This is a genomic window from Kiloniella sp., assembly GCF_965205715.1.
GTDB lineage: Bacteria > Pseudomonadota > Alphaproteobacteria > Kiloniellales > Kiloniellaceae > Kiloniella.
The window spans coordinates 179,136-235,888 of sequence record NZ_CBDBHW010000008.1; the positions used below are offsets into that span (position 1 = coordinate 179,136).

Consider the following 56,753-nt stretch of genomic DNA (forward strand, 5'->3'; position numbering starts at 1 on the left):
TTGCCTGCGTTTAGGGATGAAAACCACGTGGTATTTACAATCCCATCTCGTATGTGCAAGGCTTTTGTAATCTCTCATCGGCTAATTCCTTTGTTATTTTGGTCAATAAACAAAGAAATGTAAGACCGTGGGAACGGTCAAACCATTGAGAGTCCCCCGGCATAGCCGGGGGTTTACCGGATTAAATTACGGGCCAAGCCCCAATTATAGTCGCGCCCACCCCGCAAACCAAGAGAACCATGATAATGGCGATCATCAGTATTTTAAAACCAAGAGGACTTAGACTTCTATTCGGCCTCAAATAGGCATTAAATAAAATCGATACTTCATTTTTTAGCGGTTTGCTCGCAGAAGACATATCAAATTCCAGTTCGACCAGGAAAATGTCATGTCTGAAATCATAGTCTAAATGTTGAAAATATCAAAAATAGGGCGCAAAGCACCTAAAGCCTACTTTACCAATTTTTCCGGGAAAGCAGAAGTTTACGTAAGCAAATTCGACTATCCATAGGTCTGACTTGATCGTCCCTTGATTCAACGTACGCTGTCATAGAATCATAGAATACCAGATCCAATACGCAAGAATTTGTAGAGTACTGCCATATCTCAGCTGGATTTTCTCGACGAATAAGAGAAGGCTCACCAAGCTTTGCCATCAACTGCTTTGAATTAATGCCCAATAGCTTTTCAGGGTCATCGTCAATTTCGGGCTGAAGAGGTGCGATCTCATAATCAAGCGAAGCGAGCTCTTCCTGCGTCTGGTCAACATCCTTCAGTTTTTCTTGCTGCTTTGTCGTTGCTGTCTCTTTGGAAGACGAAACACTGCCAGAAAACTCTTCAGTACTGGTTACCGACTGAGACACAGATTGAGTTTCAGATAGGACCTCTGGCTGGGTTTTACGCGCAGCACTACCGCAAGCGCTCAAACCAACGGCAAGTCCTACGACAAAAAGGAATTTTAGATACAGAGACATTGCAAAACGGAATCAGATGGCTTGGCGACGCGTTCTCTCGAACCGGTGCAACATGAAGGCTGTTGCCCAAATCGGCATCACAATGTTCAAGATTGGAACCATTAATAGAAAGGCTAGAAATATTCCAGAAATCATCACACGACCACGGTTTTTCTTGCGGAGTTTTTTTGCTTCCGCGAGAGGGAAACGACGCTGCGCAACCATTTCAAAGTATTCGCGACCGAGAAGATAACCATTGACGATATAAATTAAAAAATACCCAACTACAGGGATAAATAAATAAAACGGCAGTGCAATGAGGTTCACAAGCAGAGTGACACCAATGAAAGAGATCGATCCCAGAATTGTTTCGACCAATGGCGGCTCACGACCCGGTTCTAACTCAGGGTAATATTTTGCCTCAACTGCTTTAGCAATATCTTCCAAGAAAAGTGGAATAATCATCAGCATCACAGAGGGGAAAAGAATCAAGCTTAAGCCGATTACCAAAACCCACGACAAAGCTTGTGCTGCTGTACCTAAGGCCGATGCAAACCAGCCATCAGATTCTGCCCAGTCAATAATCATTGCATCAAAGAAGCTAAAACCATATCCAGCTAAGCTCCATAATAATGCAAATATCACCAGAGACGCCCCCGCTGAAATAAAGAAGACTTTGCGGAAAGCCGGATCACCAGTTTGACCAAAGGCTTTTGAAAGATCACTGAACATTGAATAAATTTCCGTTGCTTAGGCTCTTTAGAACACAAGAATTAGGACAGAGGATCACAAAATTGTTACCCCCACCTTGAATGGTCTTAATTCATTAAGGGGGAAACACGTCTTTTTCAAGGCTAGATCCCAAGAGAAACAATTTATATTCGGCTCAAAGTCCACTCTAGAATAACTACGATGATGTCCAGTGGGCGTTTATGCCGCAACCAATCTCCCATTTGTGGGCTGGTTGGGTTATTGTTTTCCTTTCCAGTTATCGTTAACAATACAAATTAGTTTATCTATACGTAAATCTCTTACTGGACCTTCTCATGCCGAAAAGCTTTATTGCACGTTCTGCCTTTATCCTTTGCCTTGCTTTGATTGTTGCAGCCGCTGCATTCATCGGAATGAAATATTTTGATCAACCGACAAAAAACAAAGGTGCTAAAGCGCTAATCGGTGGCCCATTCAATTTAGTTGATCACACTGGCAAAGACGTCAGTGAGAAGGATTTTATGGGTAAATATATGCTGATTTATTTTGGCTATACCTATTGCCCCGACGTTTGCCCGACATCTCTCACACTTTTATCCGAAGCCTTGGATATTGTAGAAGCAAAAGATCCTGAACTCGCAAAGCTGGTTACCCCGGTATTCATCACCGTGGATCCAGAGCGTGATACCGTTTCAGCAATGAACGATTATGTAGAAAATTTTTATCCAACTATGGTTGGCCTAACGGGTACAACTGAACAGGTTTCAGCCGCAGCTAAAGCATACCGGGTATTCTTTCAAAAAGCAGAAACCGAAGAAGCTAATGAATACCTCATGGATCATTCATCCATTACTTATTTGATGGGACCAGATGGACAATACTCCAAGCATTATGGCCACGGGACAGGTCCAGAGTTGATGGCGGAATCCATGCTCAAAATACTTACAGAGTAAAATACTTAAGTCTAAATAATGCTCACTTGTCGGGGCGGTAACGTCCCGATAAGCTCCAGCTATGGCATTACCACAGTTCACACACACACTGGATATATTGGGACGTACAGTCGGCGTTGTCATTCAAACGCACCCAACATCCAAAAAACTTTCTCTGAGATTAATAGCAGGGGAAGATGCTGTAAAAGTGGTGTCGCCCCCCCACTGCCCTGAACGGGAAATTTTAGATTTTGTTGTTCGGCAAAAAGACTGGATCGCAGATCGGCTCAATCAACAACCTGATAAAAAATCATATCAGGCGGGTGATATCATCCCCATACTGGGGCGAGAACACAAAATCATCAGAATTGACCCCATAAACAATAACACCCGTACCAAGGGTTCTGCCTGGTTAAAATCTGAGCAACTCTTTATAAAATCACACCCTGAGCATCTCCCCAGAAGAGTGAAAGACTTTTTAAAAAAAGAAGTTCGTTATGAAATCAATCTCCGTGCCCAGGAAAAAGCGACTTCGATAGATAAGAAGATTACGGCCATACGCTTAAAAGATACCACAAGTCGTTGGGGAAGCTGTTCCACACAGGGTAATCTCAATTTTTCCTGGCGCCTGATTTTTGCCCCAGAAGAAGTACTCGATTATGTCGTCGCCCACGAGGTAGCACATCTTGAACACATGAATCACAGCGCGGCTTTTTGGACACTGGTTGACCAGTTAACCCATGCACGAATTTGGTCGCAAAAGTGGTTAAAATCAAATGGATCCATATTGCTTTCTTACAGCTAGACTCTCTACCTGCCCCCATCACAAAAATCGACATATCCGTTAAAGAGTGGTTAGAAACATTGCGATTATTCATTCGATACAATGTTTCTCCCATTGCTCATACTGTCGATAGCTGGGCTGATTGGATTAGCGCTCGGAATACACCTCGATTTCCATGATTCTGAAGTTTCCCCCGTGATTGCCCATGACAAATCCACCGAACTTACCCTGTAATTTTTTATCGTTAGCGGTAATAAGGGTTTCATCATCGAGAACAACTTCCATTACACCATTACTATTCCGGCGTAACTCTACATTATGAGCATCCCCTGTCAGATCGTGATTTAGTGCAAATGATCCAATTGACGATTGTCCTTCAAAAGAGGTCCTGAGAAGTTCAATAGAACTATTGGCACCAGTCGTATAGGCGACTTTATAGCCATTAATACGAGATGATCCTTGATAAACACCAAAAACAAACCGGCCTTCATCAAGTAAGCCATTAATGTTTATACGTGCGGAGAAACTGTTAGATATGGAGGACGCATTATAAATCTCTGCATACCCAGTATATTGATCTTGTTCCTCTTTCTGCTTTGATGCTTTGGCAAAAATATCTGAGAATATACCAACGATCTCCTCAGCATCACTTTTCTCTTTAGTAGAGTTATTTCTTCTAGGTACAGGGACCGACGTATATAGATAATCTCGGTTACCAACACTGAAATCACCAGATTCAACAATCCACCTGGGATTTAAGGTATAATCACCATCTCTGAATGTATCGAACAGAACACGAGTCAACCAAGGTCGATCATAATCTGCAAGAATTGCAGCTATTCGCTGTTTGTATTGAGCGCCGGAAAGAGTGGTGTATTGACCATCTTTATCAAGTTCACGTAGCTGTTTAAGGAGAACATCCTCACGCTCGTTTTCCACTTCTTCATCGGCTTCTTGATTAGAGAAATTTCGCGATCGCAGATCTTCCAGTATTTCCCGACTGACGAGCCCGTCCACTTCCATGCCAAAGTCGCTTTGATAGGATCGAATAGCCCGCAGGGTTCTCTCTCCCGGCAAGCCATCTATGGGCCCTGGATCATAGCCAACATCTCTTAACCGTCTTTGTAACTCACGTTTTTCATTACGGGTTAAATCGGTAGTTGCACTTGCAAGTACAGGTGGCGGTGTTGATGCAGGGGCAGGATCGGACCAAAGGATCACAGGTTCAGACGTTTCAACTTCCGCCTGCTCTATTTCCTCTGCTTTTTGTTCATGAGCAGGTTGCCATTCACTTGCAAGCTGCTGTGCGCGTGAAATTTGTTGGGCTGACATAAATTTAGTTAAATTATCTCGAGCTCTGCGTGCTTCCCGATCACCTTGGGACGCAGCAAGATTGAACCACTTATGAGCCTCTACATAGTCCTGGGGCGTCCCGTAACCCTTTGAATATACATAGCCAAGCATAAACTGTGCATCTCTATTGCCCGTATTTGCGATATTCGTAAAATCTCGGTAGGCACTCGCGTAATTACGGTTTTCAAATGCCTCCATCGCCTCATCAAAACTTGCTGAATACGCTAAAGAGCTGAAAACCATACTACAACTGATAATACCAGCACACATAAGCTGCTGTATTAATTTCATATTTATACCTTCCCGAGGCACTTCTCCGCTTTGTTGAGTAGATTTAGGATTTCAAATAGAGCATAGATTGATTATCTGGAATGGATGATTGTCTAATTTTGAGTTTGAAGTATTCGGTATCCTTGATGCCTCTGGCTCGCTTACGGATCATTCCTATACTGACATTACCAGCCTCTATCCTGGCGCTTGTGAGCTTGTGTTTGGCGTAGTTGCAGATGCCCACACAATGTTTCCGTAGGGATTTCGCGAACTTTTTTAGATAGAGCATCTGTGACTGATCTGCTATCAGGCACCAACGTTCCAGTTGCTCCGCCATCGCCTCAAATGAAGCGGCACTCCACAGCAGCTGAAGCTGTTCTTTCAAGACGTAAAGTGCATTCAGGTTGCTATTGCTCTCCAGCAACCTTTGCAGCTTGTCACTTTGTTTTTCACTCAACTTATCCGCATTTTTGAGCAACAGATAATGTGTCCCTTTCATCAACTCTTTACCACTTGGATCGGCCTTTCTGAACTCAAGTCGACGCTGATTATGGATAGCTTTGCTGTAGTTTTTCATGACGTGGAAACGGTCAAATACTATGTCGGCCAACGGCAAGGACTCTCTGACAGCCTTTTGGTAGGCAGGCCCCATATCCATCGCTACGGCCTTTATTTTGCAGGCTGTATCTGGTTGCAGTTGTTTCAAAAACCTTGAAAAAACCTCGGCAGTTCGGCCTGCTTCAACCCAGATCAGATGACCGCCAACCATATCGTAGACCACCGTCATGTAGTCATGACCTTTCGCCCGGGCAACTTCATCTACACCAATATATTCCAAGCCAGTTAGCTCTGCAGGATCAAGCGTAGGGAGAGTTTCAATAAGGTATGCCCTGTCGATATTCTTGACCGTTTCCCATCGTATATCCAAATGTCTGGAAACCGCTTGAATAGACATATGCCGACATAATCCACTGATCAGTCGGCAAAATCGGTGAGTGAAACGGCACCCTTTATCAACAAAATCACACCCCTCAATGCGGCGTTCGCCCTTGTTAATATAAACCTGCGCCAGCTCAATCTCGACCACACAAGGATACCCAAAAAGGGGGATGTCGTTTACTTGTCGGCGGACATGCTGGTTGATGCTTCCCTTCTGGCCTGTAGCAGGGTCTATAGCCCTCCTACGCGCGTCTCGGCTGCAGTGAATGACAATCTTAACACCGCCGTCATCCAGTTTAATTTCATTTACACGTTGCCCTTTGAGGCCTAAAATATGCTGCGAGATGTTGATTGTCATATACCTGCTCTATGTAAAGTTATCAGAAACCATACATATCAACAGGTTACTTGGCGGTCGGCATCTTTTTCTACTCAACAAAGCGGAGAAGAGCCCTTCCCGACTGAGCAACCTTACTTTGATTGCACTCTACCCCCACTACAGTATAAACATCGGAATTTGTCCAAAATATGCAGCACCATATAAGTGATTGGATTCAGTTCAAATCAACCAAGAACGAAACTTTCGGTCGATGGAACCCACATATAACCTGAGGGGCTAGAAATATAACATTCCCTCAAGCCGTGGGGCTTATCTTCTGCTCGTGCAAATACTTCATAATTTAAGTCTTGTGCCCGCTTAATCGTACTATCAGGGTCCAGACCATAAAGCCTAAGCTCGATACCAGCGCCACGAATGACTCCGTCGCTAAGTACCCCGGAGAGAGGGTGGCTACTATAGGTATGATCAGCGTGAACCATAAAAATTTGTTGTTGATAACGCACCACGGCAAAATCCTTATCCGCTCGCAACACTTCAAACAACAAGACACGCGTTAAAAAATCTAGCTCTCTCTCGACAGAACCGGCAAGAAGATTTATGCCTAAGCCAGACAAAGACCTGCCGAAGTCAGGCGCAGACATTTTTTCAATGTTATCAGTCATATGCTCAAAACCCTCTTACTTCAGACCGACCCAGACTAAATAATGCCCTACTTAAGGTCTCCCACAGTGGAAGCTCTCATCACAGATTACTTGTATTTCCCTGTACCCTGATTTGAGGGCAGGTAATCAAGGTCATTTTTATCACGCTTTTCTTTATTATCATTTGAGTTTTTGTCACCGCTTGAACCAAGCCGGCCAAAAAGGCTTTCTAAAAAGCCCGAAGCTTCTTCAACAACATCTTCGACCAGCGTTGGTGATTCTTGAGGCAATTCCACAACAGGCTTTCCTTGCTCCAGCTCACGAACAAGTTTGCCCCAGACCTGCGCAGGAAGAGAGCCTCCTGTGACCCCCTTCATTGGAGAATTATTATCATTGCCAAACCAGACTCCTGCTACGGTATAGGGGGTATAACCGATAAAAAGAGCATCGCGCGAATCCTGTGTCGTGCCCGTTTTTCCTGCTGCAGAACGACCTGTTTGCGCAGCTTTACCTGTTCCCCAGGCAACTGTGGCACTCATCATGTCATTGATCATGGCCACGTCACGTTTTTTCACGACCCGACCTAAGCCGCTACCTTTACGCTGATAAAGCTTATTTCCCTTACGATCTTGTATTTCCTTGATACCAAACGGCGCAACTGCATTTCCACCGTTAGCGAATACCGCATAGGAGCCTGTGAGTTCTAATAAAGTCACTTCGGAAGCCCCAAGAGCAATAGAGGGTGACGGATCGAGTTCTGACTGTATACCGAGCCTTTGCGCCACTTTGACAACCTGTCTTCGACCAACTTTTTCAGTCACTTGCACCGCGACGGAGTTTAAAGAACGGGCAAAGGCCTCACGAAGGGTGACATCTCCATAATATTTCCCGTTATAGTTTCCCGGTTTCCACTTTCCAACTTTGATGGGCTTATCATTAAAGCGGCTATCAGGACGCATCCCGCTTTCAACCCCGGCAAGAAACACAAAGGGTTTAAAAGCCGAACCTGGTTGACGCAGGGCCTGGGTAACTCGGTTAAATTGACTTGTCCGATAGTCTCTACCGCCAACCATGGCAGTAACCGCACCATAACTCGACATAACCACCGCAGCACCTTGGCTCACTTTACGTTTCGGAGAGTTATCTTTTAGCGCTTTTAACAAGGTTTTCTCTGCTTGGCGTTGATGGCGTGTATTCAGTGTGGTGTGAACGACGATATCACCTCTGTAGCCACCGATATAGTCATCGACCCTACGCAACACCCAATCGGCAAAGAAACGCCCCTGCCCATTTGTATTCCGTTTAAGTGATGGCTTGTTCTTTTTGGCTTTAGCGGCTTCTTCTTCAGATATAAATCGCGCAGCCACCATTGCATTCAGTACTATGTTGGTTCGTGTTTCAGCCTTTGCGGCGCTACTCGTAGGATTATAACGTGATGGCGCTTTTAATAAGCCTGCGATCAGTGCCGATTCATACAAACCCAACTTACGGGCTGATAAACCAAAATAAATCCGAGCGGCGGCATCGACACCATAAGTACCGGCACCAAAATACACTCTATTCATATAGATCGTAAGGATTTGATCTTTGGTAAATTTTTGCTCCAGCCAGATCGCCAGAAGAGCCTCTTGAATTTTACGCTTTAGGCTTCGCTCTGAACTCAAAAATAAGTTCTTTGCCAATTGTTGGGTAATGGTTGAGCCCCCGTGCGCCATCCTCCCTGCCTTGAGGTTAACCACCATCGCCCGTGCAATACCGAGAACATCAATTCCAAAGTGATCATAAAACCGTCTATCTTCGATGGCAATAATCGCTTGAGGCAAATATCGGGACATCTCATCAACTTCGAGAACATCGCCATAAACATCCCCATAACTTGCCAGCCTAATCCCATCTTCAGACATTAGTGTAACCGACGGCCTACGGGAAATCTGATCTAAGTTTCCCACATCAGGTAAATCCCATGCGTACCAACCGATAACACCTCCAAGTAAAACTGCTCCCCAAATCGCTAGTACAGACGACCAGAGAACCAGTGTTTTAACGATGCCTCTTTTTTTCGGGGACTTGGCTCGCGCAGATTTCCGTGGAGAAGCCGTTTTCCTTTTCTTAGGAGCTGCTTTTTTAGTCCCCTTCTTTGTCGTGGCTCCAGCCCTGCCAGCACTGGTAATCCTTCGGCTGGAATCAGCTTTCAGGGTTTTAGCTCCACGCTTGGTGGTCTTTTTCTTCGATGTCTTTTTAGGTGTTTTTTTATCAGTCGCCATAATTCAATTGTTAAACTATTCACTTTAGACAGGCTATAGGCAGAAGCATGTCAAGAAAATGACAGGCTCTATTTTCTTTCATAAAAAAGGTCGAACTCCAAAGAAGCTCGACCTTCGTTATTGTGTTAGCTCAGATACGTCTTAGACATCCAAGTTTGCAACTTCCAACGCGTTACTTTGAATAAAGTCACGGCGGGGTTCGACAACATCTCCCATAAGGGTAGAGAAAATATCATTTGCCTCATCACTGTGACCAACTTTCACCTGAAGGAGAGTACGTGCGTTTGCATCCAAGGTCGTTTCCCAAAGTTGATCAGGGTTCATTTCGCCCAAGCCTTTATAACGGGAAACATTAATCCCCTTACGCCCGAGGTCGAAGACAAAGTTGGCCAAGGCATTCGGCCCTGTAATCTGCGTTTCCTTTTCTTTCACCCGGTATGTTGAACTCGATGCATAAAACTCCTGCATTTCATCCGCCATGCTATTCAATCGACGGGCTTCTCCTGTTCTGGCCAAGGTAACGTCAATCACTCGACGCTCTGTAAGACCGCGCAGTGTGCGTGACAATGTCAGAACACCGTCAACAGTATTGGCTTCTGCCGTCCAGCCGCGTTGTAGTTCAGGAAGGTTATCGTCCATGCGTTGAGCAATGGTATCTCCAACCGATTGCGCACGGCTTTCATCCAGAAGCAGTTGCTCACTTAGTGCACCAACAATTGTTGCCTGCTCAACGAGCTCAACGCTTCCAACTTTGCGGATCAAAGGCTCCATGAGATTACGCGCAGCAACCGCATGAGTAACAACTTTAATAAGATCCTCACCAGCAACCTGTACACCTTGTTGTGTCGTGAGTGTTGCGTCCTTTACCCCATTGCCAATCAAATACTCTTCCATCATGCGATCGTCTTTAAGATATCTGATGGAATCGCCGCGCTTCGCACGATAAAGCGGCGGTTGGGCAATGTAGAGATAACCACGCTCGATGAGCTCAGGCATCTGGCGATAAAAGAACGTCAGTAAAAGTGTACGAATGTGACTACCATCCACATCCGCATCGGTCATGATAATGATTTTGTGATAACGCAGCTTTTCGATATTAAACTCATCCCGACCAATACTGGTACCCAAGGCCGTAATCAGGGTACCAATTTCTTGTGATGACAGCATTTTGTCAAAGCGGGCACGTTCAACGTTCAAAATTTTACCACGTAAGGGTAAAATTGCCTGAGTAGCTCGGTCACGTCCTTGTTTCGCAGATCCACCCGCAGAATCACCCTCCACCAGGAAGAGTTCGGAACGAGCCGGATCTCTTTCCTGACAATCCGCGAGCTTTCCTGGAAGCGATGAAATATCCAGCGCGCCTTTACGTCGGGTCAAATCGCGCGCTTTCCGTGCAGCTTCACGCGCTGCTGCGGCCTCGACGACTTTACCAACAATACGTTTGGCTTCGGCTGGGTGCTCTTCAAAAAACTGGCTGAGGCGGTCATTGACAATATTTTCAACAACAGGGCGTACTTCAGAAGAAACCAGCTTGTCTTTTGTCTGACTGGAGAACTTAGGATCAGGTACCTTAACGGAAAGAACACATGTGAGACCTTCACGTGCATCATCACCCGTAAGGCTCACCTTCTCCTTCTTCATAAGTCCTGAGGACGTCGCATAGCTATTAATCTGACGGGTCAAAGCTGCACGGAAACCAGCAAGGTGAGTACCACCATCCCTTTGCGGAATATTATTGGTAAAGCAAAGGGTGTTTTCGTGATAGCTGTCCGTCCATTGCATCGCAACTTCGACAGTTACGCCGTCTTTTTCAGAAATCATATAGACGACATCATCAAAGAGCGATGCCTTCGTCCGATCAAGATACTCAACGTAAGCTCGCAAACCACCTTCGTACATGAATACCGTTTCTTTAGGCTCGGCATGGCGGTCATCGCGCAAGGTAATCCGAACACCAGAATTCAAGAAAGCGAGTTCCCGTAAACGGTGCTCCAGGGTGCTAAAATCAAACTCCGTCATGGTGAAGGTTTCTTTGGATGGCAGGAAGGTTACGTGAGTACCCTTCTTGCCATTCGCAGGACCTAATTCCACAAGACGGTCAACTGCATCGCCGTGAGAGAAAGCGATATAGTGTTCGACATCATTACGATAGATGTGAAGCTCAAGTTTTACGGACAATGCATTAACAACAGAAACGCCAACTCCGTGAAGACCACCAGAGACCTTATAAGAGTTCTGGTCAAATTTACCGCCGGCGTGCAGTTGGGTCATAATAACTTCGGCAGCTGAAACACCTTCTTCCGGGTGGATATCAACTGGAATTCCGCGCCCGTTATCATGAACGGTGACAGAACCATCGCCATTAAGGATGACCCCCACGGTATCACAGTGACCAGCCAAAGCCTCATCAATCGCGTTATCTACGACCTCATACACCATGTGGTGAAGACCGGAACCATCATCCGTATCACCGATATACATTCCGGGACGCTTCCGGACGGCTTCCAAGCCACGCAGCACCTTGATGGAATCAGCACCGTATTCGCCGCCGTTTTCACCACTATCCTGGTCTTGCATATCGCCAGTATCGGTCATATCAAACTCTTTCTTCCCAGTTTGACGGTCACAGACTTAAATGCCTGTGGTTGCTGTAAAAACAGCTCCGTCTTTAATCGTTAAATGTTGCGCCTTATTACCCAGGCTTGAAAACACTTCGGCATCAGTGCCTGTCATCCATGCTTGGCAGCGCAAATGTATTATTTCTTCAAAAAGGCTATTTCGACGGGTTTCGTCTAAATGAGCAACGACTTCATCAAGTAACAAAAGCGGTGGAGCACCGCGTTCCAACATCACCAATCGAGCATGTGCCAACACAATCGATAACAGTAGTGATTTCTGCTCACCCGTAGAACATAAGGCAGCAGGCATATCCTTTTCCATGTGATGAACCGCGAGGTCGCTTTTATGCGGCCCCCACGAAGCACCACCAGAAACAGCATCTTTTGAACGACTATCTAAAAGACATCGCCTCAGGTCTTCTTCGGCAATCAGGGCTGGTTTTTCTTCCAACCAATCTTCCACTGCCCCGTCAAGCGCAAGCCCAGCTACTGGAAAATCACCAACGGTCTCGGCACAGGCGCCGGCCAAACGTTCTGTGATTTCTCTACGGGCAACAGCAATAGCAACACCGTGGCGTGCCATGCGATCTTCCAGAATAGATAACCACGCCTGATCGGCATTACCTGCCTTCAAAAGGCGTGAGCGCTCTCTCAAAGCATGGTCGTAAGCGCTTGTATTGCCGGCATGTGCCGGATCAAAAACAAGAACCAGTCGATCCAAAAACTTGCGCCGACCGGATGCACTATCTCGGAGAATGCCATCCATTTGAGGGGTCAACCAAATAGCAGAGAACACCTCAGCCAAAGCTTGTTGGCTTTTACAGTTCTCCCCGTCAACCCGTACCAAGCGGCGCTCTCTCGTTGTTCCATTCATGTTTGCAGGATCTCGGCCAGTACCAATATCCCGCATTCCTGCGCTAGTTGAGACTTCAGCGGCAACAGCCCAGGCCTCAGGAGTGCCGGCTGGAGTACGACGCGCAATCTCAGGCAATGGCGCGCTCCGCAGTCCTCTTCCTGGTGTCATTAGTGATATCGCTTCCAAGAGATTGGTTTTGCCAACACCATTTGCACCAGTCAGTACAACGGGTCGAGCATCAACCTCTATCTCAGCGCGGTCATAGCTGCGAAACTGGGTCAATACGACTCTTCGCAGCCACAAGCTTTCTGACAATTCATCGTCAGTCACAAATGACATTCCATTCTGGGCGGCAGCCAGCATAAGATTGCGTTATCCAGATTCGGACTAAACCCGCATAGGCATCAACACATAAAGCGCTGACGCATCTGCTGAATCGCGAACGATGGTTGGTGAAGCAGCATCCGCCATCAAGAATTCAGCGGAGTCACCTTCAATTTGCTGTGCAATATCAAGCAGATATCGTGAATTAAAGCCAATATCGAGAGATTCGCCTTCATAATTAACTTCGATAACTTCTACCGCGCTTCCATTTTCAGCAGATGTTGCTGAAAGGGTCAGAGACGAACCTTCGAGTGTGATTTTCACAGCACGACTTTTCTCGGTAGAGATTGTCGACACGCGATCAACCGCAGCAGAGAACGATTTACAGTCCAAAACAAGGCTCTTGTCGTTTCCACTTGGAATAACTCGCTGATAATCAGGGAAGGTCCCATCGATAAGCTTTGAACTAAGCACCGTAGAATCGAACCGGAACATAATTTTAGTTTCCGAGAGAGAGACCTCAATCGGGTCGTTTGTCTCATCGATTAACTTACGTAGCTCATTAACAGTTTTGCGCGGGACAATTACACCTGGAAGCTCTTCAGCCCCTTGAGGTAACGGCATCTCAAAACGAGCAAGACGGTGCCCATCAGTCGCAACTGCGCGAAGAACGGGAACACCATCTGCTTCTGTCGCATGAAGGTAGATACCATTCAGGTAGTAGCGTGTTTCTTCTGTCGATATCGCAAAACGAGTACGGTCAATCAGGTTTTTGAGTTCTGTAACCTGCACGCCAAATACTTGAGGTAAATCGGCCACGCCAGCTGCGGGAAAATCTTCGCGCGGCAATGTTTGAAGGGTGAAAGTAGATCGCCCTGCCTTCAAGGTCATCTGTGCCGTTTCAGAGTTCGCTGTTAGCTCGACTTCGGAACCGTCTGGGAGCTTACGAACAATGTCGTAAAATGTATGGGCAGGCGCAGTTGTTACACCTGCATCCAAAACAGTCGCGTCGACCTGATCCACAATGGTCAGATCCATGTCTGTCGCAGTCAGAGATAACTTCCCGTCCTTTGCTTCCATAAGAACATTGGAAAGGATTGGAATAGTATTTCGACGTTCAACTACACTTTGAACATGCGCCAGGGATTTCAACAATGCAGAGCGTTCGATTGTGAGCTTCATGATGCTATGACTCAGTCCGTATCTTTCATCAATACCAAGTAAACCTCTTCCTTTGGCAGAGCCTTAGAACGAGGTCACGATTATTCCGTGCCTCACGCAGTATGAGCTTAGGACTCTCTGGTGGGACTCGGGCGGAAAGTATAGCGGGTTCATTCACAGAAGGAAAACAATTATAATATCTTATAGCCATCGAGACAGATAAAACAAAATCTCAGAATCTCATCAACAAGATACATAAAGCTTTTGGATAAATAGAGTGTTACAGAATAATGATCATTGAGAGCAACAAGTCCTCAAAAATCTAATTCTCCAGCATCCGGCTCAACAGCTCAATATCTTCAGAGAACTCAATATCATTGGATTTAAGTTCTTCGACTTTTTTTACAGCATGCATAACCGTTGTATGATCACGCCCACCGAATTTACGACCGATCTCAGGCAACGAGCGCGAGGTTAGGTGCTTTGACAAATACATCGCAATTTGACGTGGCCTTGCCACCGCGCGAGCCCGCCGTGATGAATGCATATCAGAAACACGGATATTAAAGTGCTCAGCAACCTTCTTTTGAATTTCCTCAATCGTAACACGGCGATCATTTGATCTCAGGAGATCAAGAAGAACCTCTTGAGTCGTCTCCAGCGTAATCGACCGACCGACCAAGGTTGCGTGAGCCACGATACGGTTTAACGCACCTTCGAGCTCTCTGATATTCGACGTTATCTTGTGAGCTAGAAATTCGATGACTTTTTGTGGGATCGCAACATCAAGCTGCTCTGCTTTTGATTCCAAAATGCCCAAACGCAATTCATAAGTCGTCGGATGGATATCAGCAACAAGTCCCCACCCTAATCGAGACTTCATTCGATCTTCAACACCCTCAAGATCGGAAGGACTCTTATCAGCCGAAATAACGACCTGCCTGTTTTGATCGACCAAAGCATTAAAGGTATGGAAAAACTCTTCTTGCGTCGCTTCCCGCCCCCCAATGAACTGAACATCATCAATCATTAGAACATCAACCGAACGAAACTGCTCCTTGAAGGACATCGTATCTTTTGTACGAAGCGCTCGTACAAATTGGTACATGAACTTCTCGGCAGAGAGGTAAATTACTTTCTTCTCTGGATGAGCAGTACGTATTTGATGAGCAATTGCGTGCATCAAATGCGTTTTACCAAGCCCGACCCCGCCATAAAGGAAAAGTGGGTTAAAAGGCACAGCCTCAGCATCAGCAACTCTTCTCGCCGCCGCATACGCTAATTCATTCGGCTTACCGACAACGAAGTTATCAAAGGTGAACCTTGGATCTAGAGGCGCGACTATTCGCTGAACCTCCTCAGCCTGAGGAACTTCGACGGGAGCAGGCGAAACGGGTTGTTCAGATTTAATTTCCAGAACGACTTCCGGCTTATCCTTAACATCGACAAGGGCTGGCTTGGGTGTCGGCCTAGATGGCGCCAAAACAACTATTTCAACCTGAGCTGCACACCCGATCTCTTCAAGCCACAATGCCTGAATTCGATCTTGATAATTTCCCGCGACCCAATCGCGCATAAACCTTGTCGGCACGGCCATACGAACAAAGGATTCATCACCACTCAACAATGACAGAGGCTTTAGCCAACTACGATAAGCGGCTTCGCCTACTTCCGCACGCAGGCGATTAAGCACACGGTCCCATTGTTGTTGAAAAGATGGAATCACCTCACTCTGCGCCATATGCCTCCCCACTCACCCTCAATAAAAAATAACAAATATTCAAAACTAAACCCATCGCAGATCAAATATTCAAATTTGAACGACGACCACTCAACGCGACAATTGCAATAAGGCAAAAGTAAAACCCTTACTTAAAACACTAAAATTTTAAGTATTTACTTAAGTCGCTAATTATCAAGGATGGAATAACCTCAACCCGCAAGTATAAAGCGGGGCTTTTCATACTTTGATTTTATGAACTTCCCTTCCCGAGCCAAATTAATGTACTCGGCTATGGCATTTCATGCAATACGACCTAGACAAGATTATCGTATTTTTTCCACAGAAAACGGGCCCTAGATATAAAGAAATTCTTTACCTACTAAACCTTGTGTCTGAATCAGCTCTCAGAAAAAAAATATCCTTTTTACGAGAGAATCCAAACGAATCGACACAAAAAAAAGTCGCGCTCAAATGAGCACGACTTCTCTCTTACTCCTGCCCTAAAGCAGGAAAAACTTAACCCAGTGCTTTGATGCGGCTGTTCATACGAGACAGCTTGCGAGCTACTGTGTTTTTAACCAGAATACCGGCACGAACACCACGGTGCATTTCAGGCATAGCAGCTTTGAAAGCTTCCTGAGCAGCAGGCTTATCGCCCTGGCTAATCGCAGTTTCAACACTTTTAACAAAAGTGCGAATGCGACCTAGGCGAGATGAGTTCAATTCATAACGACGTGCGTTACGACGGATCCGGGTCTTCGCAGAAAGATGATTAGCCATAAGATTGGCGCCTATTCTTCAGTAATAATGAATCTCGAAAGTTGCGGCGTTATAACGGTGCCCCGAGAGTTCGTCAAGTATGATGAGTCAGTTTAGTAAACAACAATAACCTTAACTCAATGGATTTGGTCAAAATCAGAAGATTCTGCATAGGAATCAACGATGTTTCCAGTCGGCTTTTCTTTTCTCGATAAAAGCAGTCATTCCTTCCCGGCGATCATCCAGTGCAAATGTTGAGTGGAATACCCGACGCTCAAAGCGGAGTCCCTCATCGAGACTGGTCTCATAAGCACGGTCAACGGACTCTTTGGCAATCATGGTTACAGGTAGAGAATAGCCCGCAATTTTCTTTGCCGTGGCAAGGGCCTCATCCATAAGGTTGTCAGCAGGGACTACTCGGCTGACCAGACCGCTACGTTCTGCTTCTTCAGCATCCATCATTCTACCTGTAAGGCACATATCCATCGCCTTGGCCTTGCCAATCAGCCTTGTAAGTCGCTGTGTCCCACCTGCACCAGGAATTGTTCCGATCGTAATTTCGGGTTGGCCAAATTTTGCATTATCGCCTGCAATAATAAAATCACACATCATCGCGACTTCACAGCCACCGCCAAGAGCATAGCCAGCAACAGCCGCAATAACGGGCTTACGTGTATTAGCAAGCACTTCCCAATCGTCCGTAATGAAATCTTCGCGATAAACCGTCTGAAAATCCTTGCCCACCATCTCCTTAATATCAGCACCAGCCGCAAATGCTTTTTCAGAGCCTGTAACAACCAAACAACCAATATTATCGTCGGATTCTAAATCAGCTACAGCCTGCCCCAACTCATCAATCAAACCAACACAGAGTGCGTTTAACGCTTCCGGTCGATTTAATTTTATCAGACCAACCCGGTCCTGTTTTTCCACAATAATATATTCGTACGCCATTTTAAGGAGAGCTCCTAAGTTTCCATCGCCAACTGCGAAATTTGTTGGGAAGAGTGCCGGATGTTTATTGAGAGGGCGCGAGAATAATTCGCAGAATTGATCTGCTATTTTCCACACCATCCAGAATTTCGATCTTCAGAACTTCGCCTTCGCGCTGAAACAAGCCTTCACCAAACACGCTCCAACCCAACTGAGGGAGAGTTCTGCCATAAAAATCTCTAATTTCGGCCTGCTCCAGATATCCGGAAGCAAAGCCTTCAACTATACGACCTTCGGGCTTATCAAACACAACACCCAAGTCTGGCATCTCTTCCATTCCCGGGACAATCGGCACACCATCGCTCCCCGCAAAGAATGAACCTTCCGACGCAAAAACATCATGAGTGGCTAGTGATAATAAAACGCTCAGGACCGCTGCGAAAAAAGCAGCGACTGATTTCGATTTAAATCTGGAAAGATAAAACATTGTTCCCTTGTACCTTAGTGCTGGCAGTCAGGACAATAGAAAGTAGATCGACCACTTTGCTGTATCCGCTGTATCACAGATTTTGAAGCGATCTCACCGCCACCCACCTCATTACACTGGCGACAACCTTCGCCCTCACGCCCATACACCGTCCATGAATGCTGGAAATAGCCCAACTCTCCCGACGCCTGAACATAATCTCGTAAACTGGACCCCCCCGCCTCAATCGCTCGATTAAGGACATCACGAATGGTATTCGCAAGCAAATCAGCTTCTTTTTTATTCAGAGTCTTTGCCAATCTTTCTGGAGACAATCTCGCAAGATGCAGCGCTTCACACGCATATATATTACCTATACCCGCAACAACACGCTGATCTAAAATCGCTGCTTTGATCGTTGTCTTTTTATCTTTAATTTTCTCATAAAACACGGGCCCGTTAAATTCATTCCCGAGCGGCTCAGGGCCGAGATCCTTAAAAGCCTTATGTCTTTCAAGAGAAGCTTCATTCACCAGATCCATCATTCCAAACCGGCGAGGATCGCAATATCTTATTTCTTCATCCTGGTCCGTTTCAAAAATGATATGATCATGTGCCCCCAAAGGAGGACGCTCGCCCTTTGGCAAAATCGTCACTCGCCCAGACATTCCAAGATGGAAAAACAGCACCATACCATCATCAAGGTAAGCCAGAACATACTTTGCTCTTCGCCCCAACTGCCTGACAGTCCGACCTGTTAGCCGTTCAGAAAGCCTATCTGGCAAAGGAAACCGAAGATCATCTCTCCGCTGAACAACTTTTCGAAGAACACGCCCTTCAAGACTTGGGCGCAATCCACGCATAACGGTTTCTACTTCGGGGAGCTCTGGCATAACCCTTAAATCCTTTGCGTTCGGCAAGCAGCAGTACTATATCATTCAGCCAGATACACTAAAGTGCATTACTTTAGCCACCTTAATTAAAATCGCAATTAAACTGCCCCAAAAGCGGCCGGATATTCCTTATGGCAGAAAAAAAAGACCAAAAACACTCATCAGAAACTACTCATTTTGGGTACGAAGAAGTCTCTGTAGGCGATAAAAAAAATCGTGTTCGGGGCGTCTTTGAAAGTGTCGCAAGTAAATACGACATCATGAACGACCTTATGAGTGGTGGCGTTCACCGTCTCTGGAAAGCATCTCTTATAGACTGGGTCAACCCACAGCCGGGTGAAGCCCATCTGGATGTTGCCGGTGGTACAGGCGATATTGCCATGCGCATTATAGATCGCGTCGGCCGCGACAAAGCTGGCCCGGTGACTGTCTGTGACCTTACCCGGGAGATGATGCTTGTTGGTCGGGACCGAGCCATAGATCAGGGCATTCTCAAAGGGATCAGCTGGACTTGCGGCAATGCTGAAAGCCTCCCTTTCCCCGATCGCTCGATGAACTCATATACCATCGCTTTTGGGCTAAGGAATGTTACTCATATAGATAAAGCTCTCGCAGAGGCTCGAAGAGTGCTCAAACCGGGGGGACGGTTTTTCTGCCTTGAATTCAGCCAGGTCGTCCTTCCTATTCTGAGCGACATCTACGACCAATACTCATTCAAAATACTTCCTAATATGGGACAGCTGGTCGCTAATGATCGCGAGTCTTACAAGTATCTTGCAGAATCCATCCGTAGATTCCCCCCTCAAGAAGACCTCATCAGCATGATGAGAACAGCAGGCCTTGAACATTGTAGCTATCGCAATCACACAGGTGGTGTTGCTGCAATTCACTGTGGCTGGCGGATCTGATAAGAAATAGGTAAAGAGCACTTTCATGTTTCAGAACATCGCGACACTTTTTCGCCTCTTATCTATCGCACGGGTTCTCGCCCGGCACGACGCATTAGCTGCTCTGGAAGAACAGCGCATCGTTCCCGGCAAACTGGCGGCGATCGCCATATGGTGGGGTCGACGGCTTTCAAAACGAAACGTCAAAGGAAGACCAGGACAAAAGCTTGCGGCAGCCCTGACCGAACTAGGCCCCAGCTTCATTAAACTAGGACAGTTCTTATCAACCCGCGCGGACATTCTCGGAGATCAGCTCGCCGCAGATCTGGCACAGCTCCAAGACCAACTCCCGCCCTTTAGCGGTGATGAGGCAAAGAAAATAGTAGAGGCTGAATTGAGAGGAGACCTTGACCAGTTCTTTCTCTTTTTTGACGAAGCACCTATTTCTGCAGCCTCCATAGCCCAAGTACATTTTGCAGAAACTCTCGATGGCGACCCCGTAGCCGTCAAAGTTTTAAGACCAGGGGTCGAAGAAAACTTCCGTAAAGATCTCAAACTATTCTATAGCCTAGCCGCTCTTCTTGAAAAAGCTCGCCCCTCCTTGCGTCGCTTTAAACTACTGGAAGTCGTGGAAACTTTCCACAACACCGTACGCCTTGAAATGGACCTTCGTATGGAGGCAGCAGGAGCCTGTGAGCTCGGAGATAATTTCAGGGACGACTTCAGTTACGACACCCCTGAAATTGATTGGGATCGGACCGCAAAACGCGTTTTGACAATGAGTCGAATCGAAGGCATTCCCCTCGATGATCGCGAAGCCTTACTTGCAGCCGGCCATGACCTGGAAGAAGTATTAACGACAGCGGCCGCGATCTTCTTTAATCAAGTTTTCCGAGATGGCTTCTTCCACGGTGATCAACACCCAGGAAATTTGTTCGTCGGTGACGACGGGAGAATTGTCGCAGTTGATTTTGGCATTATGGGTCGCGTAGACAAAAATACGCGATATTTTCTTGCCGATATGCTCATTGCTTTGCTGCAAAAAGACTATCTGAAGCTGGCTCAAGCGCACGTCACAGCGGGTATGATTCCTGCGAATCAGTCGATCGAAACCTTTGCGCAGGCACTTCGTTCTGTTTGTCAGCCCATTATGGGAAAAGATTTAAGTGATTTTTCTTTTGCCAAAATGCTCGGTCAGATGCTCCATTTAGCTGAGTCCTTCGACATGATTATCCAGCCCCATTTACTGCTTTTACAAAAAAATATGGTTATGGCTGAGGGGGTGAGTCGCGGACTTGATGAAAGCCTCAACCTATGGACCATTTCCCAACCTCTGGTAGAAGAGTGGGTGATCAAAAATCGCGGACCTGAAGCACGTGTAAAGGAAGGCTTGTCAACACTTTCTAATAGCATTGAAACACTGCCAAAATTAATAAGTAATCTTGAAAGTGCGAGCGAGATGTTCTCTCAACAAGGGTTGCGGTTACACTCTAAAACAATACAAGATTTTCACAGAGAAAGTAGCGGTACTGCTAAGTGGGCTTTCATCGTCGCAGTTGCCAGTTTTGCATTCTCCATTGGATTTACTGTAAATTTTATATTATTTTATAGTTAATCTTTATTAACATTCTCTTGTTGACAACAGAGCATTTTGACCAAAAAATTAATAGTATAAATTACTTAAACTTACAGTGAAATAATTCGAATAATAATGATAGCAGGTAAAAGTATTCTACTGGTGGTTACTGGTGGAATTGCCGCATACAAGTCCCTAGAGTTGATCCGCCGCTTGCGCGATAGCGGTGCGTCGGTTCGTGCTATCCTGACAAAATCGGGTGCCGAGTTTGTAACCCCTCTTTCTGTCTCCGCGCTTACCGGAGAGAAAACTTTCGTTGAGCTCTTTTCGCTGACTGACGAAACAGAAATAGGCCACATACAGCTTTCCAGACAATCTGATCTTATTGTCGTCGTTCCTGCCAGTGCTGATTTTATGGCAAAAATGGCTCATGGACGCGCAGATGATCTCGCTTCGACAGTGATGCTCGCCACAGATAAGGATGTGCTGTTGGCGCCTGCTATGAATGTCCGCATGTGGGACCATCCCGCAACACAGGAAAATTTGGCAACTCTTGCTCAACGTGGTGTCAGGATTATTGGTCCGAATGAAGGCTCTATGGCTTGCGGTGAGTTTGGCATGGGCCGCATGGCTGAACCGAACGAAATCCTGTCGGCTATAAAAAATTACTTCACGCCGACTGAAGCCCCCCTGGCAGGCCTCAAAGCCCTTATTACAGCGGGTCCAACCCATGAAGCTCTGGATCCTGTTCGCTATATTGCTAATCATTCATCAGGTAAACAGGGATATGCCATTGCAAACGCGATGAAATCTCTTGGCGCGGATGTAACACTTGTCTCTGGACCGACACAATTAAGCACCCCTTCTGGAGTGAACTTAGTCCCAGTTACCAGTGCCCGGGATATGCTTGCGGCATGCCAAAAGGCCTTGCCTGCTGATATTGCCATCTGTGCAGCTGCCGTAGCGGACTGGCGCATCGCAGAACAAAGTAATCAGAAAATCAAAAAAACATCTGGTAACGAAGCCCCAACACTTAGCTTTGTTCAAAATCCAGACATACTTGCAACTCTTTCGAAGCAAGGCCCCAAGAGACCGGGTCTGGTCATTGGCTTTGCCGCTGAAACTGAAAACGTAGAAAACAACGCCAAATCAAAATTAGAACGCAAAGGCTGTGATTGGATTCTCGCCAATGACGTGTCCCCAACAACAGGAACGTTTGGCGGCGATAACAATACCTTGCTTTTGATTGATGAAACCGGAATTGACCACTGGGCTAAGATGACAAAAGACGCCGCTGCAGAAAAACTGTCCAGGCGCATTGCCGATAAACTTAAACTAAACACTTGAAAATAATAAACAATGAAGCAGAAAGATTAGTATGAACGCCTTGAGCATACCTGTCGTTCAACTCTCGCATGGGAAAGGCTTACCCCTCCCAAGTTATGCCACGCCTCAATCGGCTGGTATGGATTTACTTGCGGCGATTGACGACACCATAAAACTTGCTCCTGGGGAACGTGTATTGGTCCCAACTGCTCTTACAATATCACTGCCAGCAGGATACGAAGCCCAGGTAAGGCCTCGCTCCGGATTGGCTCTTAAAAACGGCATAACCCTGGTAAATACTCCAGGGACTATTGACGCTGACTATCGTGGAGAAATCGGCGTCATTATGATAAACCTCGGCGAAGACACTTTCACCATAGAAAGAGGCGCAAGAATAGCCCAGATGGTGATTGCTCCCTGTATTCAGGCGAGCTGGATGCCGACTACCTCACTTGATGCGACAGCACGTGGTGAAGGTGGTTTTGGCTCAACAGGTGTAATCTCCGGGGAATAATAGGGGTGAGCGTGACGTTAACCGCATCTGTTTGAGCTAATGAATAATGGTTATGCTTCATTTTTCTTTTGAATGGAGCGTTTAATGTCAGCAATTGAGAACGATTTATCGCGAACAGAATTCCATTGGCTTGAGCATGCGCGTTCGTGTGAGTTAAACGGGGTGGGCATGAAAGCTTATGCCGAGGCACACGATCTTGACCTGAAGGATTTTTATCATCAAAAGGGGGAGCTTGTTAAGCGGGGTCTTTTTGTTGTTTCTAGTCGAGATGAAAATTTACACAAGATTGTAAATGGTTCAGCTGATGGCCCAGGCTTATTGTATTGTCAGGTTTGCCTTCGTAACGGGCTAGAAGTCAAATGGCCTGTTTCGGGGAGAACATCGGATTTAACATCTATTGTAGATGCACTTGAAGGTCTGTGATGCGGCGGCCTTCAGATGCTTTGCCCGTCATTTATCTTTGCGCAAATCCCGTTGATTTTCGTCGCGGCATAAATGGTTTGTCGATGCTTGTTGACGACATCCTCAGCCTTGATCCATTCTCTGGCTACCTCTTTGTTTTTTCTAATCGTCTAAGCAACAAGGTCAAGTTACTTTACTGGGAGAAAAACGGATTTTGTTTGTGGCAAAAGAGCCTTGAAAAAGATCGGTTTCATTGGCCACGACACTTGAGCAAAGGAGCCCGTATAGAGCTCAGTGGTCGCCAATTGAACTGGTTGCTGGATGGTGTTGACCTCCGTCATGTGAAAGAGCATAAGCCTGTAAATTATTCGGAGATATATTAAATATTTACAGCACTTTATACTGTTTTGAAGAGTATAAATTTGGTATACTTCGGCTATGTCAAAAGCGCCCATTTCTTTCCCTGAAAGCCTTGAAGAATCACGTATTTTAATAGGTGGTCTTCATGCGCGTATTGATATTCTTGAAGAGCAAAACAGATTATTGCGTCATCAGCAGTTTGCCGCTTCCAGTGAGAAGACATCCCCGCAAGAGCAAGGTCTCTTGTTTGATGAAGCAGAGGAAGCGGCTGAGGACGACACAGGGGCAGAAGACGATGATAAAGAGATCAAAGTTCCAGCTCATACCCGTAAAAGGGGTGGACGCCGCTCTTTGTCAAAAGACTTGCCCCGTGTGCGGATTGAACACGATATCCCCGAAGAAGAAAAGATTTGCGCTTGCGGATGTGGTCTTATGGCCAGAATTGGGGAAGAAGTCACCGAACAATTGGATATAATTCCGGCTAAAATGCAGGTTCTTCAGCATGTGCGTTTCAAATACGCCTGTAAATCATGCGAAGAAGGCGTAACAATCGCGCCCTTGCCACCACAGCCCATCCCCAAAAGCATCGCTTCTGCTGGACTTCTTGCTTATGTGGTAACGGGAAAGTATGTGGATGGCCTGCCTCTCTATCGTATGGTACCTGTTCTGAACCGCTCCGGTGTGGAGTTTAACCGTACATTACTCTCGCGGTGGGTGATCAAATGTGGTGATCTTGTTCAGCCCCTGATTAATCTGTTTACCGACCATCTCCTAAACTACGATATCATTGCCATGGATGAGACTGGCGTTCAGGTCTTGAAAGAACCTGGGAAAAAACCTCAAAGCAAATCCTACATGTGGGGGCAAAAAGGAGGCCCTCCGGACCAGCCAGTGATCCTGTTCCACTACGATCCCTCCAGGGCGGAGGATGTGGCAAGGCGATTGTTGGAAGGTTACACTGGGTATCTTGTTAGTGATGGATATCAGGTCTATCTGAATGTGACATCCGGCAGCACAATCATCGGCGTCGGATGCATGGCTCACGCCCGGCGTAAGTTCAATGATGTCATCAAGGCACGGAAGAAGTCCAAAAGGCGAAAACCCGGCCTTGCCGATCATGCCATGGAGGCCATCAGAGCTTTGTACCGCATTGAAAAGCTGGCACTTCTCCGCTTTGTTGAGTAGATTTAGGATTTCAAATAGAGCATAGATTGATTATCTGGAATGGATGATTGTCTAATTTTGAGTTTGAAGTATTCGGTATCCTTGATGCCTCTGGCTCGCTTACGGATCATTCCTATACTGACATTACCAGCCTCTATCCTGGCGCTTGTGAGCTTGTGTTTGGCGTAGTTGCAGATGCCCACACAATGTTTCCGTAGGGATTTCGCGAACTTTTTTAGATAGAGCATCTGTGACTGATCTGCTATCAGGCACCAACGTTCCAGTTGCTCCGCCATCGCCTCAAATGAAGCGGCACTCCACAGCAGCTGAAGCTGTTCTTTCAAGACGTAAAGTGCATTCAGGTTGCTATTGCTCTCCAGCAACCTTTGCAGCTTGTCACTTTGTTTTTCACTCAACTTATCCGCATTTTTGAGCAACAGATAATGTGTCCCTTTCATCAACTCTTTACCACTTGGATCGGCCTTTCTGAACTCAAGTCGACGCTGATTATGGATAGCTTTGCTGTAGTTTTTCATGACGTGGAAACGGTCAAATACTATGTCGGCCAACGGCAAGGACTCTCTGACAGCCTTTTGGTAGGCAGGCCCCATATCCATCGCTACGGCCTTTATTTTGCAGGCTGTATCTGGTTGCAGTTGTTTCAAAAACCTTGAAAAAACCTCGGCAGTTCGGCCTGCTTCAACCCAGATCAGATGACCGCCAACCATATCGTAGACCACCGTCATGTAGTCATGACCTTTCGCCCGGGCAACTTCATCTACACCAATATATTCCAAGCCAGTTAGCTCTGCAGGATCAAGCGTAGGGAGAGTTTCAATAAGGTATGCCCTGTCGATATTCTTGACCGTTTCCCATCGTATATCCAAATGTCTGGAAACCGCTTGAATAGACATATGCCGACATAATCCACTGATCAGTCGGCAAAATCGGTGAGTGAAACGGCACCCTTTATCAACAAAATCACACCCCTCAATGCGGCGTTCGCCCTTGTTAATATAAACCTGCGCCAGCTCAATCTCGACCACACAAGGATACCCAAAAAGGGGGATGTCGTTTACTTGTCGGCGGACATGCTGGTTGATGCTTCCCTTCTGGCCTGTAGCAGGGTCTATAGCCCTCCTACGCGCGTCTCGGCTGCAGTGAATGACAATCTTAACACCGCCGTCATCCAGTTTAATTTCATTTACACGTTGCCCTTTGAGGCCTAAAATATGCTGCGAGATGTTGATTGTCATATACCTGCTCTATGTAAAGTTATCAGAAACCATACATATCAACAGGTTACTTGGCGGTCGGCATCTTTTTCTACTCAACAAAGCGGAGAAGAGCCGAAAAGCTCGCAAAAAACATGAGCGATAACGAACGTCGGCTATTACGCAAGGAAAAGGCCAAACCAATCCTTAAAGACTTGAGAGAGTGGATTACCAAGGTCAAATCGTCGGTGCCGCCGACATCGTTACTTGGCAAGGCTTTGCACTACATTGATAAGCAGTGGCCTCGGCTCATTCGCTACCTTGATGATGGCCGCTTGCCAATTGATAACAATGAAATGGAGCGCGTAATTAAGCCGTTTGTAATAGGAAGGAAAAATTGGCTGTTCTCAAAATCCCAAAATGGTGCCAAGGCCAGTGCAAATCTTTACTCTATCGTCGAGACCGCCAAGGCTAACGGGATCGAGCCATATTCATATCTTCGACACATTTTTACCCAATTACCTAAAGCAAAAACCGTCGAAGACTTTGAAGCTCTGCTGCCCTGGAACGTCAACAGAAACAACGTAACACCTTACATCATGCAAAAATAGGTGCGGTTAACGTCACGCTCACTAATAGGGACTGGGAAGGCAAATATGCTTCGGCTATCAAAAAAACTACTCTTTGCAATAGAAGCAGTAGTAGATATCGCATACCATGCGGGATCAAATCCTGTGCGTTCGACTGAGATATCTCGACGGGAAGGCATACCCCGCCGTTATCTCGAACAGGTATTGCAACAACTTGTTCACAATGGCGTCCTTGCAGGGCAACGCGGCCCCCGTGGAGGTTATCGACTTGCGCGAGAAAGGCGCCGTATTTCTGTGGGCGACATAATTCGAGTTGTTCGTGACCACGAAGGTACGGTTGATCCAGCAAGCGATAATGAAGGTTCTGAGATTAGAATCAATGTGGTTCGACCAATCTGGGTTGACATGCAAAGCGAAATAATGGAGCGTTTCGACAAGATAACCATTGAGCAGCTTTGCGACGAAGCACGTAAACAAAACATCCCCAGTGAGGCAACAGCCGCAATGCCCGATTTTTCTATTTAATCGGGCAGGTCTCCTGGGTTGATTAAGTGAGCAACCATGAAGACCGAAAAAAGTAACCTCTCATCTTCTTTCCGTGGGAAAATCTACGATTCGATCCTTGATACCATAGGTGCTACTCCCCTGGTTCGCTTACAAAAACTTGCTGAGGCACACGGCTCTAATGCCGAAATCCTCGGCAAGTGTGAGTTTTTCAATCCTCTGGCATCTGTGAAAGATCGAATCGGCTATGCCATGATAGAAGCCCTTGAGGAATCTGGGCAACTTGACAAGGACACAGTCATTATTGAGCCAACAAGCGGCAATACAGGTATTGCGCTTGCGTTTGTCTGTGCGGCAAAAGGTTACAGACTTATTCTGACAATGCCAAAAACAATGTCTGCTGAGCGCCGAAAGATGCTCCGTTATCTCGGGGCAGAGTTGGTACTCACCGACGGTGCCTTGGGTATCAGTGGAGCGGTTACACGCGCTGAAACACTGGTCAAAGAATTACCAAAAGCCGTCATGCCCCAACAGTTCATGAATAAGGCCAACCCGGCTATTCACAAAATCACCACTGCCGAAGAAATATGGCAAGATACCGCTGGAAAAGTGGACATGGTAGTTTGTGGCGTGGGTACCGGCGGGACCCTAACGGGAGTAGGCTCGGCGCTAAAAGAGCTCAATCCAGATGTAAAAATGATCGCTGTTGAGCCTGAAGACAGCCCTGTGCTTTCAGGTGGCCAACCTGGCCCCCACAAGATCCAAGGTATTGGTGCCGGCTTTGTTCCAAGTATTCTCGACACAGGCCTCATCGATGAAGTCATTCGCATCGGCAATGACACCGCTTTTCGAACGGCAAGAGAAGCAGCAGCCCTAGAGGGACTCCCTATCGGAATTTCTTCCGGTGCCGCACTGGCCGCAACGATTGAGATTGGGGCAAGGCCTGGAATGAAGGGAAAGAAAATCGTGGCCATACTTCCTTCATTCGCTGAGCGATATCTGAGTACGGACCTCTTTGAGAACAACTAGAAATACTAATACACAAGCAGAGGCTAGGTACTTAGCGTGACAGAAGAGTTCGAAGAAGAACTAACCGATGATCAAATTGATCGCTACGCACGCCACCTGGTGCTCCCAGAAGTGGGGGAAGAAGGTCAGTTAAAACTCTTAAATTCTAAAGTATTGGTTATCGGAGCGGGCGGGCTTGGCTCGCCCCTTCTCCTTTATCTCGCAGCAGCAGGCGTTGGCACAATTGGTGTTGTTGATGATGACAAGGTCGATCTATCAAACCTCCAAAGGCAAGTTATTCACGACACTGATCACATAGACCATCCTAAGGTACAATCAGCATCTGCCAGACTAAAAGCCATCAACCCTGACGTTACAATCAACACTTACGAATTCCGCCTTAACGACACAAACGTCGACGAAATTGTTCAGGCATACGACCTTGTGGCCGATGGCTGTGACAACTTCAAAACCCGCTATCTGATAAATGACGCTTGCTATCGACAAAAAGTACCGCTGGTCTCGGCGGCAATCATGCGATTCGATGGGCAATTGACCACCTTTCGTGCCTTTGAAGATGATGATAAGCCTTGTTATCGATGCTTGTTCGGAGACGAACAAATCGCCGAAAAGGGAAGTTGTGCAGATGTCGGCGTACTTGGCGCCCTTGCCGGTACTATGGGCAGCTTACAATCGGTTGAGGTCATCAAGGAACTTCTGGGCATCGGCGAAAGCCTGGAGAATACGCTGCTATTGTATGATTCACTCGGAACTTCTTTCCACCGCATGAAAACCAAGCGCGATCCCGCCTGCACTCTCTGCGGTAACAAATAGTCTTTCTCTACAATAACTTTTCGATCGGATAGCCTGAAAAGTGCTTTGAAGTATTAAGTACGACATGGCTGCTGATGTTCATCACTCCTGGCGTGTCTGTTGCGTCCAGAAGGTAATCATTGATCTCATTGTATCGCCCCATATCCGGCGCCACGATACGCAAACAGAAATCAAATGACCCACTGACCATATAACACTCGACCACTTCAGGTATGTTTTGGATATAATCCTGAAAAGCCTTGAACTGATCGCGAGAGTGATCTTTGAGAGTGACCGTTGCGATCACCATCACGGATCGACACACCCGCTCGAGATCAACCATTCCAAAATAAGGCCCGATAAACCCCCTCTCTTCAAGCTTCCTTACCCTATTCAGGCATGAACTCGGTGATAGATTGACCCGATCTGAAAGTTCTTGATTGGTAATTCGGGCCTCTTCTTGAAGAATCGAAAGAATCTTTTGGTCGATACGATCTAATTGCTGATCTAGTGCCATTATTACTCCTTATCTATCTGTAATCAGGTATCCAGATAGATTTTCATTTCCCATAATTATCTTAGAGATATTAGTAAAAATTCCTGATTTTCTCACAATATTTTAGATCGCCTACCCTGCAAAGACAAACGAATGATAAAAACCATCCTTGCAATGAGTGAAACCGAATATAATTCGGTATGACTCCTTTAAACCGCAGTATCTGCGTTTAAAAGCAGTGACTTCGATAAGACCTTCGGTAGATCCTGCGGTAGAATCATTTAAGCCATGTAAAATGGGAATGTACATAATAACCGCACAATAACCGCAGGGACCCTCGCTAGGTATTTCTATCGAGACGAGATCCACCAAAGGAGCAAAAGATGTCTAACGTTCTTCCTGGCCGCGAAGCCATGATGACAACCTATAACCCGCCCAATATTGCGTTTGAAAGAGGCGAAGGCACCTGGCTTTACGCGGAAGACGGTAAGAAATATCTCGATTTCTTCAGTGGTATTGCGGTCTGTGCCTTTGGTCACGCGCACCCTCATTTGGTGAAGGCCCTGAAGGATCAAGCAGACAAGTTCTGGCACTGCTCTAACATGTTTCGGATTACCCAAACGGAGAGGCTGTCTCAACGTCTCACAGACAGTAGCTTTGCCACCAAGGTTTTCTTTAGCAACTCCGGTGCAGAATCAAACGAATGCGGTCTTAAAATCCTCCGCAAGTACCAAGAATCAAAAGGTCGTCCTGAACGCAAGCGTATCATCGGCATGTCCAGCGCCTTTCATGGCCGCACAATGGGCACAATCGCAGCAGCAGGTAATCCAGCACATACAGCTGGATTCTTGATGGACGACGAAGGATACGACCAGGTTCCTTTTGGTGATCTCGCTGCCCTCGAAGCTGCAATCACTGATAAAACTGCTGGTGTGGTATTTGAGCCCGTTCAAGGTGAAGGTGGTATCCGCCCTGCTGATGCTGAATACGTAAAAGGTATCCGCGCTCTGTGCGATAAACACGACATCCTTATGATGGTCGACGAAGTTCAATGTGGCATGGGCCGTACTGGTAAAATGTTTGCCTACGAATGGTCCGGAATTGAGCCAGACGTTATGTCCCTGGCCAAAGGCATGGGTGGCGGCTTCCCTGTTGGCGCCTGCCTGGCAAATGATAAAGCTGCAGAAGCTATGGTATTTGGCACCCACGGCAGTACATTTGGCGGCAATCCACTTGGTGGCGCTGTTGGTAATGCCGTTATGGATCTGATGATGGAAGACGGTTTCCTTGCTTCTGTTACTGAGAAATCAAACAAGGTTCGGGCTCAATTGGAAGAGCTGATCGCCAAGCATCCTAAAGCGCTTGTATCCGTTCACGGCCTAGGCCTCATGATCGGCTTAAAGTGTGTCGTGCCTAACGGCGATATGCTTCTTGAACTTCGTGAGCAGGGTCTGCTCTGTGCCAAGTCCGGCGACAACCAAATTCGCTTCTTGCCACCTTTGAATGTTTCCAACGAAGAACTGGACATCGCTATCGAAATTCTCGATCGCACTTGCGCCAAGTTGACAGCATAAGAAAAGGGCGGTTGATGACCTACACTTCTTCTCTCGAGTGGATCGATCAGCAACAGGATAATATGTTATCCGAAGTGTTGTCGCTCTGTGAAATCAATTCAGGAAGTGCAAACATTCCTGGCATTGAAAAGGTCGTCGACCGTCTTTCTGCTTTTGCAGCTTCCTTGGGAGCTGAAGAAGAGCGGCTCGACTTGGAACCGCGAACTGATGTGCTGGATAGCGGCGAAGTCGTCAAAAGCCAAAGTGGCTCCTTACTGCGTCTAACAAAATGGCCAAACGCCAACCGTCGTATCTTGCTTGTTGGACACAGTGATACGGTTTATCCGGTCGATCACAGTTTTCAAAACTGCGTCAATCTTGATGAAAACACCATCAATGGCCCTGGCGTTGCCGACATGAAAGGCGGCATCATTGTGATGCTTACGGCGCTGCAAGCTTTGGAACGCAGTCCTTATGCGGGCAACATTGGTTGGCAGGTCATCATTAATCCAGATGAAGAGATCGGCTCCTTTGCCTCGGCGGGTCACCTAGACCAAGCCGCACGCGCTGCGGATGTTGGAATGATATTTGAGCCAGCTCTCGCGGATGGAACTCTTGCTGGGGCTCGAAAAGGAAGTGGTAATTTTACTCTAATTGCTCGAGGACGAGCCGCACATGCTGGTAGAGAGCATCACCTAGGCCGCAATGCTATTGCCGCTCTGGCAAGAACGATTGCCCTGCTTGATGGTTTGAACGGACAACATGACGGCGTCACGGTCAATGTTGCCAAGCTTACTGGTGGTGGTCCAAATAACGTGGTGCCTGATTTTGCCCTTTGCCGATTTAATATCCGGGTTCCAAGCCCAGAGGGGCAAACTTGGGTAGAAGCTCAAGTTCAAAAAATTATCACTGAGATCGAACAAGAAGATGGCATCTCGCTAGAGTTACATGGCTCCTTCGGCCGGCAACCAAAAGTCATGGATAAGGCCCATCAACAGCTGTTCTCTCTCTTAAAAAGCTGTGGTGATGACCTCGGCCTATCTACAGAAGCCAAAGCCACAGGCGGCTGTTGCGACGGGAATAATCTCGCAGCAGCAGGCCTTGCCAATATCGACACACTCGGTGTTCGAGGCGGAGCAATTCACAGTACCGATGAATTTCTCCTCATCGACAGCCTGAGTGAACGCGCCAAGCTTTCCGCACTGCTACTGCTAAAACTAGCCGCAGGCGAAGCAAGCTGGCCCGACCGCGCAACAACAGCCTAATTAGGCTTATTGGAATTAGGGACCTGTTCCGATGTTAATCATTAGACCTGCAAGACAAAGTGACCTTGGCGACCTTATGGGGCTCTCCCATGCTGTGGGAACAGGCATGACATCCATGCCTGCAAACGAAGGCGCCTGGCTTGAAAAACTGACGCGCTCAGAAGCAAGCTTTAAAACTCCTGCTCAAGGCCCTCAGGGCGAAATATACTTTATGGTCTTGGAAGACACCAAAACCCAAAAGGCGGTAGGCACAACGGCCCTTTACGCAGGGGTGGGGCTCAAATCACCCTTCTATTCCTACAAAATATCGACCCTTGTGAGCGCTTCATCAGAGCTAGATACCACGCGTAAGATGAATGTCATGCTTCTGGTGAACGACTATACTGGCGCAACAGAGATCGGGTCTCTGTATCTTTCCAAAGAATATCGCCAACCAGGCGTGGGACAATTCCTCTCCCGTTGCCGCTACCTGACGCTCGCTGATTTCCCTGATCGTTTTGGTGACATGGTGATGGCCGAAATGCGGGGATGGCAGGACAAAGACGGTGGCTCGCCCTTCTGGACACATCTAGGGGAGAAGTTCTTTGGTATTGCTTTCGAAAGTGCAGACAAAATATCCTCTGTTAAAGGAACTCAGATCATTTCTGACCTTATGCCGAAATATCCAATTTATATCGACCTTTTGCCTGCTGAGGCTCAAGAGGTAATTGGCAAGCCACACGAATCTTCGTCTCCAGCTCTACGCCTGTTGGAAAAAGAGGGCTTCAACTTTAATGGGTATGTAGATGTCTTTGACGGCGGCCCTTCTGTCGAGGTCCCCACACGCAACATCAAAACTCTTCAATCCAGTGTAGTCGCGAATCTTGGCGGCGCTGAAGAACAAAATATCGCAGAAGATCAGTCCAACCTCTACATGGTCAGTAACGCCAATATTGAGGCATATCGCATGTGTCTACAGCCTGCAAAAATTGACGATGATGGCACGATCAAACTGACACAAGAAACCATTGATGCACTCCGCCTAAATCAAGGCGATCAAGTACGTTACGTGAAATTCCGGGAGAAAAGACCATGAGCCTAAATCAAAAACTATACATCAACGGTGAATGGCTCTCAGGCCAAGGCTCCGAGCTTACTTCTCTCAACCCTGCCAACAGTGAAATCATTTGGAGAGCCGCTTCTGCAACAGCAAACGATGTCAACGATGCCATCGCATCTGCACGCGGAGCTCTCCGTAATTGGGCACTGGCTTCGATTGAAAGCAGGATAGAGATTATCACCCGCTACCGTGATCTTTTGAAAGAACGCCAAGAAGAGATTGCTATCGCAATCGCCATGGAAACGGGAAAGCCCCTGTGGGAGACCCGCACAGAAGCCGCCGCCATGGTTGGGAAGGTAGCACTTTCTTTGGATGCATTTGAAAAGCGTACTGGCGACAGTGAGAATCAAATGGGTGAAGGCCTAAAAGCTACCCTCCGCCACAAACCTCATGGGGTGGTCGCAGTCTTTGGTCCCTATAACTTCCCTGGTCACCTGCCCAACGGACATATCGTTCCCTCGCTCATTGCCGGAAACACCCTCGTCTTCAAACCAAGTGACCAAACACCGATGGTGGCAGAGGTTATGGTTCAGGCTTGGCATGACGCCGGACTTCCCGCTGGCGTTCTCAACCTCGTTCAAGGCGCAAAAGAAACTGGAATAGCCCTCGCTGGTCACGACGGTATTGATGGCTTGTTCTTTACCGGTAGTTCAGCAACAGGTGAATTGCTTCACCGCCAGTATGCAGGACAAACCGGCAAGATCTTAGCGCTCGAAATGGGAGGGAATAACCCGCTCATCGTTATGGATGCTGCAGATCATAACGCCGCCGCATATCATACCATCCAGTCAGCCTATATAACTTCAGGCCAGCGTTGCACTTGCTCGCGTCGTCTCATTGTTCCAACCGGCCCTGAAGGTGATAAATTTATTCAGGTCCTCACCGAACAAATCGACGGTATTAAAGTCGGCCAGGATGACCAGGAGAACCCTCCGTTCATGGGCTCACTTATCTCCAATGCAGCGGCTGATGGTATTCTGGCAGCCCAGGACAATCTTGAGAGCCTTGGCGGTAAAGTTCTTCGCAGAGCCGAGCGCCTCTTCGAAGGAAAACCATTTCTCAAGCCCGGCCTTATCGAAGTAACATCTGTAGCGGATCTTCCCGACGAAGAATATTTCGGCCCACTTCTTCAGATCATTAGGGTTACTGATTTTGATGAAGCCGTTCGGGTTGCCAATAACACCCGTTTTGGTTTGTCTGCTGGAATTCTTACCGATTCAAAAGATCTTTGGGAACAGTTCTGGATTGAAAGTCGTGCCGGGATCGTGAATTGGAACCGACCGCTTACGGGTGCCAGTGGATCAGCGCCGTTTGGTGGCGTAGGCGCCAGCGGAAACCATCGCCCAAGCGCTTTCTATGCAGCTGACTACGCGGCGTATCCTGTAGCGTCTCTCGAAGCCGATACTCTGAACATCCCCGGCCAGCTCGTGCCTGGGATCACATTGACGGACAAAGGATAAAGCCATGACCTATTACGAGGTCAATTTTGACGGTCTTGTTGGCCCAACCCACAATTTTGCCGGCCTGTCCTATGGCAACATAGCTTCTGACAAATCTGCCAAGGGCACATCAAGTCCCAAAGGCGCTGCTCTTCAAGGTTTGGAGAAAATGAAAGCCCTGTCAGACATGGGTATGAAACAAGGCGTTCTCCCTCCTCAAGAACGTCCTCACATGCCGACACTACGGGGACTTGGTTATGGCGGCAGTGATCGCGATATTCTTGCAACAGCCGCCAAGGATGACCCAGCGTTGCTCGCAGGTGCTTGTTCTGCGTCTTGCATGTGGGTCGCCAATGCCGCAACAGTATCCCCTCGTCTCGACACACATGATGGCAGGACGCACTTTACCCCGGCCAACCTGATCTCCATGTTCCACCGCTCCATTGAACATCCGACCACGGGCCGCACACTACAGACCATCTTTGCTGATGATAGCCGCTTTGCACATCATCCTGCGCTGCATAGCAGTCCACATTTCGGGGATGAAGGTGCTGCAAACCACACTCGCTTTTGTGTCGATTACGGTGATCCCGGTATTGAGTTCTTTGTCTATGGCGTAGAGGCCCTACGTAAAGGAGCAGATGGACCCCAAAAATTCCCGGCGCGCCAAACATTAGAGGCCTGCCAAGCCGTTGCACGCTTACACGGATTGTCTGAAGATCGTGTCGTCTATGCACAGCAAAATCCGGATGTGATCGATCAGGGCGTGTTCCACAATGATGTAATCTCGGTCGGCAATGGCCGTGCCTTGTTCCACCACGAGAAAGCTTTTCTCAACACCGATGCTTTAAAAGAAGAATTGAACCGCAAATTACCCGGCGGAGACATGGTCTTTGTCGAAGTACCGGATAACAAAGTATCTGTTCAAGATGCAGTACAAAGCTATCTCTTCAATAGTCAATTGATTTCGCCCTCTGGGAGCGGAAGCAATGCAATGACCCTTGTTGCTCCAATCGAATGTCAGGAAAATACCCGGGTCAAAAGCTATCTGGACAACCTCGTCGCACAAGATGGCGCCATTAATGACGTAAAATATTTTAATCTACGTCAGTCTATGAAAAATGGCGGCGGCCCAGCCTGTCTCCGGCTTCGGGTTGTTCTTAATGAGGCTGATCTCAATAATTTAGGTGCACGCGTCATTCTTGACGATAGTCTCTATGCCGAATTGAGGGACTGGGTATCACGTAATTATAGAGATGAACTAAGCGCGGATGATATTCGCGATCCTTCCCTGCTTTATGAAGTTCGCGCAGCTCTCGAAGAGCTAACCGGCATCTTGAAGCTCGGCAGACTTTACGAGTTCCAGCGGGCTTAAGTCAGGCTCCCGTCTTGACTTAAGCTTCTTTAATCCCGGGCAGTTACGACTGCTCGGGATCTTTTTTACCCTTAACCACGATAAAGATCAGAGCGTGTTGATGGCATGCCAGACAGCCCCTTTGTCCGTTTTGTTGCAACGGTCTGAAATATATTCAAAGTCCCCCGGGTGAATGCGAGAGAAACACCTGTGAGATAGAGCACCCACAGCCTATAGCGTTCAGCCCCTGCTTCTGCAATTGCGGCCTCAGAGTTTTCCATCAATCGTCGAGCCCACAGTTCGGTTGTTCTTGCATAGTGTTCCCGCCAAGCTTCGACATCATGGACTTCAAAGCCATGAGCTTCGAGATTACGAACCGTCATCCCGATATGATCAACTTCCGCGCCTGGGAAGATATATTTCAGCATTGAATTGTATTCAGGCCGTTTGCGATTGAATTTGGCATCGCTGGTTTTGCCTCTTCGAGTAATGGCGTGATGGAGGTAAAGCCCCCGTGGCTCAAGCAGACGATTGACCGTTAGATAATAATCGCGGTGGTTTTCAATCCCGACATGCTCGAACATACCAATAGACGATACTTTATCAAAAGTTCCCTCCAGCAAACGGAAATCCTTAAGCTCGACGGAAACCTTATCTTCGAGCCCGCGTTCTTTAATTCGTTGTTGTGCCAAGGCAAGCTGTTCTTCGGATAGCGTCACACCCAATGCCGTCACACCATATTTCTCAGCTGCGTAACAGATCAGAGCACCCCAGCCACACCCGATATCCAGCAAGCGATCACCGGGTTTCAGACGCAGTTTCCGGCAGATCATCTCGAGCTTATCTGTTTGTGCCGTCGCCAGATCATTGGACCAGTCGGTGAAATACCCACAGGTATAAACCATCTCGGGATCAAGAAATAGCTCGTAGAAATGATTAGAGACATCATAGTGGTAGGCAATGTCAGCCTGTTCACTCCCCTTCCCAGAAGTCGTTCCCTCCCCTTTGAGATCAAGGTTTTGATTATGACTTCGGGCAAAAAATAACGGTAAAAGCGTTTTTAGCAAAAGGGATTTATTAAGGCTTTTAATAAGCGCTTTGGTTTTCCCTTTAGGCCGTTGCTCTGCAAGATCAAAGAGCGAGCCACCACGAATATCCAAACCGCCGGAGAGATATAAATCAATCACCGTCTTGAGTTTAGGGCGGCGGAGTAACTTTGTAAGAACCGTTTGATCAGCAAGAGCTAGACGGAGATCGTTCTCGCCACCTTTAGAGGCTGGAACCGTGGATCCATCCCAGAGCTGAAAGGCAAAGGTCAGCCCAAGCTTTTCGTGTAAATGTGTCAAGGCGCGGGTAACGGCCTCAAGTGTACGGTCCTGCCCCATCACAGACATAGATAATTCCCTGATCATGAATCAACAAATTGCACCACACTAAATCAGAGCTTACCCAATCAAGAGTAGTGACACAATTAAACTTGTTCACGCATGGGGAACAGCAATTAGTTTTCCACATCAATCCATTACATTTCATATAATGCAATTGTTCTTGTTTTTCTTTCACCCTATCCTATCTTCCATATGAATACGGATTTAAAAGAGGGCCTTAGAGTTGAGCACTTTCTTTTTAACAAGAGCAACACAGGCTCGATCTTGTAACCGCATGATCATCACTGTAGTCTGTTCATAAGTTTCGCCAGTAAAATCAACGCCTCACAGACAAACAAGTAGAGATAGACAAACGATGGAAATAATTATCGGCCCTTTGATTCTTGTCGCACAAGTTGCCCTCAACCTCTTTTGGTGGGCCTTGGTAATCTCAGCTATCCTAAGTTGGTTGGTCGCCTTTAATGTCATCAACACAAGCAATCAATTTGTGAATTCAGTAGGTTCTTTTCTCTATAGCATAACGGAACCAGCCCTTCGGCCGATCCGGCGTTTTGTCCCCCCCTTAGGCGGTTTGGACATGTCCTTTATCGTCTTACTTTTGATTATTCTATTCGTCCAAAACGTTTTAGCTCGCCTACAGTATAGTATTGGCTAAGAGTTTATTGCAGTGGTTACCCTTGGAAAGTTTCACCAACAAGTAGGTAGCAGACTGCGACTGGAAACCCGATTACAGCCCAATGTAAATAATATGTAACGAGAAGGTATCGCTAACATGTCTCATTCCCTCGAATTGACCAGTACCGATATTCTTCTTGTTGTCGATGTTCAAAACGATTTTTGCGATGAGGGTGCCTTAGCTGTTCCCAATGGGGATCAGGTTGTCCCGGTTATCAATGGCCTAATTGACTGCTTTCTTCACTCCATAGCCACTCAGGACTGGCACCCGGCTGATCACCAGTCCTTTGCCTCATCCCATAATGATGACCTCGAGCCCTTTTCAACGACGGAACTTTCCTATGGTCCACAGATTTTATGGCCAGACCATTGTATCCAGGGCGAGACAGGATCCGCATTTCACAAAGATCTCGATCAGGATTCTCTTGAATTGATTATTCGCAAAGGTTTCAGGAAAGAGATCGATTCCTATTCTGCCTTTTTCGAAAACGACCGATCGACAACAACCGGCCTGACGGGGTATCTTAAAAGTCGTGGTATCAAGCGTATTTTTCTGTGTGGTTTAGCAACTGATTTTTGTGTTTATTACTCTGCCATTGATGCCGTAAAACAAGGCTTTGAAACCTTTGTTATTGCTGATGCCTGTCGCGCAATCGACATGGACGGCTCCTTGGCAAAAGCCATGACTCACATGCGAGAATCCGGTGTCGAGATTATCAGTTCAGACGAACTGTAACTGGATTATCCGATCAACCGATCAGCAATTCGGAATAGATTGCTTTGGCTCTCTTGAGATAAGTCATTGCATAGCTCGCGCTAAAGCCATAAAAAAATCGAAAATTCGATTGTCTCCTCTTTGACAGGGGAGAAGGCGCCTGGATATACGAACTGGGTTCAACTAAGGAGACCTAAGGATGTCAACTGCGACGATTATCGACGGCAAAAAATTTGCTGCTGGCCTACGAGGCCGAATTGCCGAAGAAGTTACCCGTATTAAGGCTGAGCACAACTTGACCCCAGGTCTCGCAGTTGTTCTCGTGGGTGAAGATCCTGCCAGCCAGGTATACGTTCGCAGCAAAGGCAAACAGACTCTTGAAGCAGGCATGAACTCTTACGAGCACAAAATGTCACCTGAAACAACTCAGGAAGAGCTACTTGCCAAGGTTGAAGAGCTTAACAATGACCCTGCCGTTCACGGCATTCTGGTTCAACTCCCTGTTCCAGCTCACATTGATGACCACGCAATTATCAATGCAATCGATCCAAACAAAGACGTTGATGGCTTCCACGTAATCAACTCTGGTCGTTTGGCTACAGGTGGTAAGGGTGCCAGCGCACCAATGGTTCCGTGTACGCCATTAGGTTCTATCATGCTACTTAAAGATCACCTCGGCGATCTTTCTGGTAAGACAGCTGTTGTTGTTGGTCGCTCGAACATCGTTGGTAAACCAATGGCTCAGCTTCTTCTTCAAGAAAGCTGTACTGTGACCATTGCACACAGCCGTACCAAAGATCTTGCCGACGTTGTTCGTCAGGCTGATATCGTTGTCGCGGCCGTAGGACGCGCCGAAATGGTCAAAGGTGACTGGATCAAACCTGGAGCGACTGTTATCGACGTTGGCATCAACCGTATTGAAGTTGATGGTAAGAACAAACTGGTTGGTGATGTCGCAACGGCTGAAGCCATCATTCCAGCGGGTGCGATCACACCCGTTCCTGGCGGTGTTGGCCCAATGACAATTGCTTGTCTATTGGCAAATACCCTGACAGCAGCCTGTCGCCAGCACGGTATTACAGAGCCAAACCTGCTCTGATAATTACCTTTAAGAGATACTTACAAAAAAGCCCTGGATTATTTTTCCAGGGCTTTTTTGTATATGAATAAAATTAAACATTCACCGATCAGTCGAGTTAAACTCTCAAGACTCGATCGTTAGTGTTTAATTCTTTGCTATTTCGAGCTTAAACAAGCCCTTGATCGGTGCCTTGGGATCAGCAACTTCACCTTTACGGATAATATTGATCCGGCCAGTACGCGCGAGGTGCAGAGCTTGCTGCCGAATTGCTGGCAAATATTTGCGCCATGTATCAGGACGTTCGTCTTTTTTAGCGCGTGGTTTGTAATAAGCACGTGCAAGGTTATCCGGGCTCACAGGTGCTTCAGCACCATGGAGTTCTCCAAGAATAAAGATGGCCACGGGGTCATCTGTCTTTTTCTTTTCTTCGCTCATGACGGTCTCTTTCATCAATAATTGCGCCTTCACTAACGTGAAACGGGCTTATGAGCAATCACAATCTCTTTGTTCCGCCGCTTAGCAGTTCTGTGAAAAGGTAATAATGTTGCTCCCACCTGAACAACTTCAAGCCCATTGAGAGATGTATTCACATCTTAAATTCATAATTTACGGTACAAGAAATAACGTTTTTTCTGAATTCCCTCGGGCAGAGACAGCTCTTCAAAGTTGGGTAAATCCAAAGCCAATCCAGAAGCAACAATCCCTCCCTGCGCTGTTCTCTCTATAATTAAGGGAGAAATCCATGCACATGTAGCAAGATCGGTTGTCGGATCTCCAGACCCAAGATCACAGTGAATAAGGGCCGCTTCAGCTTTTACTCTAGGACCACAAAAAGCCAAAGTATCGCGAATCTCCCCAAGAATCATGTAATCACCATCAGCGACACTCTGAGGATTGGCGTTTATGCTTCTATCAAAAACAAAGATCTCCCGTAGAGGAAGGTTTTCGCGCAAGTGATCATACGTTCGACCATTCCCGAGCCCGAGCTCTAACACGGGCCCGTCTACATCTGAAATTTCACCTGTAACATAGTTTAATATATCCCTTTGAGCCGAAACTCTGCGAATAAAGCTATCTAATCTACTCATGCCTACTTTCCTAATATTTATGGCTCTTCTCCGCTTTGTTGAGTAGAAAAAGATGCCGACCGCCAAGTAACCTGTTGATATGTATGGTTTCTGATAACTTTACATAGAGCAGGTATATGACAATCAACATCTCGCAGCATATTTTAGGCCTCAAAGGGCAACGTGTAAATGAAATTAAACTGGATGACGGCGGTGTTAAGATTGTCATTCACTGCAGCCGAGACGCGCGTAGGAGGGCTATAGACCCTGCTACAGGCCAGAAGGGAAGCATCAACCAGCATGTCCGCCGACAAGTAAACGACATCCCCCTTTTTGGGTATCCTTGTGTGGTCGAGATTGAGCTGGCGCAGGTTTATATTAACAAGGGCGAACGCCGCATTGAGGGGTGTGATTTTGTTGATAAAGGGTGCCGTTTCACTCACCGATTTTGCCGACTGATCAGTGGATTATGTCGGCATATGTCTATTCAAGCGGTTTCCAGACATTTGGATATACGATGGGAAACGGTCAAGAATATCGACAGGGCATACCTTATTGAAACTCTCCCTACGCTTGATCCTGCAGAGCTAACTGGCTTGGAATATATTGGTGTAGATGAAGTTGCCCGGGCGAAAGGTCATGACTACATGACGGTGGTCTACGATATGGTTGGCGGTCATCTGATCTGGGTTGAAGCAGGCCGAACTGCCGAGGTTTTTTCAAGGTTTTTGAAACAACTGCAACCAGATACAGCCTGCAAAATAAAGGCCGTAGCGATGGATATGGGGCCTGCCTACCAAAAGGCTGTCAGAGAGTCCTTGCCGTTGGCCGACATAGTATTTGACCGTTTCCACGTCATGAAAAACTACAGCAAAGCTATCCATAATCAGCGTCGACTTGAGTTCAGAAAGGCCGATCCAAGTGGTAAAGAGTTGATGAAAGGGACGCATTATCTGTTGCTCAAAAATGCGGATAAGTTGAGTGAAAAACAAAGTGACAAGCTGCAAAGGTTGCTGGAGAGCAATAGCAACCTGAATGCACTTTACGTCTTGAAAGAACAGCTTCAGCTGCTGTGGAGTGCCGCTTCATTTGAGGCGATGGCGGAGCAACTGGAACGTTGGTGCCTGATAGCAGATCAGTCACAGATGCTCTATCTAAAAAAGTTCGCGAAATCCCTACGGAAACATTGTGTGGGCATCTGCAACTACGCCAAACACAAGCTCACAAGCGCCAGGATAGAGGCTGGTAATGTCAGTATAGGAATGATCCGTAAGCGAGCCAGAGGCATCAAGGATACCGAATACTTCAAACTCAAAATTAGACAATCATCCATTCCAGATAATCAATCTATGCTCTATTTGAAATCCTAAATCTACTCAACAAAGCGGAGAAGTGCCATATTTATGTCCTTGAGAGTGAAGGGATATCGACCTCAGACACAACTGACGCGATTATAACATAGATAAGAAACGCATAAGCTTTCGACAATGTTTATCAACAAAAAAAGCCCTGCAAATGCAGAGCTTTTTTTAAAAGTTTAGAGCAAATTATTTTTGTTTGTTCAAAAGCTTCAGTCTCAGCGCGTTCAGCTTGATAAAGCCTTCCGCATCGCGCTGGTCATAAACAGTGTCTTCTTCGAAAGTCACGTGCTCAAGGCTATAAAGTGACTTCGCAGACTCGCGTCCGGTTACGATCGCATTGCCTTTGTAGAGTGAAAGACGAACAGTACCCTCGACGTGCTCTTGAGACTTGTCGATCATTGCCTGAAGCATTTCACGCTCTGGACTGTACCAGAAACCATTGTAGATCAGTTCTGCGTATTTCGGCATCAGCTCATCTTTAAGGTGCATCGCACCCCGGTCCAGAGTGATGGATTCGATAGCACGGTGAGCAGCAAGCAGGATCGTTCCACCCGGCGTTTCGTAGATCCCACGAGACTTCATACCAACAAAACGGCCTTCAACAAGATCGAGGCGACCAATACCATTTGCACCACCAAGCTCGTTAAGCTTCGTCAAGATCTCTGCAGGTGACATTTTCTGACCGTTGATACCCACAGCATCACCACGGTTAAACTCGATGGTAATTTCAGTCGCTTCATCCGGCGCAGCCATTGGAGAAACAATGCGTTGATATACATGTTCGCCAGGTGCGACCCACGGATCTTCCATTTCCTTACCTTCTGAAGAAGTATGCAGAAGGTTGGCATCAACAGAAAACGGCGCTTCGCCGCGCTTGTCTTTCGCAATCGGAATTTGATGCTTCTCAGCAAAATCGATCAAACGGGTACGAGAAGTCAGATCCCATTCACGCCAAGGAGCAATCACTTTAATGTCCGGGTTCAAAGCATAACAGCTGAGTTCGAAACGAACCTGATCGTTACCTTTACCAGTCGCGCCGTGAGCAACTGCGTCAGCACCCACCTCTTCAGCGATCTCGATCAAACGCTTGGAAATGAGCGGGCGCGCAATGGATGTTCCAAGAAGATAAACACCTTCGTAAACAGCATTGGCACGGAACATTGGGAAGACATAATCGCTGACAAATTCTTCGCGAACGTCTTCGATGTAAATGTCCTTTACGCCACAAGCTTCGGCTTTCTTGCGTGCTGGTTCCAGCTCTTCACCTTGACCAAGGTCAGCCGTGAAAGTCACAACTTCACAGTTATAAGTTTCCTGGAGCCATTTCAGGATTACTGAAGTATCAAGTCCGCCTGAATAGGCCAGAACGACTTTTTTGATATCGCCCATAAGAGTCCACGCCCCTGTAAATAGTGGCTATGCCGCGAAGGCGGCATAATTGCCGTTTGTAGGTAAATCTGCGGGGAGTATAGGTAAATCCTGACTTAGGGCAAGTATTGTCATCATCGAATACATCGAAATTCTTACAAATTACACCTAACTCAATTAGTCTTTTTGGGTTTAAGCCACTTGAGCCTGATTTGACCACTGTTGTGAAGGTTTCGGTAAACGCATTAATTGACGTATATGACTGGTGTTTTTCTCGGATGTAAGGTCTGACAATAACTGCAGAGCAACCTCAACACCCGTCCCTGGCCCTGTAGAACTAATCAAGCCATCATCAGCAACCACAGCCTTGTCAACAAAACGAGCACCAAAGGCCTCAAGTTGCTGTTTTCGCTTACCGCCGACCTGATGGTAGACAGTGGCTTGGCGATTTTTAAGTACGCCTGCATGCCCCAGGGCAAGGGAGGCGACGCAAACTGAAGCGATAGGTTTATTCTGGCTTTCAAAAAATTGGATGACGTCAGAGAATTCTACTGAATAGGCATCTTCATAGAAACCAGCGCCGTCGAAACCACCTGGGATGGCCAAGGCGTCAAATTCAGTAAGGTCGACTTCGTGCAAAACTTTATCGGGAATAGCAGAAAACCCAAATGTACATTTTAGCGGAGACCGTAACCCAACAGAAACCAGTTCAATTTTCTCTTCACCGTCAATATCAGCCCATCCGAATACATCGGTAAAAGCAGCGGCTTCTAGCAATTCAAAACCATCTGCGAGCAAAAGTAATATCCGTTTCATGATAACCTCTAAACTATGTGTAATTGGAATTGGAGGTGAGAACTGTACGTTTCAAAGATCCAGAACCAACTCTGATTGTTCTTTGGTTCTAACGGGAACTGCAGAGCAAAGTAGGACTTCGTCATCAGCCAAACCCACCGAATGGCCCCTTGGATAGGTCACGGATCCAGATTGGATTTTTGAAGTACAGGCTCCGCAATTCCCAGACCGGCAGGAAAAATCAGGCGACAAGCCAGCTTCTTCGGCAAGCTGTAAAAGACTTCCCTTTTCCGAATTCCATTCCGCTTCCAGATTTGACTTCGTAAAACGAACAGCCACTGGCTCATTCGGTAATTCACTTGGGTCAACCATCTCTAGATTTCCAACGGGATCATCATCTGAAGGTTGGCTTTTGAGGACCATCGCGGGCCCAAAGCTCTCGTACCGGATCCTTTCATCTCTGACCCCAAGCGCGACCAAAGCCTCATAGAGCGAAGACATAAAGGCAGCAGGGCCACACAAATAGAAATCATAATCATCAAGGGGTAAAAGCTCTTGCAGCAAGTTCAGGTCAATATGACCTTTACCGTTATAATCTCTTCCAAGATCATCCTCTGATTGAGGCTGCGAATAAGCGTTGTACCTAGTCAGCGTCTCAAACCAGGTGCCAAGAGCAGTGATGTATTTACCAAAGGCGTGCTCAGAACGATTGCGGGTTCCGTGGATAAAATGAATCTTCCGCGTACTTAGCCCTGCTTTCTCTTGTTCAAGAAGGCTCTCAAGCATCGCAATCATAGGAGTGACACCAACACCACCGGAAACGAGAACCACTGGTCTTTGGCTCTCTTTATCAAGGTGAAAATCTCCTCGTGGTGCCTGAGCTTCTATAACGTCCCCCGGCTTAATACGATCGTGAAAGTGTTTAGAAACAAGCCCATCTTCTTCTCGTTTGATCGACAGGCGATAATATCGGCCGTTAAAGGCATTAGAGACCGTATAAGTTCTTCTAATTTCGCCTTTGCTGCCAGTAGATTCAGGTATTTCCAACTTGATTGGCAAGTGTTGGCCCGGTTCATACTCAATGAGAGCCTTTTTATCTTCCGGAACGAGATAAAAAGATGAAATCGTTTCGCTTTCCTGCTCGATCTTGGCCACGACATAACGGCGCCAGGCATCTCGGTTCCGGATTATGGCGAGAGTTTCATCTGCCTCCTCCCAACTCCCTGTTAAATCAAGGAAAGAAGAATAGCTTTCGAAATTCCAACTCATTGGTAAACTTTTTTCAACACGTACGGCTTCATCTACCGTCACTTGGATCATACGTTGAGCATCTGTGAAGGCCCTGACTTCCGGCCCATCCCAGATTACTTCTGCCGCCCCTGTGATATAAAGCAAATCCCCAGAAGTGAAGTCCGGCACCAATAAACCAACTTTGGGATATAGCTCTATATTGCCGATGGTATTGAAATGATTATTGCCGGGAAAATCAGGGAACAGCAGGGTTTTATCATCAACAACTTTAAGAAATCCTGGTTTGCCTCCGCGGTGAGATGCATCAACGCCATGACGACGATCACTGCCATCTTCAAAATACGCAGAGGCAATAAAAAAGGTATCTGCCTGGGAGATGATTGCCTGACTTTCCACACTCAACCGTGCAGAACGTGAGACAGGCTTCTCTAGTACTTCGGAAACATAGGTCTCTTTGAAAGAGGGTGTACGTGCCTGAATAAATTGGGGGCAGTTTCCAAAGCTTTGATCCACATTAATGGAAAAACCACCAGATTCTGTTGCTCCAGAAACTTTACCAGTTAGACGGTTTCGGCGACGGGCATGAAACTCAATGCCGAGAAAACCCAAAGGACTACCCTTGGCTAAATTGTTCCGTAGAGGATCGCCGTACAGTGGTGCATTATCAATGACCATCGAATGTTTATCTGGGGATTTAATAAAACCCGCCTGACCAACAACCATCGAAGCCCAAGGCCTTCCTTGCTCATCAAGAGAACCAACCACAATTTGAGAGAGTTGCGAGTAGAACTCTCTGTGTTGATCAGGCAGGAAATTTCGGACAAATTTCGGAGCATAACTATGAACATTTTCCAGAACGCCTAAACGCCGCTGAACTTTCAACTCACCTTCGTGAAAGGGTGTTGTTTTAGGGTCAAAGAAGGAATTACTCATAACACTACTCCTACAATCCGGTGCAGTCAGATTTTGTCCGGTTTCGAAGAACACCAAGGCTAAAACTTAACCTTGGTGTTCTTCAATATTGATGTACCCGCTAACTATGCAGCGACGGTAAGGGGGGTTTTCTGCATACCAACAAAGCCAGGTAAGGATTCAATTCTACCAATCCAAGCCTGAATATTTGGATAACCCTCGAGAGGAACTCCGCCTTCTGGAGCGTGGGCAATATAGGTGTAAGCAGCAATATCAGCGATGGTGATCCTAGCACCTGTGAGATAGGCCTGGTTTTCGAGTGTACCGTTTACAGTTTCAAACAAACCGTTTGCACGCGCCTTGGCGCCTTCATGATCGAGATCAGCACCAAACACTGTCACCAAACGTGCCGTTGCTGGACCAAAGGCGATAGAACCGGCAGCAACGGATAGCCAGGCCTGAACGGCAGCTTCTTCATTTGCATTTGCGGGGTTCCAAGCCTCTTTACCATAGGTACGGGCGAGATATACCAAGATCGCATTTGAATCCCACAACACTGTACCATTGTCATCGAGTACAGGAACCTGACCGAAAGGATGCATTTTTACAAATTCTGCATCCTTGTGTGCCCCCGCCATAAGGTCAACATCAACCAACTGGTAATCAAGATCCAGGAGAGACAAAAAAAGTTCCACACGATGTGCGTGACCAGAGAGTGCGTGACGATAGAGTTTGATCATTTTTCTATTCCTTAATGACTGCTGTTGAGCAAATTAAAAACTTTCTAAGAACGGTGGGGTTTCCATTCCGTCTGTAATTAATCTAATTCACTAGTTATTCATTTACTATCCGCATATATTGGACATAATTATAAACAAAATAGATATAATCATGGATACACTCGAATCTATGCGCGCCTTCGTTAATGTCGTCGAACAGGGCGGGTTTACCGCCGCCTCAAAGCGGCTTGGCATCTCAACCATGTTGACAAGTAAATATGTAAAACAGCTTGAAGAGAAAATCGATGCGCGCTTGCTCAACCGCACCACCAGGCGCGTAAGCGTGACCGAATTAGGCCAGGCTTATTACGACAGATGCCTTTCGATTATTGAACAGGTCGACGAGCTTCAAGATCTTGTCAGTGAGCAAACAGGAACAATCAAAGGCCATCTGCGCGTTACCGCACCCAGAGTCCTGGGTGAAGAAGTTGTCGTAGACTGTGCAAACGAGTTCATGAAGCTTCACCCCGAAATCACCATCGACCTCCGGCTTGAAGAACGCACCGTGGACATCATCCAGGAGGGTATCGACGTTGCGGTAAGACTGGGGGCTCTTAATGACAGCAGTCTTATTGCCCGACATGTTGCCAGATATAAGTATCTTCTTTGTGCATCGCCTGCTTACTTAAAAGATCGGGGAACGCCTACCCACCCAACTCAATTGATCAATCACGATTGTATTGTTGGTTCCACCATCAGCCCAACCAACCAGTGGGAATTTATTATCGATGGGAAAAAGACTGCTTTGACCATAAAACCCAGGGCACGGGTAAATGCAGCCCAACCTATCCGAAAGATGACGTTACAAGATCATGGCATAGGGATGTGTTTGATATCGACGGTACAGGAAGATCTTGAACAGGGGCGTCTGATACGTGTCTTGAAAGACTTCGAAGCCTACGATCGTAATGCTTATGTTATCTACCCCCACAGACGTCACCTTGCCCCACGGGTAAAAGCTTTTGTCGACCATGTAGCACTACATTTTAAACGATCAGACAAGGTTGAGCACTAACGCTCAAACTGCCCCGCCTGACTATAATTGTTCCAGGCAAACCAATAGGAAATATGTCCCGGCAATCGCTGCAACTTTTCTCCTGAATTTGAGATCAACTCGTTTTCAGTAAGTTGCCACTTGCCGCTTTCGCTTACGAATGAGTTTGTATCGCTACCAGTAGAAAACCGTTCACCATTGCCTTCGAACGCCCGAACAGTTCTTGTTTTGGCATCACCGACGAGAACAACCGAGAGACCATCGACCGTATCATTGATTACTTTTGATTTTTCAAAATCAGACAACGGCCATGCTTTTTCTTTTCCACTGACCCTGAGAACAAAAACGTAGGATTTTGCTGCGTGATCGCTCTGATCGACAGAAACAGGGAACATTAATTCAGGTGAAGAGAAATACTCTCGATATGCGACGCCAGAACCATAGTTCCTCCGAAATCCCGTCTCGAGAGAAAGCACTTTCGTATCGGGGTTATGGGCATGCCATTGCTTCCAGGTGGTGATGGTGACGGGTCGGGTTTTAAGCTCCAACTTACTTCCCGTTAAAAAACCCACCACCGGACGCCCTGTAAACTGATTCCACAATGAATGGGTTTGCTTGTCATACATGAGCTTGTTTGAGCGATAGAGAAAGCCTGATGAGCCAAAGATTATTGGTTCTTTGCCATCTCCCAAATCAGTTTCGTAAAGGATCCCTGATCCACAAAGCGTACAGTACGCCAGAGCGACAGGGACACCACCGATGACATCATTGAACATCTCGTGCCAGTTCATGATCCGAAGCGGATAAGCTCTGGCATCACCGTTTATAGAGACCCCAAAAACGAGATCATCATTCTTTAGATATTCGGCATCTTCGGCACTTATGAGGGTCGGATTATCAAGCGAAGGAATACCATCTTTACTTACCCCACCCCAGGCGATCTCTTCGAGGCGAATAGAATATTGAACACCGGGATACAGAAAAGCAGCAAAATTGGGGTCTATCAACTGGGCGACCCGCGACTTAAAAATATCAAAACCTTCAAAAGGTTCCACCTGGGGGTTGTTCTCTTGCCAAAGCATCCAATCCCCCCAACTCTGATCCGGCTGCCCGGTCAGCTTAACCAGTGTGGCACGTAATTGAGTGTCCTGGGGATTAAAACGCAGTGCCTGGATAAGAGCCGGAACCACATCTAGGCTCCCTCGTTGTTCGAAGGTCGCAAGGCTCTCTTCGCGATCTTGAGCGCTGCCCACCAACACTTTCAAGCTCTGTTCGACAATAAAGGGGGTTTGTCCAACATCTTGTGCCTGAGCGTAAAGTGGCATCACACAGAGGAACATAGACAACATTAGGGCATAAGCCCTTCTTACAACTATCAAGACCATCATATTCTTGCGACCTCCGAACTATCTTCAAAGTAGGTTGCATGAACGCAGAGGTAAAAACACAGAACGTCACAGTTTTGTGACGTTCTGTGACGGTCTGGATAGGTAAATTGGTTTGGTAGAACCGTGGGCTCTAGTTCCGATTGGGCCACATTTCATGATGGCTATCGATAACAAAGGGGTGCGAATGGCGCGTTGCCGCATGATAGTGCGGATGGCGATGAGGCTCCGGTCCTTCCCATCCCTCGTGTTCGTGAGAATGATGTTCATCGTGAGTATGTAGATGCAAGTGGGAAACTTCGGGGTGCACATGGCTCAGGACTTCACTGTCTTTGGAAGGCCAAACCAGGACAGCGGTCAAAAGACCGAGCAACACCCCCCCGGACGCAACCAGGAAAGTGCCATCTAAACCAATATAAATCCCCAACCATCCTGCCACCGGATAGGCAATAAGCCAGCAGGCATGCGACAATGCGAAATGAGTAGCAAAAATTGCGGGAAGGTCTTCTTTATGGGCAGATCTTTTCAATAACAATCCCCCAGGCGTTTGGATCAGAGATGTTCCGGCACCTATAAGCATCCAAATAAGCAAAGAATATCCATAGCCTGGGTTTAACGAAGCGAAAGCTAAAGTTGGAATTAATAGCAATGCACCGCTCAGCATTACTCCTCTGGGTTCAAATATCTCCAAAATTTTTCGGAGGCCTAGAGCCGAAATCATTGATCCCAGACCGGCTACAGCCAGAAAGATCGCGACATCTCTTTCATCTCCAGCAAGGTTTTCCCGGACATAAACCACGGTATTAACTATAACCATGACCCCGGCAGAAGACACCGCGAAACTAAGAGCCAATAAGCCTCTCAATCTCGGTGTGGCCAAATAAATACGGCTGCCCCTGGAAACCCGCCTGTAAAAATTTGTTTCTTCTTCCGTAGGTTTTACGGCTGGTAACACAACCGTTCCAACCAACAACGCAGAAGCGATAAATCCAACAATGGTTCCCAAAAATAACCAATGAAATGAAATAACGGTCAGCAATACCCCAGCAAACAAGGGGCTCAATAAAGCCTCAAGATCGTAGGCCAAGCGAGAAAGCGACAAGGCCTTCGTAAAGTCTGCTTCATCTGGTAAAATATCGGGGATTGTTGCCTGAAAAGTTGGTGTAAAGGCCGCGGAAAAGGATTGGAATAAAAAAACAAGTACATAGATTTGCCAGATTTCAGTAACAAACGGCAAAAACAAAACCATCCCCGCGCGGCATAGGTCCAACAAAACCAGGAACGTTTTCCTCGGCACCCGGTCTGCAAAAGCACCAACGACCGGAGCAATCCCGACATAGGCGATCATCTTCAACGCCAAGGCTGTTCCCAACACAGCTCCGGCATTTGCCCCCGCAAGATCATAGGCAAGTAGCCCCAGTGCGACCGTTGCCAATCCACTCCCCATAAGAGAGAGAATTTGTGCGGTAAAGAGGTGTCGGTACGTTCGGTTGTTTAAAACGCTAAGCATAATGGTCACACAAGTATTTCGTATGGATGTACAAAAATATTATGGCTTACGCTATCCCCCCCTAGGGGATTGGTCAAGTATGGCTGGCACCCATTAGATATCCTATCATCCCTGTATTTATGGTGCTTTCGTTTCTGCATCTATCTGATTTTTATATAATTTTTTGGAGTACAGTTAAAAACAGTAAAAAAGATATCGCATCATGACAAAATATTTACTTTTTCACTTCAAGCTGCATTCGAAAATAAAATCGATACAAAAATAAATGACCAAATAAAAAACCAACAAGGTCCCAAAAGGTCATAGGCTAAGGAGTTGTAAGAATGGACACCCAAAGTATGGTGAAAGTCCTCGAAAAAGATATTAGCAGTGATGTTCAAATAGACAGCAGCAGCGATAATTCAAAATCAGAGACAGAACAAACCTCAGACATTAAATTTGGAATCGGCAAAAGACTGATCCTGGCCTTTGGGATCGTCGCTGCAATGACCATACTTGTTAGCGCGATAAGTTGGTATAACCTCACAAAGTTGAGCAATACCCAAACCGCTCTGACTGAAGAATCTGTCCCAGCAGTTAAATGACCCCCGGCAAAGCCGGGGGCTTAAGCGGGTGAGCCCCTTAAAGGGGCAAATTGGGAACCGCTAAAGCGGTTATGGATTGAATATATCCATTTGGTCAAAGTACTTATCACGCTCTTCTTGCGTTCTGATATACTCCCTCACCATCTGTTCATCGAGCCCTACAGTTGAGACGAAATATCCACGGGCCCAAAAATTTTCACCCTTGAAATTCCGTGCTTTATTTTTGAATTTTCGAGCTATGGCAATCGCGCTTTTTCCTTTTAGGTATCCAACGACTTTTGAAACAGCATGTTTGGGCGGTATGCTGATACACATGTGAATGTGATCCGGCATCAAATGGCCCTCCTCAATCTTACTTTCGCGATGCCCGGCCAGTTCATGGAAAATTTCACCAAGATACTGACGTAGGTTGCCATAGATAACTTTTTGCCTGCGTTTAGGGATGAAAACCACGTGGTATTTACAATCCCATCTCGTATGTGCAAGGCTTTTGTAATCTCTCATCGGCTAATTCCTTTGTTATTTTGGTCAATAAACAAAGAAATGTAAGACCGTGGGAACGGTCAAACCATTGAGAGTCCCCCGGCATAGCCGGGGGTTTACCGGATTAAATTACCGCCGCCCTCAAGTTATCGGAAGAAATCTCCAGATTAGCCGCAACTGCCCCCCTCTTAAAATCAGCACCAAGCACGCCAATAAGAGATCAGCGACATAATGCACTATTGAATTCAATAGAATCTGCTCAGGGCTACCTGGCAACTTTAGGCACCCTAAACATCAGCCCGGAAACTGTTGCAAGTATTCAAAAAAGTCTTGAAGAAATTCGCCCCCAAATCGACGAACTTCGCGATCTCGGAGATGTAAGTCAAAATCACGCTCTTCGTCGACAGGAGCTAGGCAACCAACTTTCATCCTACCGCGAACTCGTTGCAAAGGAAATTGCACCTCACCTGATCAAGGTTCGCTTGGGCGTTATTGATGGTGAAGGCGAACCCCTGCAACACTTTCAACTACAGCAGGGATTGCTAGACTTCAAAGGATCAACAAACCTCCTTCTCGGACTTCTGGCAGAAGGCGGCCAGACGAACACGATCTCCGGAATAGAAGAAATCGAACAGTTGTTCCTGACCTCTTTGGGATCGATGGCAACTCCGCTCTCTAAGCTGTCCCAAACTCAGGAAGTCCCAAAACTATCTGAATTATTCCAAAATCTGCTTAAACTTGGCAGTAAGGGAGAACTTCAGGACAACATCTTCAAACTCAGAAAAGCCGAACTTACCGCTTTAAATAAAAGCGATGAAATCATGGAAACCACCCGGCAACTTGCCGAAGGCCTTTCTGGTCAGATTAGTGAATTGGTCAACCAGACAGAAGCTGGCATTGTTTCAACTGCCGAGGAGAACAAAGCCTCTTCAAAACAAACCGAAATCATTATGATCGTGATAGCGGCTGCGTCATTGATCATCTCTATTTTAATCGGTTGGCTTTACGTCGTGCGGTCACTGCTTAGCCGCTTGATGGGTTTGGTTTCTTCCATGGAAAATATTGCCAATGGCGACTTAACGACAAGTATCCTAAGAAATGGCAAAGATGAAATCAGTAAGATGGGGCATGCCCTCGCTGCACTTCGCAATGTTTCCCGAGAAGCCGTATCTTTAAAAGAAGAGCAAGAACTAAGTCACGCCCGTGTGGAAGAAGAAAAAGGCACTTCTCCGCTTTGTTGAGTAGATTTAGGATTTCAAATAGAGCATAGATTGATTATCTGGAATGGATGATTGTCTAATTTTGAGTTTGAAGTATTCGGTATCCTTGATGCCTCTGGCTCGCTTACGGATCATTCCTATACTGACATTACCAGCCTCTATCCTGGCGCTTGTGAGCTTGTGTTTGGCGTAGTTGCAGATGCCCACACAATGTTTCCGTAGGGATTTCGCGAACTTTTTTAGATAGAGCATCTGTGACTGATCTGCTATCAGGCACCAACGTTCCAGTTGCTCCGCCATCGCCTCAAATGAAGCGGCACTCCACAGCAGCTGAAGCTGTTCTTTCAAGACGTAAAGTGCATTCAGGTTGCTATTGCTCTCCAGCAACCTTTGCAGCTTGTCACTTTGTTTTTCACTCAACTTATCCGCATTTTTGAGCAACAGATAATGTGTCCCTTTAATCAACTCTTTACCACTTGGATCGGCCTTTCTGAACTCAAGTCGACGCTGATTATGGATAGCTTTGCTGTAGTTTTTCATGACGTGGAAACGGTCAAATACTATGTCGGCCAACGGCAAGGACTCTCTGACAGCCTTTTGGTAGGCAGGCCCCATATCCATCGCTACGGCCTTTATTTTGCAGGCTGTATCTGGTTGCAGTTGTTTCAAAAACCTTGAAAAAACCTCGGCAGTTCGGCCTGCTTCAACCCAGATCAGATGACCGCCAACCATATCGTAGACCACCGTCATGTAGTCATGACCTTTCGCCCGGGCAACTTCATCTACACCAATATATTCCAAGCCAGTTAGCTCTGCAGGATCAAGCGTAGGGAGAGTTTCAATAAGGTATGCCCTGTCGATATTCTTGACCGTTTCCCATCGTATATCCAAATGTCTGGAAACCGCTTGAATAGACATATGCCGACATAATCCACTGATCAGTCGGCAAAATCGGTGAGTGAAACGGCACCCTTTATCAACAAAATCACACCCCTCAATGCGGCGTTCGCCCTTGTTAATATAAACCTGCGCCAGCTCAATCTCGACCACACAAGGATACCCAAAAAGGGGGATGTCGTTTACTTGTCGGCGGACATGCTGGTTGATGCTTCCCTTCTGGCCTGTAGCAGGGTCTATAGCCCTCCTACGCGCGTCTCGGCTGCAGTGAATGACAATCTTAACACCGCCGTCATCCAGTTTAATTTCATTTACACGTTGCCCTTTGAGGCCTAAAATATGCTGCGAGATGTTGATTGTCATATACCTGCTCTATGTAAAGTTATCAGAAACCATACATATCAACAGGTTACTTGGCGGTCGGCATCTTTTTCTACTCAACAAAGCGGAGAAGAGCCAAGAAAAACGCCTTAATTCGCAAAAACTCGCAGACAATTTCGACGCTTCTGTTGGCTCTTCCATCGGTATCTTGTCGAGCAACGTCACTGCTATGCGAGACCAAGCAAAAGAAATGGAAGGTCTGGCAACAGAATCCCAAAAAGAAGCCGATGAAATTTCCGGCGCCAGCGACGCAATGTCCAATGACATCTCAACTGTAGCCGCTGCAACAGAAGAACTTTCTGCCTCAATTTCCGAAATATCAAATCTTGTGAACAAAAGTACCGAGTGTTCACATGATGCGGTTGATCGAGCCACGACAATGAACGGTAATATTACCCGTTTGAACGAAGGTTCCCAGGAAATCGAGAATGTCATCAGCATGATTAGCGGGATTGCAGAACAAACCAATCTTCTGGCATTGAATGCAACAATTGAGGCTGCACGTGCCGGCGAAGCGGGTAAAGGCTTTGCTGTCGTGGCTTCAGAGGTCAAAAATCTCTCTAATCAAACGACTTCTGCAACAGAAGATATCCGTGCTCTCATTGGCAATATTCAAAGCGAGATCAGCAGCGCCGTTGATGCCGCGGAACAGATCGACAATGTAATTAAGGAAATCAATGACATCGCGGGAGGTATCTCTACTGCTGTTGAAGAACAAGGTGGTGCGACCAGAGAAATTAGCAGAACCGTAAACCAATCCGCTACGAATTGCTCTGTCATTGCAGAGCGTGTTCAGGGCGTTTCCGCAGCGCTGACCAAAACCAACCAATCGATGGGTCAGGTTATTGACGGAGTGCAAAAAATCGACGCTGAAAGCTCTTTGCTTACAGAAAACGTTGATCAATTCCTGAACTCAGTAAGGGCGTAGTTTTTAGGTTTTCTTTTATATCCGCAGCCCTTTAGCATCCTATTTTGGATGTTTTCAGGGCTGCGATTTTTTATCGATGTTTAAGCTATCGCCTGCTTAACAAGTGAGATGGCAATTGCCCACATGATCAATCCAACAAGGCAATCCAGAACACGCCAGGCGACAGGTCGCTTAAACAAGGGAGCCAACCACTTCGCACCAAGACTCAGTGAAAAAAACCACAAGAACGATGATAGTACTGCCCCAATTCCAAACCAAAGTCGGGCCTCTTCCGGATATCGCCCCCCTATAGATCCAAGCAATACCACGGTATCCAGATAAACGTGAGGGTTCAGCAGACATACCCCGAGTGTTGTAACAACAGCCTTTTTTAGGCTATCTGGTCCGGCTTCTTGTTTTGCTTTCAACACTCCGGGATTTATCGCAGCCCGAAAAGCATTCAATCCATACCAGAATAAGAACAGGGCACCGCCCCAAGCTGCAATTACAAGCAAA

At 46.8% G+C, this 56,753-nt stretch carries 58 protein-coding genes (2 of these 58 cut by a window edge); 28 read left to right on the plus strand and 30 right to left on the minus strand.

From position 1 onward, the window contains the following. From tnpA (ACOGW3_RS09320) to ACOGW3_RS09335, 4 genes are all read right to left on the minus strand, one after another. A protein-coding gene (tnpA, locus tag ACOGW3_RS09320) for an IS200/IS605 family transposase (protein WP_419901154.1) crosses the window boundary here: on the minus strand, window positions 1-78 show its 5' portion. 357 nt of this gene lie to the left of the window's left edge; 78 of the gene's 435 nt are visible here — the first part of the coding sequence; it begins with the start codon at window positions 76-78; its stop codon lies beyond the left edge, outside the window. A gap of 103 nt (window positions 79-181) precedes the next feature. Further along, window positions 182-358: a DUF2244 domain-containing protein gene (locus ACOGW3_RS09325; protein ID WP_419902711.1), complete on the minus strand. Its 177-nt coding sequence runs from the start codon at window positions 356-358 to the stop codon at window positions 182-184. A gap of 97 nt (window positions 359-455) precedes the next feature. Further along, window positions 456-974 carry a hypothetical protein gene (locus ACOGW3_RS09330; protein WP_419902712.1) on the minus strand — a complete coding sequence of 173 codons (519 nt, stop codon included), beginning with the start codon at window positions 972-974 and terminating at the stop codon, window positions 456-458. Window positions 975-986: 12 nt separating this feature from the next. Then, entirely contained in the window at window positions 987-1,685 is a 699-nt protein-coding gene (locus ACOGW3_RS09335) for an EI24 domain-containing protein (protein WP_419902713.1), read from the minus strand. A gap of 314 nt (window positions 1,686-1,999) precedes the next feature. Between ACOGW3_RS09335 and ACOGW3_RS09340 the strand changes: the two genes are divergently transcribed. Both ACOGW3_RS09340 and ACOGW3_RS09345 read left to right on the plus strand, forming a co-directional pair. Continuing rightward, complete coding sequence (locus ACOGW3_RS09340) at window positions 2,000-2,617, plus strand: SCO family protein (RefSeq protein ID WP_419902714.1); 618 nt, start codon at window positions 2,000-2,002, stop codon at window positions 2,615-2,617. Window positions 2,618-2,678: 61 nt separating this feature from the next. Next, window positions 2,679-3,401 (plus strand): M48 family metallopeptidase, encoded by a 723-nt coding sequence (locus ACOGW3_RS09345; protein ID WP_419902715.1) that lies wholly within the window; start codon window positions 2,679-2,681, stop codon window positions 3,399-3,401. Window positions 3,402-3,527: 126 nt separating this feature from the next. Here the strand turns inward: ACOGW3_RS09345 and ACOGW3_RS09350 are convergent, their stop codons facing one another. Beyond that, window positions 3,528-5,024, minus strand: coding sequence for a peptidoglycan-binding protein (locus ACOGW3_RS09350; protein WP_419902716.1), 1,497 nt, complete (start codon window positions 5,022-5,024; stop codon window positions 3,528-3,530). Window positions 5,025-5,067: 43 nt separating this feature from the next. Then, a complete protein-coding gene (locus ACOGW3_RS09355) occupies window positions 5,068-6,300 on the minus strand; it encodes an ISL3 family transposase (protein WP_419901077.1) in 1,233 nt (410 codons plus the stop codon). Between ACOGW3_RS09355 and ACOGW3_RS09360 the strand changes: the two genes are divergently transcribed. Continuing rightward, window positions 6,287-6,490, plus strand: a complete 204-nt coding sequence (locus ACOGW3_RS09360) for a hypothetical protein (RefSeq protein WP_419902717.1) — start codon at window positions 6,287-6,289, stop codon at window positions 6,488-6,490. The two genes, ACOGW3_RS09355 and ACOGW3_RS09360, sit on opposite strands and share 14 nt — an antisense overlap. 16 nt (window positions 6,491-6,506) lie before the next feature. Here the strand turns inward: ACOGW3_RS09360 and ACOGW3_RS09365 are convergent, their stop codons facing one another. The 10 genes from ACOGW3_RS09365 to mutM form a co-directional block, all read right to left on the minus strand. Then, a complete protein-coding gene (locus tag ACOGW3_RS09365; protein WP_419902718.1) occupies window positions 6,507-6,944 on the minus strand; it encodes a hypothetical protein in 438 nt (145 codons plus the stop codon). Window positions 6,945-7,030: 86 nt separating this feature from the next. Continuing rightward, complete coding sequence (locus ACOGW3_RS09370; protein ID WP_419902719.1) at window positions 7,031-8,827, minus strand: transglycosylase domain-containing protein; 1,797 nt, start codon at window positions 8,825-8,827, stop codon at window positions 7,031-7,033. 501 nt (window positions 8,828-9,328) lie between these two features. Beyond that, window positions 9,329-11,782 carry a DNA topoisomerase (ATP-hydrolyzing) subunit B gene (gyrB, locus tag ACOGW3_RS09375; protein WP_419902720.1) on the minus strand — a complete coding sequence of 818 codons (2,454 nt, stop codon included), beginning with the start codon at window positions 11,780-11,782 and terminating at the stop codon, window positions 9,329-9,331. Between the two features lie 36 nt (window positions 11,783-11,818). Then, on the minus strand, window positions 11,819-13,000 hold the full coding sequence (recF, locus tag ACOGW3_RS09380; protein ID WP_419902780.1) for a DNA replication/repair protein RecF: 1,182 nt from the start codon (window positions 12,998-13,000) through the stop codon (window positions 11,819-11,821). 48 nt (window positions 13,001-13,048) lie between these two features. Next, window positions 13,049-14,167 carry a DNA polymerase III subunit beta gene (gene dnaN, locus ACOGW3_RS09385; protein ID WP_419902721.1) on the minus strand — a complete coding sequence of 373 codons (1,119 nt, stop codon included), beginning with the start codon at window positions 14,165-14,167 and terminating at the stop codon, window positions 13,049-13,051. Between the two features lie 301 nt (window positions 14,168-14,468). Further along, a complete protein-coding gene (dnaA, locus tag ACOGW3_RS09390) occupies window positions 14,469-15,887 on the minus strand; it encodes a chromosomal replication initiator protein DnaA (protein WP_419902722.1) in 1,419 nt (472 codons plus the stop codon). Between the two features lie 498 nt (window positions 15,888-16,385). Further along, the gene (gene rpsT / locus ACOGW3_RS09395) at window positions 16,386-16,649 is read right to left on the minus strand and encodes a 30S ribosomal protein S20 (protein WP_419902723.1); all 264 of its coding nucleotides are present in this window, start codon (window positions 16,647-16,649) and stop codon (window positions 16,386-16,388) included. A gap of 156 nt (window positions 16,650-16,805) precedes the next feature. Further along, window positions 16,806-17,582, minus strand: a complete 777-nt coding sequence (locus tag ACOGW3_RS09400) for an enoyl-CoA hydratase (protein WP_419902724.1) — start codon at window positions 17,580-17,582, stop codon at window positions 16,806-16,808. A gap of 64 nt (window positions 17,583-17,646) precedes the next feature. Then, window positions 17,647-17,916, minus strand: a complete 270-nt coding sequence (locus ACOGW3_RS09405; RefSeq protein WP_419902725.1) for a hypothetical protein — start codon at window positions 17,914-17,916, stop codon at window positions 17,647-17,649. Window positions 17,917-18,062: 146 nt separating this feature from the next. Then, the gene (mutM, locus tag ACOGW3_RS09410; RefSeq protein WP_419902726.1) at window positions 18,063-18,920 is read right to left on the minus strand and encodes a bifunctional DNA-formamidopyrimidine glycosylase/DNA-(apurinic or apyrimidinic site) lyase; all 858 of its coding nucleotides are present in this window, start codon (window positions 18,918-18,920) and stop codon (window positions 18,063-18,065) included. A 131-nt stretch (window positions 18,921-19,051) separates the two neighbouring features. Here mutM and ubiE point away from each other — a divergent pair, with 131 nt between their 5' ends. The 7 genes from ubiE to tnpC all read left to right on the plus strand — a co-directional run bounded on the left by ubiE (window position 19,052) and on the right by tnpC (window position 25,170). Next, window positions 19,052-19,828 carry a bifunctional demethylmenaquinone methyltransferase/2-methoxy-6-polyprenyl-1,4-benzoquinol methylase UbiE gene (gene ubiE / locus ACOGW3_RS09415; RefSeq protein WP_419902727.1) on the plus strand — a complete coding sequence of 259 codons (777 nt, stop codon included), beginning with the start codon at window positions 19,052-19,054 and terminating at the stop codon, window positions 19,826-19,828. Between the two features lie 25 nt (window positions 19,829-19,853). Then, window positions 19,854-21,422, plus strand: coding sequence for a 2-polyprenylphenol 6-hydroxylase (gene ubiB, locus ACOGW3_RS09420; protein ID WP_419902728.1), 1,569 nt, complete (start codon window positions 19,854-19,856; stop codon window positions 21,420-21,422). 96 nt (window positions 21,423-21,518) lie between these two features. Next, window positions 21,519-22,730: a bifunctional phosphopantothenoylcysteine decarboxylase/phosphopantothenate--cysteine ligase CoaBC gene (gene coaBC / locus ACOGW3_RS09425; RefSeq protein WP_419902729.1), complete on the plus strand. Its 1,212-nt coding sequence runs from the start codon at window positions 21,519-21,521 to the stop codon at window positions 22,728-22,730. Window positions 22,731-22,761: 31 nt separating this feature from the next. After that, window positions 22,762-23,223 (plus strand): dUTP diphosphatase, encoded by a 462-nt coding sequence (gene dut, locus ACOGW3_RS09430; protein ID WP_419902730.1) that lies wholly within the window; start codon window positions 22,762-22,764, stop codon window positions 23,221-23,223. An 84-nt stretch (window positions 23,224-23,307) separates the two neighbouring features. Then, a complete protein-coding gene (locus ACOGW3_RS09435) occupies window positions 23,308-23,646 on the plus strand; it encodes a hypothetical protein (RefSeq protein WP_419901112.1) in 339 nt (112 codons plus the stop codon). Then, window positions 23,646-24,008: an IS66 family insertion sequence element accessory protein TnpB gene (gene tnpB, locus ACOGW3_RS09440; protein WP_419901111.1), complete on the plus strand. Its 363-nt coding sequence runs from the start codon at window positions 23,646-23,648 to the stop codon at window positions 24,006-24,008. The genes ACOGW3_RS09435 and tnpB overlap by 1 nt, the downstream gene beginning before the upstream one ends. Before the next feature lie 55 nt (window positions 24,009-24,063). Further along, window positions 24,064-25,170 carry an IS66 family transposase gene (gene tnpC, locus ACOGW3_RS09445; RefSeq protein WP_419902731.1) on the plus strand — a complete coding sequence of 369 codons (1,107 nt, stop codon included), beginning with the start codon at window positions 24,064-24,066 and terminating at the stop codon, window positions 25,168-25,170. 2 nt (window positions 25,171-25,172) lie between these two features. Here tnpC and ACOGW3_RS09450 read toward each other — a convergent pair whose 3' ends face one another. Beyond that, complete coding sequence (locus ACOGW3_RS09450) at window positions 25,173-26,405, minus strand: ISL3 family transposase (RefSeq protein ID WP_419901077.1); 1,233 nt, start codon at window positions 26,403-26,405, stop codon at window positions 25,173-25,175. Here ACOGW3_RS09450 and ACOGW3_RS09455 point away from each other — a divergent pair. From ACOGW3_RS09455 to ACOGW3_RS09475, 5 genes are read left to right on the plus strand one after another with little or no spacing between them, the layout of a single operon-like run. After that, window positions 26,392-26,529, plus strand: a complete 138-nt coding sequence (locus tag ACOGW3_RS09455; RefSeq protein WP_419902732.1) for a hypothetical protein — start codon at window positions 26,392-26,394, stop codon at window positions 26,527-26,529. The two genes, ACOGW3_RS09450 and ACOGW3_RS09455, sit on opposite strands and share 14 nt — an antisense overlap. Continuing rightward, window positions 26,519-26,974: an IS66 family transposase gene (locus tag ACOGW3_RS09460; protein ID WP_419902733.1), complete on the plus strand. Its 456-nt coding sequence runs from the start codon at window positions 26,519-26,521 to the stop codon at window positions 26,972-26,974. Before ACOGW3_RS09455 ends, ACOGW3_RS09460 begins: the two co-directional genes overlap by 11 nt. Window positions 26,975-27,019: 45 nt before the next feature. Continuing rightward, window positions 27,020-27,478: an RrF2 family transcriptional regulator gene (locus ACOGW3_RS09465; protein WP_419902734.1), complete on the plus strand. Its 459-nt coding sequence runs from the start codon at window positions 27,020-27,022 to the stop codon at window positions 27,476-27,478. Between the two features lie 36 nt (window positions 27,479-27,514). Further along, window positions 27,515-28,486, plus strand: a complete 972-nt coding sequence (gene cysK, locus ACOGW3_RS09470) for a cysteine synthase A (protein WP_419902735.1) — start codon at window positions 27,515-27,517, stop codon at window positions 28,484-28,486. A gap of 36 nt (window positions 28,487-28,522) precedes the next feature. Further along, window positions 28,523-29,299: a HesA/MoeB/ThiF family protein gene (locus ACOGW3_RS09475; RefSeq protein ID WP_419902736.1), complete on the plus strand. Its 777-nt coding sequence runs from the start codon at window positions 28,523-28,525 to the stop codon at window positions 29,297-29,299. Between the two features lie 7 nt (window positions 29,300-29,306). On the opposite strand, the gene ACOGW3_RS09480 is transcribed toward ACOGW3_RS09475, so the two are convergent. Next, the gene (locus ACOGW3_RS09480; RefSeq protein WP_419902737.1) at window positions 29,307-29,795 is read right to left on the minus strand and encodes an Lrp/AsnC family transcriptional regulator; all 489 of its coding nucleotides are present in this window, start codon (window positions 29,793-29,795) and stop codon (window positions 29,307-29,309) included. 362 nt (window positions 29,796-30,157) lie between these two features. Between ACOGW3_RS09480 and ACOGW3_RS09485 the strand changes: the two genes are divergently transcribed. From ACOGW3_RS09485 to astB, 5 genes are read left to right on the plus strand one after another with little or no spacing between them, the layout of a single operon-like run. Beyond that, complete coding sequence (locus ACOGW3_RS09485) at window positions 30,158-31,348, plus strand: aspartate aminotransferase family protein (RefSeq protein WP_419902738.1); 1,191 nt, start codon at window positions 30,158-30,160, stop codon at window positions 31,346-31,348. Window positions 31,349-31,362: 14 nt separating this feature from the next. Then, entirely contained in the window at window positions 31,363-32,592 is a 1,230-nt protein-coding gene (locus ACOGW3_RS09490; protein WP_419902739.1) for a hydrolase, read from the plus strand. 31 nt (window positions 32,593-32,623) lie between these two features. Next, window positions 32,624-33,667 carry an arginine N-succinyltransferase gene (locus ACOGW3_RS09495; RefSeq protein WP_419902740.1) on the plus strand — a complete coding sequence of 348 codons (1,044 nt, stop codon included), beginning with the start codon at window positions 32,624-32,626 and terminating at the stop codon, window positions 33,665-33,667. After that, window positions 33,664-35,151 carry a succinylglutamate-semialdehyde dehydrogenase gene (gene astD, locus ACOGW3_RS09500; RefSeq protein WP_419902741.1) on the plus strand — a complete coding sequence of 496 codons (1,488 nt, stop codon included), beginning with the start codon at window positions 33,664-33,666 and terminating at the stop codon, window positions 35,149-35,151. Before ACOGW3_RS09495 ends, astD begins: the two co-directional genes overlap by 4 nt. 4 nt (window positions 35,152-35,155) lie before the next feature. Then, complete coding sequence (astB, locus tag ACOGW3_RS09505) at window positions 35,156-36,505, plus strand: N-succinylarginine dihydrolase (protein ID WP_419902742.1); 1,350 nt, start codon at window positions 35,156-35,158, stop codon at window positions 36,503-36,505. 71 nt (window positions 36,506-36,576) lie between these two features. On the opposite strand, the gene ACOGW3_RS09510 is transcribed toward astB, so the two are convergent. Further along, window positions 36,577-37,878, minus strand: a complete 1,302-nt coding sequence (locus ACOGW3_RS09510) for a class I SAM-dependent methyltransferase (protein ID WP_419902743.1) — start codon at window positions 37,876-37,878, stop codon at window positions 36,577-36,579. Between the two features lie 349 nt (window positions 37,879-38,227). Here ACOGW3_RS09510 and ACOGW3_RS09515 point away from each other — a divergent pair, with 349 nt between their 5' ends. The 3 genes from ACOGW3_RS09515 to folD all read left to right on the plus strand — a co-directional run bounded on the left by ACOGW3_RS09515 (window position 38,228) and on the right by folD (window position 40,361). Then, entirely contained in the window at window positions 38,228-38,527 is a 300-nt protein-coding gene (locus ACOGW3_RS09515) for a YggT family protein (RefSeq protein ID WP_419902744.1), read from the plus strand. Between the two features lie 117 nt (window positions 38,528-38,644). Beyond that, on the plus strand, window positions 38,645-39,283 hold the full coding sequence (gene pncA / locus ACOGW3_RS09520) for a bifunctional nicotinamidase/pyrazinamidase (protein ID WP_419902745.1): 639 nt from the start codon (window positions 38,645-38,647) through the stop codon (window positions 39,281-39,283). 178 nt (window positions 39,284-39,461) lie between these two features. Beyond that, entirely contained in the window at window positions 39,462-40,361 is a 900-nt protein-coding gene (folD, locus tag ACOGW3_RS09525) for a bifunctional methylenetetrahydrofolate dehydrogenase/methenyltetrahydrofolate cyclohydrolase FolD (RefSeq protein WP_419902746.1), read from the plus strand. Window positions 40,362-40,487: 126 nt separating this feature from the next. On the opposite strand, the gene ACOGW3_RS09530 is transcribed toward folD, so the two are convergent. Next, window positions 40,488-40,778, minus strand: coding sequence for a DUF3253 domain-containing protein (locus ACOGW3_RS09530; protein ID WP_419902747.1), 291 nt, complete (start codon window positions 40,776-40,778; stop codon window positions 40,488-40,490). Window positions 40,779-40,942: 164 nt separating this feature from the next. Then, window positions 40,943-41,431, minus strand: a complete 489-nt coding sequence (locus ACOGW3_RS09535; protein ID WP_419902748.1) for a class I SAM-dependent methyltransferase — start codon at window positions 41,429-41,431, stop codon at window positions 40,943-40,945. Window positions 41,432-41,547: 116 nt separating this feature from the next. On the opposite strand from ACOGW3_RS09535, the gene ACOGW3_RS09540 reads away from it, so the two are divergent. Next, window positions 41,548-42,780: an ISL3 family transposase gene (locus ACOGW3_RS09540; protein ID WP_419901077.1), complete on the plus strand. Its 1,233-nt coding sequence runs from the start codon at window positions 41,548-41,550 to the stop codon at window positions 42,778-42,780. A gap of 177 nt (window positions 42,781-42,957) precedes the next feature. On the opposite strand, the gene ACOGW3_RS09545 is transcribed toward ACOGW3_RS09540, so the two are convergent. From ACOGW3_RS09545 to ACOGW3_RS09560, 4 genes are all read right to left on the minus strand, one after another. Next, complete coding sequence (locus ACOGW3_RS09545) at window positions 42,958-44,160, minus strand: argininosuccinate synthase (protein ID WP_419902749.1); 1,203 nt, start codon at window positions 44,158-44,160, stop codon at window positions 42,958-42,960. A gap of 171 nt (window positions 44,161-44,331) precedes the next feature. Beyond that, a complete protein-coding gene (locus ACOGW3_RS09550; RefSeq protein WP_419902750.1) occupies window positions 44,332-44,955 on the minus strand; it encodes a DJ-1/PfpI family protein in 624 nt (207 codons plus the stop codon). Between the two features lie 51 nt (window positions 44,956-45,006). Further along, a complete protein-coding gene (locus tag ACOGW3_RS09555; protein ID WP_419902751.1) occupies window positions 45,007-47,118 on the minus strand; it encodes a pyridoxamine 5'-phosphate oxidase family protein in 2,112 nt (703 codons plus the stop codon). A 104-nt stretch (window positions 47,119-47,222) separates the two neighbouring features. After that, window positions 47,223-47,837 (minus strand): glutathione S-transferase family protein, encoded by a 615-nt coding sequence (locus ACOGW3_RS09560; RefSeq protein WP_419902752.1) that lies wholly within the window; start codon window positions 47,835-47,837, stop codon window positions 47,223-47,225. 169 nt (window positions 47,838-48,006) lie between these two features. On the opposite strand from ACOGW3_RS09560, the gene ACOGW3_RS09565 reads away from it, so the two are divergent. Then, window positions 48,007-48,891 (plus strand): LysR family transcriptional regulator, encoded by an 885-nt coding sequence (locus tag ACOGW3_RS09565; protein WP_419902753.1) that lies wholly within the window; start codon window positions 48,007-48,009, stop codon window positions 48,889-48,891. Here ACOGW3_RS09565 and ACOGW3_RS09570 read toward each other — a convergent pair. Then, on the minus strand, window positions 48,888-50,258 hold the full coding sequence (locus ACOGW3_RS09570; protein ID WP_419902754.1) for a DUF3179 domain-containing protein: 1,371 nt from the start codon (window positions 50,256-50,258) through the stop codon (window positions 48,888-48,890). The two genes, ACOGW3_RS09565 and ACOGW3_RS09570, sit on opposite strands and share 4 nt — an antisense overlap. Before the next feature lie 130 nt (window positions 50,259-50,388). Beyond that, window positions 50,389-51,765, minus strand: a complete 1,377-nt coding sequence (locus ACOGW3_RS09575) for an MFS transporter (RefSeq protein WP_419902781.1) — start codon at window positions 51,763-51,765, stop codon at window positions 50,389-50,391. Between the two features lie 323 nt (window positions 51,766-52,088). Here ACOGW3_RS09575 and ACOGW3_RS09580 point away from each other — a divergent pair, with 323 nt between their 5' ends. Continuing rightward, entirely contained in the window at window positions 52,089-52,349 is a 261-nt protein-coding gene (locus ACOGW3_RS09580) for an MCP four helix bundle domain-containing protein (protein ID WP_419902755.1), read from the plus strand. A gap of 69 nt (window positions 52,350-52,418) precedes the next feature. Here ACOGW3_RS09580 and tnpA (ACOGW3_RS09585) read toward each other — a convergent pair whose 3' ends face one another. Further along, complete coding sequence (gene tnpA, locus ACOGW3_RS09585; RefSeq protein WP_419901154.1) at window positions 52,419-52,853, minus strand: IS200/IS605 family transposase; 435 nt, start codon at window positions 52,851-52,853, stop codon at window positions 52,419-52,421. Between the two features lie 218 nt (window positions 52,854-53,071). Between tnpA (ACOGW3_RS09585) and ACOGW3_RS09590 the strand changes: the two genes are divergently transcribed. Continuing rightward, the gene (locus tag ACOGW3_RS09590) at window positions 53,072-54,073 is read left to right on the plus strand and encodes a HAMP domain-containing protein (protein ID WP_419902756.1); all 1,002 of its coding nucleotides are present in this window, start codon (window positions 53,072-53,074) and stop codon (window positions 54,071-54,073) included. A gap of 6 nt (window positions 54,074-54,079) precedes the next feature. Here the strand turns inward: ACOGW3_RS09590 and ACOGW3_RS09595 are convergent, their stop codons facing one another. After that, entirely contained in the window at window positions 54,080-55,312 is a 1,233-nt protein-coding gene (locus tag ACOGW3_RS09595) for an ISL3 family transposase (RefSeq protein WP_419902757.1), read from the minus strand. On the opposite strand from ACOGW3_RS09595, the gene ACOGW3_RS09600 reads away from it, so the two are divergent. Further along, window positions 55,299-56,258: a methyl-accepting chemotaxis protein gene (locus ACOGW3_RS09600; RefSeq protein ID WP_419902758.1), complete on the plus strand. Its 960-nt coding sequence runs from the start codon at window positions 55,299-55,301 to the stop codon at window positions 56,256-56,258. The genes ACOGW3_RS09595 and ACOGW3_RS09600 overlap by 14 nt on opposite strands. Window positions 56,259-56,338: 80 nt before the next feature. On the opposite strand, the gene ACOGW3_RS09605 is transcribed toward ACOGW3_RS09600, so the two are convergent. Beyond that, a protein-coding gene (locus ACOGW3_RS09605; RefSeq protein WP_419902759.1) for a LysE/ArgO family amino acid transporter crosses the window boundary here: on the minus strand, window positions 56,339-56,753 show its 3' portion. The gene runs 209 nt beyond the window's last position; the window shows 415 of its 624 coding nt (coding positions 210-624); its start codon lies beyond the right edge, outside the window — the gene reads right to left on this strand; its stop codon occupies window positions 56,339-56,341.

Excerpts from the sequence above, each read along its gene's own strand:
- ACOGW3_RS09325 (WP_419902711.1), bottom strand. The coding sequence starts at position 358 with ATGTCTTCTGCGAGCAAACCGCTAAAAAATGAAGTATCGATTTTATTT.
- ACOGW3_RS09330 (WP_419902712.1), bottom strand. The coding sequence starts at position 974 with ATGTCTCTGTATCTAAAATTCCTTTTTGTCGTAGGACTTGCCGTTGGT.
- ACOGW3_RS09335 (WP_419902713.1), bottom strand. The coding sequence starts at position 1,685 with ATGTTCAGTGATCTTTCAAAAGCCTTTGGTCAAACTGGTGATCCGGCT.
- ACOGW3_RS09340 (WP_419902714.1), top strand. The coding sequence starts at position 2,000 with ATGCCGAAAAGCTTTATTGCACGTTCTGCCTTTATCCTTTGCCTTGCT.
- ACOGW3_RS09345 (WP_419902715.1), top strand. The coding sequence starts at position 2,679 with ATGGCATTACCACAGTTCACACACACACTGGATATATTGGGACGTACA.
- ACOGW3_RS09350 (WP_419902716.1), bottom strand. The coding sequence starts at position 5,024 with ATGAAATTAATACAGCAGCTTATGTGTGCTGGTATTATCAGTTGTAGT.
- ACOGW3_RS09360 (WP_419902717.1), top strand. The coding sequence starts at position 6,287 with ATGTTGATTGTCATATACCTGCTCTATGTAAAGTTATCAGAAACCATA.
- ACOGW3_RS09355 (WP_419901077.1), bottom strand. The coding sequence starts at position 6,300 with ATGACAATCAACATCTCGCAGCATATTTTAGGCCTCAAAGGGCAACGT.
- ACOGW3_RS09365 (WP_419902718.1), bottom strand. The coding sequence starts at position 6,944 with ATGACTGATAACATTGAAAAAATGTCTGCGCCTGACTTCGGCAGGTCT.
- ACOGW3_RS09370 (WP_419902719.1), bottom strand. The coding sequence starts at position 8,827 with ATGTCTGAAGATGGGATTAGGCTGGCAAGTTATGGGGATGTTTATGGC.
- gyrB (WP_419902720.1), bottom strand. The coding sequence starts at position 11,782 with ATGACCGATACTGGCGATATGCAAGACCAGGATAGTGGTGAAAACGGC.
- recF (WP_419902780.1), bottom strand. The coding sequence starts at position 13,000 with ATGTCATTTGTGACTGACGATGAATTGTCAGAAAGCTTGTGGCTGCGA.
- dnaN (WP_419902721.1), bottom strand. The coding sequence starts at position 14,167 with ATGAAGCTCACAATCGAACGCTCTGCATTGTTGAAATCCCTGGCGCAT.
- dnaA (WP_419902722.1), bottom strand. The coding sequence starts at position 15,887 with ATGGCGCAGAGTGAGGTGATTCCATCTTTTCAACAACAATGGGACCGT.
- rpsT (WP_419902723.1), bottom strand. The coding sequence starts at position 16,649 with ATGGCTAATCATCTTTCTGCGAAGACCCGGATCCGTCGTAACGCACGT.
- ACOGW3_RS09400 (WP_419902724.1), bottom strand. The coding sequence starts at position 17,582 with ATGGCGTACGAATATATTATTGTGGAAAAACAGGACCGGGTTGGTCTG.
- mutM (WP_419902726.1), bottom strand. The coding sequence starts at position 18,920 with ATGCCAGAGCTCCCCGAAGTAGAAACCGTTATGCGTGGATTGCGCCCA.
- ubiE (WP_419902727.1), top strand. The coding sequence starts at position 19,052 with ATGGCAGAAAAAAAAGACCAAAAACACTCATCAGAAACTACTCATTTT.
- ubiB (WP_419902728.1), top strand. The coding sequence starts at position 19,854 with ATGTTTCAGAACATCGCGACACTTTTTCGCCTCTTATCTATCGCACGG.
- coaBC (WP_419902729.1), top strand. The coding sequence starts at position 21,519 with ATGATAGCAGGTAAAAGTATTCTACTGGTGGTTACTGGTGGAATTGCC.
- dut (WP_419902730.1), top strand. The coding sequence starts at position 22,762 with ATGAACGCCTTGAGCATACCTGTCGTTCAACTCTCGCATGGGAAAGGC.
- ACOGW3_RS09435 (WP_419901112.1), top strand. The coding sequence starts at position 23,308 with ATGTCAGCAATTGAGAACGATTTATCGCGAACAGAATTCCATTGGCTT.
- tnpB (WP_419901111.1), top strand. The coding sequence starts at position 23,646 with ATGCGGCGGCCTTCAGATGCTTTGCCCGTCATTTATCTTTGCGCAAAT.
- tnpC (WP_419902731.1), top strand. The coding sequence starts at position 24,064 with ATGTCAAAAGCGCCCATTTCTTTCCCTGAAAGCCTTGAAGAATCACGT.
- ACOGW3_RS09455 (WP_419902732.1), top strand. The coding sequence starts at position 26,392 with ATGTTGATTGTCATATACCTGCTCTATGTAAAGTTATCAGAAACCATA.
- ACOGW3_RS09450 (WP_419901077.1), bottom strand. The coding sequence starts at position 26,405 with ATGACAATCAACATCTCGCAGCATATTTTAGGCCTCAAAGGGCAACGT.
- ACOGW3_RS09460 (WP_419902733.1), top strand. The coding sequence starts at position 26,519 with ATGAGCGATAACGAACGTCGGCTATTACGCAAGGAAAAGGCCAAACCA.
- ACOGW3_RS09465 (WP_419902734.1), top strand. The coding sequence starts at position 27,020 with ATGCTTCGGCTATCAAAAAAACTACTCTTTGCAATAGAAGCAGTAGTA.
- cysK (WP_419902735.1), top strand. The coding sequence starts at position 27,515 with ATGAAGACCGAAAAAAGTAACCTCTCATCTTCTTTCCGTGGGAAAATC.
- ACOGW3_RS09480 (WP_419902737.1), bottom strand. The coding sequence starts at position 29,795 with ATGGCACTAGATCAGCAATTAGATCGTATCGACCAAAAGATTCTTTCG.
- ACOGW3_RS09485 (WP_419902738.1), top strand. The coding sequence starts at position 30,158 with ATGTCTAACGTTCTTCCTGGCCGCGAAGCCATGATGACAACCTATAAC.
- ACOGW3_RS09490 (WP_419902739.1), top strand. The coding sequence starts at position 31,363 with ATGACCTACACTTCTTCTCTCGAGTGGATCGATCAGCAACAGGATAAT.
- ACOGW3_RS09495 (WP_419902740.1), top strand. The coding sequence starts at position 32,624 with ATGTTAATCATTAGACCTGCAAGACAAAGTGACCTTGGCGACCTTATG.
- astD (WP_419902741.1), top strand. The coding sequence starts at position 33,664 with ATGAGCCTAAATCAAAAACTATACATCAACGGTGAATGGCTCTCAGGC.
- astB (WP_419902742.1), top strand. The coding sequence starts at position 35,156 with ATGACCTATTACGAGGTCAATTTTGACGGTCTTGTTGGCCCAACCCAC.
- ACOGW3_RS09510 (WP_419902743.1), bottom strand. The coding sequence starts at position 37,878 with ATGTCTGTGATGGGGCAGGACCGTACACTTGAGGCCGTTACCCGCGCC.
- ACOGW3_RS09515 (WP_419902744.1), top strand. The coding sequence starts at position 38,228 with ATGGAAATAATTATCGGCCCTTTGATTCTTGTCGCACAAGTTGCCCTC.
- pncA (WP_419902745.1), top strand. The coding sequence starts at position 38,645 with ATGTCTCATTCCCTCGAATTGACCAGTACCGATATTCTTCTTGTTGTC.
- folD (WP_419902746.1), top strand. The coding sequence starts at position 39,462 with ATGTCAACTGCGACGATTATCGACGGCAAAAAATTTGCTGCTGGCCTA.
- ACOGW3_RS09530 (WP_419902747.1), bottom strand. The coding sequence starts at position 40,778 with ATGAGCGAAGAAAAGAAAAAGACAGATGACCCCGTGGCCATCTTTATT.
- ACOGW3_RS09535 (WP_419902748.1), bottom strand. The coding sequence starts at position 41,431 with ATGAGTAGATTAGATAGCTTTATTCGCAGAGTTTCGGCTCAAAGGGAT.
- ACOGW3_RS09540 (WP_419901077.1), top strand. The coding sequence starts at position 41,548 with ATGACAATCAACATCTCGCAGCATATTTTAGGCCTCAAAGGGCAACGT.
- ACOGW3_RS09545 (WP_419902749.1), bottom strand. The coding sequence starts at position 44,160 with ATGGGCGATATCAAAAAAGTCGTTCTGGCCTATTCAGGCGGACTTGAT.
- ACOGW3_RS09550 (WP_419902750.1), bottom strand. The coding sequence starts at position 44,955 with ATGAAACGGATATTACTTTTGCTCGCAGATGGTTTTGAATTGCTAGAA.
- ACOGW3_RS09555 (WP_419902751.1), bottom strand. The coding sequence starts at position 47,118 with ATGAGTAATTCCTTCTTTGACCCTAAAACAACACCCTTTCACGAAGGT.
- ACOGW3_RS09560 (WP_419902752.1), bottom strand. The coding sequence starts at position 47,837 with ATGATCAAACTCTATCGTCACGCACTCTCTGGTCACGCACATCGTGTG.
- ACOGW3_RS09565 (WP_419902753.1), top strand. The coding sequence starts at position 48,007 with ATGCGCGCCTTCGTTAATGTCGTCGAACAGGGCGGGTTTACCGCCGCC.
- ACOGW3_RS09570 (WP_419902754.1), bottom strand. The coding sequence starts at position 50,258 with ATGATGGTCTTGATAGTTGTAAGAAGGGCTTATGCCCTAATGTTGTCT.
- ACOGW3_RS09575 (WP_419902781.1), bottom strand. The coding sequence starts at position 51,765 with ATGCTTAGCGTTTTAAACAACCGAACGTACCGACACCTCTTTACCGCA.
- ACOGW3_RS09580 (WP_419902755.1), top strand. The coding sequence starts at position 52,089 with ATGGACACCCAAAGTATGGTGAAAGTCCTCGAAAAAGATATTAGCAGT.
- tnpA (WP_419901154.1), bottom strand. The coding sequence starts at position 52,853 with ATGAGAGATTACAAAAGCCTTGCACATACGAGATGGGATTGTAAATAC.
- ACOGW3_RS09600 (WP_419902758.1), top strand. The coding sequence starts at position 55,299 with ATGTTGATTGTCATATACCTGCTCTATGTAAAGTTATCAGAAACCATA.
- ACOGW3_RS09595 (WP_419902757.1), bottom strand. The coding sequence starts at position 55,312 with ATGACAATCAACATCTCGCAGCATATTTTAGGCCTCAAAGGGCAACGT.